The sequence below is a fragment of the Paenibacillus sp. HGF5 genome, assembly GCF_000204455.1.
GTDB lineage: Bacteria > Bacillota > Bacilli > Paenibacillales > Paenibacillaceae > Paenibacillus_AQ > Paenibacillus_AQ lautus_A.
On sequence record NZ_AEXS01000028.1, the window covers coordinates 1 to 57,671 of the forward strand.

Consider the following 57,671-nt stretch of genomic DNA (forward strand, 5'->3'; position numbering starts at 1 on the left):
GTTCCTCCGCATCCGCCGGGTGAATCTGAAGGGCCGGTTCCTTCTCCAGCTTCTGATGCTTCTCCACGTTCGCAAAGGTCGAGTTCAGGAAGTTATGGTTCGGCGGCGAAATGAACATGAGCGGGTATTGATGCCCGCGGCCGCGCCTTACCCCGTCGTATCCTTCCTTCAGCGGCACGTAGGTCGGAAGGGGCGGTAGACCTGCTTCCTCCAACTTCGCAGAGTATAACTCGATGCGTCCCGAAGGCGTCGGCAAACGGTCCAGATACGTTTCAAGCGGCGTCATGTCCAGCTTCACGTGGCGGTGTTCCCTCAGCTTGTCCAGCGTGACGCCGTTTAGATAAGGGTTATCCGGGAAGTCGAGCGCTCTTGCCATCATCTCTTCCTCGGTCTCATGAAAAGCCGGTTCCTGGAATCCCATAGCCCGTCCCAGCATGGAGAACAGCTCTACGTTGCCCTTGCTCTCCCCAAGTGCCGGAATGACCGGCTCCTGCAGCTGAACGTACTGATGCCAGTAGGAAGCGTACAGGTCCGTATTCTCGAACGAAGAGGTTGCCGGGAGCACGATATCGGCATACTTGGCCGTATCCGTCATAAACAGGTCATGCACAACCGTAAACAGATCTTCCCGTGCAAACCCTTCCCTGACCCGCTCGGTATCGGGAGCCACAACCAGCGGATTGCTGCAATAAACGAAGAGCGACTTAATCGGCTGTTCGGTCATGGCAAGCGCTTCGCCGATCCGGTTCATGTTAATCGTGCGCGCTTCGGGATTCGGCCGGAGATCGGGACGCTCAAGCGCGTCGCTATCCATGCTGTTGTAACCGCCGTTCGACTTGGCAGCCCCTCCGCCCCGCTTCAGCCATTGTCCGGTCAAAGCGGGAAGCGCGGCGATGCTGCGCACCGTCAAGCCGCCGTTGTCGTGATGCTGAAGACCGTTGCCGATATGGATGTAGGAAGTATCGGCCCGGCCGTAGAGCTCGGTCAATTTCTCGATATCCTCGATCGAGATGCCGGTAATGGAAGAAACGTGCTCCGGCGTGTATTCTTTGACGTGCTCGCGCAAGGCTTCATGACCAATCGTATACTTCCGGAGGAATTCCTCATTCACCATGCCGTCGCGGAACATGATGTGCATGAGCCCGACGGCCAGCGCAGCATCCGTGCCTGGATACAGCGGAATGAACCAGTCGGCCCATTGCCCCGTCTGGTTCTTGTGGACATCGATCACAACGACCTTGGCACCGGCTTTGCGCGCTTTCTCTGCAATCACCATCTGGTGCATATTGGTGCTGACGATGTTGCCGCCCCAGACGAGGATGACGTCGGCTCGTACGGTGTCCTCCGGAACGGTTCCCCCATTAAACCCCATCACGGATTTCCAGCCCTCATTGCCCGCGGAATTGCAAATCGACTGCTTCAGGCGGCTGGCACCCAGCCTGTTGAAGAATCTGCGGTCCATGCCGTCGACGCTCAATATCCCCATATTGCCGTAGAAGCTGTAAGGCAGGATGCTCTCGGAGCCGTATTCCTCAATCAAGTCCTTATAGCGTCCCGCAATCTCCTGAATGGCTTCGTCCCAGCTGATCCGCTCGAAGGCGCCCTCTCCCTTGGGACCTACCCTTCGCAGCGGATAGAGCACGCGTTCCGGATGGTACACCCGGTGTGCCATATTACGGACTTTATTGCAGATGGCTCCCTGCGTAATCGGATGCTCCGGATTACCGGTCACCTTGACGATTTTTCCGTTCTCTTTATGCAGCAGCAGGCCGCATGTATCGGGACAATCCAACGGACATACCGCCGGAAATACGCCGTTTTCCTGATGAATCATCGCTTGAGTCATTTCGTACTTCCCCCTTTTGCTCGGCTGCATCATATCCCTTTATCTTAAAAGAAAATCGGGGTTCCAGTAAAGTCATACATTTATTTCTAATCAGGTGATTCACTTTACTTTCCCCCGGGTATATTCCTATCAAGAGCAAAGAAGAGGAACCCAGACCCTTTCTCTTCCTTGCCGAATCATGGACCACTCCCAAAAAAATTCGCCATGCCAGTGTCTCCTCCCCCGAGACCGGCATGGCGAATTTGTTTATATGGCATCCTCCCAGTGACCGATGTTCCCCACACCTAATCCTCCATATTATAGAAACTCGTGATTTTCGCAGTAAACATGCAAAATAAAAAGCCTGTCAAAGCCAGGTCATTATGTAAGCGCTTATCTGTTATTTTTTATAAATAATTCTGTTCGAATGATCGTTGGAGGATGTTTTACAAACGATTGGAGCAGGCGTAATATACTATTCAGCTTCGAAAACATTCTTCATATTCACATGACATTCGCTTAATTTCCATGATGGAAAGCGGGGGAACCAACCGTATGGAGGGATACCTATAGGATCCTTCAACCATACTATGGGGTGAATCCTGATGCGTCGCGTACGTACGCCGCGATGGAATCAGGTAGGGCGACTCTCACCGCCCGAATCCGACAGCTAACCTCGTCAGCGTTGATCGGGAGGGTTGTGAACTTGTGATCAAACACAGGGTTCTAACCTGTGTTTTTTGTTTGCCAAAAATCAGCATAGGAATGGTGACCGTTCCTATGTCCAGCACATAAAAAACACCGATAGAAGTCCGTTCAGCGAGCTTCTACCATGAACTTAATCTTAAGCGGCGGTGAAAAACAACCATGTTATCCTCAATCAAGCGCTTCCTCATCGGAAGACCGCTTAAATCAACGGAATTAGGCGAACAAAAGCTGAATAAAACCAAGGCGCTGGCCATCCTGTCATCCGATGCGTTATCGTCCGTGGCCTATGGTCCGGAACAAATCCTCATTGTGTTGATGACCGTAGGGGCAGCTGCCTATTGGTATTCCATACCGATTGCCGTCGGCGTCCTGGTCTTGTTGCTGGCACTTATCCTGTCGTACAGACAAATTATTTTCTCCTATCCGCACGGCGGCGGCGCATATGTCGTGTCCAAACGGAATTTGGGCATGTATCCGGGGCTGGTGGCCGGCGGTTCCTTGCTCGTGGACTATATCCTGACGGTTGCGGTCAGCGTGTCGGCCGGGACGGATGCGATCACGTCGGCTTTTCCGGAATTGCACGCCTATAATCTGCCGATCTCCATCGTGTTCGTTCTATGCTTGACCGTATTGAATTTAAGAGGGGTCACGGAGTCGGCCTCCATATTGGCTTATCCGGTTTACCTGTTCGTGCTTGCGTTATTCATCCTGATCGGGGTAGGGATATTCAACATTGCCACAGGCCATGCGTCTCCGGAGCTTCATACACCGATCGGCACGCCCGTAGCCGGGCTGAGCTTGTTTCTGCTCCTGCGTGCATTTGCCTCGGGCAGCTCCGCCCTGACCGGCGTGGAGGCGATTTCCAACGCCATTCCGAATTTCAAAGACCCGGCCCCGAATAACGCGGCCAAAACCTTGGTGGCGATGGGATCGCTGCTGGCCCTGTTATTTTCGGGCATCGTCTTCCTGGCTTATTACTATGGGGTCAGTCCCAGCGAACAAGTCACGGTCGTTTCCCAAATTGCCGAGCATACCTTCGGGCGAAATGCGCTTTATTACTTCATACAAGGAACAACGGCCTTAATTCTGATCCTCGCCGCCAACACCGGGTATTCCGCTTTTCCCCTGCTTGCCGTCAATCTGGCGAAGGATAAGTTCATTCCTAGAATGTTCACCGTCCGCGGCGACCGTCTGGGATATTCAAACGGAATCATTATTCTTGGATTTTTCTCCATTCTGCTGCTGCTGGCTTTTGAAGGCAAAACCGAGCATCTGATTCCGCTGTATGCCGTCGGCGTGTTTATCCCGTTTACCCTCTCCCAGACGGGGATGATGGTGAAATGGATCCGCGAAAAGCCCGAAGGCTGGATCGTCAAGCTGATCATTAACACCACCGGCGCATGCATCAGCTTTATCGTGACCATGATCTTTTTCTTTACGAAATTCGCCCAGGTGTGGACCGTTCTGATATTCCTGCCGCTGATCATCTGGATTTTCACCCGGATCCGCAAGCATTACGAGGCGGTAGCGGACCAGCTCCGGATTACGACCTGCGAGCCGGTTAAGCCGATTGAGGGGAATGTCATCATCCTGCCTGTGGCAGGAATCACGCATGTGGTGGAGAACTCGCTGAATTACGCCAAATCGCTGGGAGCGGGCCAAATCATCGCGGTGTACGTGCCGTTCGAGCGGGAGGAGGAGGTCGCCTTCCAGGAAAAATGGAAAAAGTGGCAGCCGGACATCCGGCTGGTGACGCTGCACTCGCCTTATCGGAGCATCATTCAGCCGCTGACGAAATTCATCGATACCGTGCAGCGCAAGGCAAGCGAATCCGACTATCAGGTTACCGTCGTCATTCCGCAGTTCATCCCCAAGAAGGGCTGGCATAATTTCCTGCACAATCAATCCAGCCTGCTCATCCGGGCACATCTCCTGTATCGGCGAGACGTGATCATCACGACGGTTCCCTACCATTTAAAAAAATAGCGGGCTTGTTCCCTGCTTGATTCATTACTGGGAACAGCCTCGCCCATCACGAAAAAAAGCTGCGTTCATCCTCTACCTTCTACATAAAGGACGGTTGAACGCAGCTTTTTCTTTAAACCAGACGCTCGCCAGGCTTTCGGCATTATGAAGCGTTCTGCGCGGAATGAACCTGTTGAGGGGAGCTAGCCGATGGCGCAGGCGCCTGCTCGCCGCGCGGAGCGGCTGCGGCTTGGTTCTCCTTCTTCAAATACACGGTTCCGTATGTCGCTCCCACAAATAACGCGCCGCCAACGAAATTGCCCAGCCATACCGGAATGAAGTTCATCAGATACTCGCCCCAGCTGTAATAGCCTTCAAAAATCGCTGCCGGAATGAGAAACATGTTGGCCACCACGTGCTGAAACCCGATGGCGACAAACGCCATGGTCGGAAACCAGATCCCGAGAATTTTGCCGCTCATCTGATCCGATCCGTAGGACAGCCATACGGCGAGGGCTACGAGCCAGTTGCACCCAATGCCCGACAAGAAGGCTTGCAGGAAGCTGTCGTCCAGCTTATGCCCTGCCATGTCCACCAGCTTCTCCAGGTAAACGCCGCTGCCTGTCAGACCGGTCACATGGCCGAAGAAGTAAGCGACGAATAACGCTCCCAACATATTGCTGACCGTGACAAGCGCTAAATTCCGCATCATCTCCTTCGTGGAAATTCGTCTCTTGAATCTGGCCAAGGACACGGCCATCATGTTGCCCGTCAGCAGCTCCCCGCCTGCAAGCAGGACAAGAATCAATCCGACGGGGAATACCGCCGCGCCTACAAAACCGGCAATCCCTCCCCATTCCGGAGACGCTCCGGCAATCACGCGTATGTCAAGCAAAAAGCCGAGCGCAATAAATGCCCCAGCAAGGAATCCTAATATCATCACGTTTATGGCGGAGTTATGCGCTTTTTTCACCCCGTTCTCCACGGTAATCTCCGCAATGCGCTCAGGTTTATGGTAAGCCATGGTCACTCCCTCATTTCTTCCGCATCCGCCTTGTCTATCTATCCGAATGCAGCTCATGATATTCGTGTTATCGTTACCAACATTGTAACGCAGCTTCTTTGGCAAGAACGTGAATTATATCACGATCATGTCCGTCAGGGACGGACAGGTGCAGATGTGATGTTCAGTATGCCTTTATCTGCTGACCACGCTGCAGCGAGTAACATAGATCGGATTCGGTGTGCCCATTTACGCGAGATATGGATATAGGCATAGCACCTTGTCCACGGGTGGAGCTTTGGATTAACTTTAGCGGGGTGACTGCCTTTCGCTTCCTTCAAGAAATCGCATATGCCGAAAAAGCGGTGCCCGGGACTCGCCCCGGCACCGCTCTTTTGGATTGCTTTTACCAGGTACGAAATTCGTTCGTGTTTGATACCACTCTGCCAGACTCGGCATTACTTGCCCGTTAAGCCTTGGCCGCCGTCTCCATCCTAACAGTGGCTTCCGTTTCCTGCACCGGCACCTTGGCGATCGGCAGCTTCATGCTGATGAACGACGACAGCAGGAAAAGCGCGCCTGCCGTAAAATACACCACGACAATGGAGGTGACCGACATATACCATCCCGTAAGCCCGGAGCCGATGAGCAGCATGCCGGTAAATATCGGCGTCATCACGCCGTTCAGCCGGCCGATGAATTTCTCTTCCACCTGCTGCATCATCACCGCCATCAGGACCGTCTGCGCCATGGCCATCAGCACCCCGGTGACGAAGCGCATCGAGCCGGTCAGGATCGGCCACTGGGACAGCACCTCGACAAAGGTCGAGAGTCCAAGGAAGGCCAGCCCCGCAAACAGCAAGTAGGAACCTTTCACTTTGCCCGCAATCACCGCTGCGATCACACCGCCGATCAACATGCCCAAGCCCTCAAGCGCAGTGAACCACTGGACGCTGGACATCTCCAGTTGGAGACGCTCGGTGATGACGAAGATGTCAAGCGGCTGTACGAGCCCGCTGCCCAGCGCCAACAAAACGTAGACCACCAGCAGCACCTTCAACAGCCGGCTGGAACCGATGTAGGTGAAGCCTGCCTTCATGTCCTTTGCAAACGAACCGGCTGATTCCGAGTCCTTGGAAGGTTCGTCCACGGTGGAAGGCAGAAAGGCCAACACGATCGCCGAAGCGCCGAACAGAATCAGCAAGCTGATTAAAGAGGCCTGCAATCCAAATGCTTGATAAATCGTCGTGCCTACCATAGGCCCCAAAATGATAAACAGCGACATCGAGGTCTGGGATAACGCCGTGGCCGCGGGCACATGCTCATCCGGCAAACACCGCTTGATGATCTTCATGGACGATGGCTGCGAGAATTGCGAGACGACGGCCGAAACCAGCGTCACCGCAAACACGGCCTGCCAATATCCCGCATACACAACAAACAAAATAAGCAGAATGGATAAGAAGCTTAAAATGTCCCCCCAAATCATGGTTCGCTTAGGACGCCAACGGTCAGCCAGTACGCCGCCAATCATGGAAATCACGAAGATCGGCGCGTATTCAATCACGGTCAGCAGCGATACGGCGACCGGGTCATGGTTGCTCTGCTCCATAATGAAGAACAACAGCGCCATATTGCGGATCCAGATCCCGATATTTTGCATAAAATCAGACACCATCAACAGCACGAACGCGCGGTTGCCAAACAAATGCTTCATACTCCATCCCCCTGTTTAAAACCGACTATTCGGTTTATTTATTTTTGCGAAAACGCCCTTGCCTGTTAGCTAAGAAAAGCGTTTTCGATAAATCCTCCTACCGAACAGTACGCTATGAGCCTTGACCCGATAACACACCGTTCAAAAAGTACGTTACGCTCTTGCGGAACAGCTGTCTTGATTCCTCCTGGGACCGTTCGTAGTACGAAACCGACAACCCGTCCAGAAGCGATCCGAAAATAACGGCTATTTCGTCGATATCCTCTGCCGCTATTCGTCCCTCGTCCGCTCCCTCTGCCAGAATTTCGCGGTAGAGCGTACGCGGACCTTGGAGGATGGCCAGCATTTCGCCCACAATCGTCTTATTTTCCGGCTGATTGATATAGAATTCCTCCGCGATTTTGGTAAGCGGATTCTGAAAGTCGTCGACCATGTGATCTGCGATCCCGTAAAGCTTCTCCTCAAAGCTGACGTAATCGGCTTTTTTGTCGTCCCAGGCTTCCATCCATTCCCGATTCTGCTTCGCCAGCAGCTTGACAAACAAATCTTCCTTGCTCTCAAAGTGATAATAGATGCTTCCCTTGCTGGCCCCCGTATACTTGACCAGTTCATCCATCGACGTTGCCGCATAACCGCGCTGAATGAACAGCTCCTTGGCTTTATCCAGAATCAAATCCCGCTTTCGCTGCGCTTTTTCTGATGACATCGGTGTAAGCACTCCTTGCCTTGGATTCAACAGTCCGCATCAACCAGCGGAAAACCCGTGATCCTTAATAAAAAATGTATTCTTTCATGAAAGAACTCCATCCCTCGTTAAAAAACCGACTGTACGGTTTAATCATACTGAAAACCTCCTCTCATGTAAAGGACGCTCTTCCGAATGCAACGAAAAAAGGACTTTGCCGAAGCAAAATCCTTGCCCATCCTGCACATTCCAAAATAACAACATGCTATATTGTTGCATTATTCCACTGCCCAAATAGCTCTTCCTTCTTTCATCGGATCGCCGTAACTCAGCTGCAGCCCCTGAACGTCCTGCTTCACCTCGTAAGGAATCTCGCCCGTCAGCTCGCCGCCCGGAGGAATGGTGCCGTCCAGCATCTTCACGTCATCCGTAATAGGAACCGTATAGTTAAGATCGCTTGAATCCGTCATGGAAAAAGACAGTGCCGAAGAGATGACCAACGGCTCCTGACCGTTGTTCTTCACGGTAATGTCGACCACCTTAAACGTATGGCCGGGCTGGGGCTTCAGGTACTCGTCGCCTTCGGAGTCGCGTACGCCGTTCAGCGTGATGACCGCGCCGTGGTAATCGACCGTATCGCCTACAGCGGCAGGCTCGTCGATCGGTTTCGTCTCTCCATCGGCAGGCTGAACCTTCCCTTGGGATGGTTCTGCCGGCGGTTCCTCTTCCGACGCCTCCGTCTGATCCGTTCCCCCGCTATCCACGACAGCCGGCGGAGTCTCTGCCGGCGGGTCCGCCTGATCGTTGGAACAAGCAGCCGTCAGCAGCATGGAGAACAACACAGCCGAGGCCAGCATTATTTTTTTATTCATACATTATCCTACCTCCTGAAAGTCACATATCGATATGTCCGGATATTTTCCAATTCGCTGTCAAAATCCATATTCCTTCTAAAGCAAGAAAAAGACCCCCGAATCAGGGGGTCTTTTTCTTGCTTTGAATGAATTAAGCGTGCACCGGCGCTTTGGTCTCCACCGCCGGCAGAGCCTGCAGGCCGGCCGTGTTAAGGAAATTCCACGGCTTGTTGTAATGCGGCTGGAAGAAGAAATCGATAAAGGCCAGCTGGTCGATCGTCATGCGGTTCTGGATGCACACCGACAAGGTGTTGATGGACTGCGTCATATCCGCTTTCGAGATCACCTGTGCACCGAGCATCCGGCGGCTTTCCTGTTCATACACCACCTTAAGCGTAACCTCCTCGAAGGTAGGCATGAACTCCGGACGGTAATGGTCCGTAATGGTGACCGTCTCCACCTTCAAACCTTCATCCTTGGCCGCTCCCTCGGTTAATCCCGTCGAGGCAATGTTGTGTTCGTATATTTTCAATCCGGACGTACCCTGGGTTCCCATATAAGGCGTTGTGGGCTGCACCAAATTCCGTGCAACGAGCGTACCCATCCGGACAGCGTTGGTTGCCAGCGGAATGTACATCATTTTACCCGTCGGGTTATAGAGCACCGAGCAGCAATCGCCCGCTGCATAGACGTCCTGCTTGCTGCTTTGCATATATTGGTCCACAACGATGGCGCCGTTCTTCAGCATATCGACTTGTCCCTTCAGCAGCTCCGTATTCGGTCGGAAGCCGATGCAGAGAATGACCAGATCCGTGTCGATCTCCCCTTTGTCGGTGATGACCTTATTCACCTTGCCATCCTGGCCTTGGAAGGATGTCACGGTCTGCCCCATGGCCATCTCGATCCCTTTTTCACGGAACGATTCCTCGATCTTGCCGCTGAACTCGGGATCCAGGTATTTGTTCAGAATCCGATCGGCACTGTCGATCAAAGTGACCTGCTTGCCGTTCTGTTGGAAGGCCTCCACCAGCTCCACGCCGATGTAACCGGCGCCGACAACGGTAATATGTTTCGCTCCTTGCGCTTTATCAATGATCGCGTTGGAATGATCGTAGTTTTTGCAGAGCAAAATATTATTCAAATCGATGCCTTCAAGCTTCGGTACGATCGGCCAGGATCCGGTGGTAACAATCAGTTTGTCATAGGTATCTTCAAACGTTTCCTCCGTGGCCAGATTGCGGACCTTCAAGGTTTTCCGGTCCGTATCCACCGAGATGATCTCATGCTTCATCTTGGTTTCGACACCAAGCTCGTCGAGTTTCTGCGGCGAAGAATAGAACAACCCGTCCGGATCCTTCACAACGCCCCCGACGTAAAGCGCGATGCCGCACGACAGGAATGAGATGTTATCATTGCGTTCGTAAACGGTAATCTGTGCATCGGGATAAAGTTTGGCGGTATTCACGATGGCGGACGTTCCTGCATGGGTACAACCGATAACTGCAACTTTCATGGTTTTTCCTCCTCCAAGTATGAAGCTTTATATTGGTTTAAGATGAGCATTTTTGCCTGGATTCATGCTTGGTAACGCTTGTTGAGCATGAACGGGTGACTGTTATTACTGATTGTGAATAATTTCACTTCATGACCTTATTATAATGTGATTTATTTCACAGTTCAATAGGCGAGTTGCGTTATTCACATATTGTTCATAATTTCACATAGTGGGAATGATGAATGATCTTGACTCCAGGATTAATGTCCTGATGCCACGGAATAAAGTGAAATCGAGAATACGGGTACGGGATCCGGGGAAGCTAAAAGGGCCCCGCCTTCCAATATTCTCGAGATACCGGAATAGGTTTTTCTTATTAATAACGGATTATTCCCTTTTTGAAACAATCGGCTGCGGGTAATGTTGTGCAGGAGGTGCTTTATCATGATAACCGTATTTGTTGCCGGAGCGCATGGAAATACCGGGAGACGGATCGCGAAGCTTCTCGCTGAGAAGGGGTATCAAGTCCGCGGCCTGATCCCCGATGAGATTCATAAACGGAAGATGGAGCAGGAGGGTGCCGAAGGAATTGTCGGTGATTTGACGCAGTCTTATTCCGATGGTTTAAGGGACGTTGACGCTGTCATCTGCGCAGTTGGCGCCGGCATAACGGAAGATCCGCAGGAGACGGATCATGTCGGCACCGTGAGACTGATCGAGCAGTGCGTGCTTCTAGGAATCGATCGCTTCATTATGATTAGCTGCATGGAGACCAAGCACCCGGAGCACTTCTCCGAACTGAAGCCCTATTTGCTTGCCAAACATAAAGCAGAGACCATTCTTGAAGAAAGTACGCTGACTCACACGATCATAAGGGCCGGCGAGTTAACGGATGACGCTCCTGCCGGCCGGGTTCAGGCACATCCCGATCTCCGGGAAACCGGATCCATATCCCGTCAAGATGTCGCTCAAGCAGCCGTGCTGTGTCTCTCCACGCCAGAGTCGGAACTTAAGGCGTTTGATCTGATTCAAGGCGATTACCCCATACAAGATGCCCTTAAGGGTCTTGCTTCGGGCTGAATGGACGAAATGGAGAGCAATTTCCCATAAAAAAACAGGACTGTTTCTCCTCCGGGACAAATCCCCCGACGAAAACAGCCCTGTTATGTGCTCGTTACTTCCTGCCATTAACCCAGCAGGGATTCAATGGCGCCCTTCATGGATTCAGGCGATTCCTTCGGCTCAAACCGCTGAACCACCTTGCCTTCGCGGTCCACCAGGAACTTCGTAAAATTCCAGGCGATCTCTCCGCCTTCATTCGGTCCGGGCTGCTCCGATTTCAGATACTGAAATAACGGGTGCGCCTGCTCCCCATTCACGTCAATCTTCTGGAAAACCGGAAAGTTCACGCCATAGTTCAATTGACAGAACGATTCGGCCTCTTCGCTCGTACCCGGCTCCTGTCCGCCAAACTGATTGCACGGAAAGCCAAGAACCTGAAGCCCTTGCTGGCCGTATTGTTCGTACAGCTGCTGAAGCTCTCCATATTGCGGCGTAAGGCCGCATTGGCTTGCCGTATTCGCGATGATCAAGACCTTGCCCGAATACTGATCGAGCGAGACTTCCTGCCCCTTGGTATTGGTTGCATGATATTCATAAACTGACATCCTCGAATCTCCTCTCCAGCTTGTATTGAATGAATCGCTTGCTTCCAAGCTTCTGTAGCCTGGCCCATCTTCTTACATCATACCGAATATACGTCCCTAAACCAAATTTTCGGTTCCAATGCCTCTACCCCGCCATCCGTAAATCCATTATGATAAACGTATATATCCGCTTCAAGCAAGAATTACATAGACTCATGACAGCTGTTTAGTCAGCAAGTCAGCAGGGTAATGATTTAGGGTTTGGCAAAATATTGCATGATCCCGCATTTCAACAACAGTAAGCGAGGAAAAGAAATGAAATTATATCCCGAAATGTTTGTATCCCCCTGGCATCTCATCGTCGTTGTCCTGGCCCTGATTGCCTTCATCGGATTGATCAAAGGGGGGTATGACCGAAAGACCGTGCTTGGCAGCACAGGGCTATCGACGCTGGTTTTCTATTTTATTCTGACGATCCCCATTGGCCTGATCACCCAGGAATCGCTCTACAAAGAAGAAACGATGCTGACCGACCTGGATCAGAACTTTGAGGACAAGAAGGCAGATTCCCAGCTGCAGAGCTTGAAAGACTACGTCGTACTCCACGTTGGAGCCTATAAAAATGAGGAGGATGCCGACATCGTCGTCTATGCCGGCAACTATCATGAAAGCCAAACGTTCAACGGTCATATTACCTTGTTCGTGTACGACAAGAACGATGAGGAAGTCTTCACCGAGATGTACAGGGACATCACCCTCGCCCCCGGCGAGAAGAAGAAGCTGGACACCTCTTTTACCAGCCAGCCCATGGATACCTACAGGTACCGATACGAAACGCACCCCCAAATGTGAAGGGGTGCGTTTCTTTTGTTTTCATATTAGGTTGACAGCCGGTCTCCAGACTCGAACCCCGGATTATCGGTTTCCGGAAGAGACTGATACGGCCCCGGCGTCGGCGGAAGATTCTTCGCATCCCGCCCTTTGCGCATATACCGGATTCCCAAATAGAAGAGGGCAACCACAGGCAGCGACAGCATGGCTATCGCAAGCAGCATGCTGGACATTTGGTAGGAAGGATCGGTCTCGATCTCGGAGAAGTCCAGAAACATAAACGATATAAACGTAACCAGCGAGAACATGATGATCTGTAGCCAGCGCATCCATTTCACCAAGAAGAAGAACAGGATCGCCGACAGCGCAACAAGAAGAATGGGATACAGCGGTTTTTCCGGGTCCGCGTTACCCAGCTCTGCCTGGCGTGTCAGCCAAAAACCGACGGCGAACTGAACCGGGAAAACCAGCCAAGCAAGCAAACCGGTTCCACGAAAAGCCGATCTACGCTTTTGCAGCGCTTCTTCGTATTCGAGGAGCTTCATCTCGTATTCCAGCTGATCCAGTTCCTCCTCCGTCAGCTCCCTGTCTTCCTCATCGTTCTCCTGTACCAGGCGATCCAGATACGGACGGAATTGCCGCTCGATATTCCCGTCAAATTCGGCACGCTCTAAATCCTCGTCCTCGCGAAGCAATGACGCCACCGATTCATCCCCCAGATCTTGGATGATGACGGATGTCAGGTATAAAGGAATCCCTCGTCTGCCGATGACCTCCAGCCAGCGGTTCGCCTCCATCGGATCCGTGAAAGGAACGGCGACTGCCCGTTCAGCCTGCCCTTCTCCAGCAACAAGGTACATGATGGGCATTAACTCCGCCATAGGCAACGACTCGGTCATTTTGCTGTTCTTATAGGCATAACTGAATTGAAAAATATATCGCCCGTAATATATTTCCTTTACATCGCCGATTCGAACGCTCCCCTTCAAGGAGTCTTTCGTCTCGGGATTCCATCGCTCATATTCAATGTGGTCTTCGTATAACAAATACTCGTCCAGATGCGTATTATTCCAGATATGCCCTTTCAGACTCTTGGATAGCCGAATCACCATGAAGATACCGGCGGGTATAGCCGCCAGACTCATCCACGTCCAGACATTGGCCCAGAAGTACAGCAGAATCAAAGGTCCAATCGTAAACGCCAGGCCCAGCAAAATACCAAGCACATGCATTTCGAACGTAAGCACCCAATAAAAAGGCTGCATTTTGGGTTTTCTCTGCTCATGAATCACCAGAGACATTCAGGCAGCGCCTCCTCCTCTATTCTTTCGATGTTACCCAACCCAACAGATGGAATAAAGACATTGGAGATCATATTATGTATAAAGCCTAATATCAAGTCTTTCACCCTATAGATATGTTTAGATATGTTAATCCCTGCCTTCCAACCAAAAAACCTTCCCCGGCAAGTCGGCCGGGGAAGGACTTCCATCTCACGCTTCGCCTTATGGAGCCTTACGGTTTTGAGCCAGCTTAACCAGCAGATGAGCCAGCTGATGCCGCTCCGCTTGCGTTCCGACCTTCCATAACTCCTGAAGAAGTTTTTCCTCGGAATTGCGGGGCTCCTCGTTTGCGGCGAGGTATCCGGCTACCTTCTCTGCCGCCTGCGCCAGCTGCTCTTCATTCAAACCAATGCTCTCGGCAAGCTGAATTCGTTTGTTCAAAAAGGATTGAAAGGCATCGAAGTCAGCCAGGATCCGTTCCTTCTCCTTGTCGTCAATCCGGTCCATAGCGTCATCGACCTTACTCACATCCAGCTCACCGTTCTTGTTCACCACATGATTATGTTCAGACATGGTAACGCCTCCTTGTCGTTGACTGGGTAACGCTCTCTACTTAAACGTGAACTTCCGGATTGAAACAGATCGTCTCCTAGAATTCCCCTCGAACTCCTAGCGGCTGCGGCCGCCGCGCCGTCCACCGCTCTGGCCTCTGGCAGCGCGGCCTTCGGAGGACCGGGTTCCGCCTTGTCCGCCTCGGCCGGCGGGATTCCCCCGCCCCTCGGTTCTGGACGGTCCGCGGCTGCTGCCTCGTGTTCCAGCTTGCTGTCCACGGCCCTCGCCTGCACGACCGCCGTCACGCCCGCCGCTGCCTCGGCCTCCAGCCGCCGATGGTCCGCGACCCTCTCCGGTACGGCCTCCTGTCCGGCCCGAACCGCGGTCATCCCTGCGCGATGATCCTGCACTTCCTCTACCCTGCTCGTTACCGCGGCTGCGCCCGGAACCCGTGCCCCGATCGGAACGGCTTCTGCCTTGACCACGTTCATTATCGGATTCAAGTGATGAGACATTTCTTGCTTTTCTCGGTCGGCCCGTATCCCTGCCCGAGCTGCCAGAGCTTTCCCGAAGGCTTCCGGCGGCAGAGTCATAGCGTACTCGCTTCAACCGCTGGGAGATCCCTTCTTCGATGCGCTGCAGATCATTAAGGTCTTTCCCGGCCGCAAACGTGATGGCCATACCGCTCCCCCCCGCCCGTCCGGTCCGGCCGATACGATGGATGTAACTTTCAACATCATGGGGCATATCGTAGTTAAAGACATGGGTAACGCCTTCGACGTCCAGCCCCCTTGCGGCAACATCCGTTGCAACGAGCAGCTGCAGCTTGGCTTCCCGGAATCGCTTCATTACCGCTTCCCGTTTCGCCTGGGACAGATCCCCATGCAGCTCGTCCGATTGATAGCCATGGGCCAGCAGCGCCTCGTTCAACGTGGTGGCTCTGCGCTTCGTCCGGCAGAAGATGATCGCGAGGAAGGGATTATGCTCTTCGATCATTGCACGTAAGGCATCCTGTTTGGAACGGTCCGTACACTCGACCACCACCTGCTGGATCTGCTCCAGCGGGATCGGGGAAGCCCCCTTAATCACGATATCGACAGGTTGATTCATATAATTGCCGGCAAGCTGCTTCACGCCGGCAGGCATCGTCGCCGAGAAGAGCATCGTTTGGCGCCGATACGGAAGCGCATGGATCAGCGCCTCCACCTCATCCAGAAAGCCCATATGCAGCATCTGGTCGGCTTCGTCCAGCACCAGCTGCTTCACGCCGCCAAGCTCTAACGTGCCCCGTCGCAAATGATCCAGCAGCCGGCCCGGCGTGCCGATGATCAATTGGCGTCCGCCTTCAAGCTTGCGCAGCTGTTTCTCCACGTCCTGCCCGCCATAGACGGCCAGGATTTTGATGCCGTCCGGCTCTCCTGCCGTCAGCTTCTTGGCTTCTTCCGTAATTTGCAATGCCAGTTCCCGTGTCGGCGCAATGATGAGCGCCTGCGGGTACGCCCGCTTGGGATCGATATGCTGCAGTATCGGCAGCATGAAAGCCAGCGTCTTGCCTGTGCCGGTCTTCGCCCGGGCAATGACGTCCTTTCCCTGCAGCAGCAGCGGAATGCTCTCTTGCTGTACCGGGGTCGGTTCCGTAATTCCCTGCTCCTTCAGTTTCCGTACTCTTTGTTCGTCAATGCCCAGCTGTTGAAAGTTCGGCAAACGTTCCACCTCATTTAATTTATTTAGCATCGTATGGTCTCAATCCATTCGATTCAGCAATCAATACAAACATTTTTTCATACATAAATCACAACAAAAGGCCGATAACATTCGTTCTTAGAAGAACGGGGCGTTCCTTATGTGTCCGGCGAATGAAGTATGTGCTTTGAATCCATTCACTATTTTCGCCAGAAAACTGACAAACGACCCTGACTTTGGTAATGTCAATGATATAGAAATCCAGTTTACACCAGCGAGGAGGTGTCCCCGATATGCATATCCTACAGCTCATCCTGACAGCCTTGATCTTGATGATCCTATTCGGCCTTATCAATCTGATGATGAATTATATTTCAAGGCGCGACGGGGAGCCCATCGTTCCCTTCCGGAAGAAGCTGTGGCTTATTCCGCTGTTGTCGGCCTTTATCATTATGCCGTTGGAGCTCTTTTCCATGCTGTATGCCCAGTGGTTCCCCATGCCCGATCCTTCAGGGACAGGCGAAACGCTAGCCTATGACGGCCAAGGCGTGCTGCTCGGCTTTTCGCTTTTCGTCCTGGTTGGGTTCCTGATCTTCGAAGGTCTCATACATCCACTGGTCATCGCCCTGCTGCGGCTTCTGCTTCGCAAGGATACCTCCATTTATATGAAACAGGCAGTGACGGTCGTGACCGATACGCTGCTGCTGTACATAGCCTCTCTGATCGTGCCGGCCATTCCCGTGGAGGGCTGGCTGCAATCATTAGTCATCGCCGTATTTTTCCATCTCATAGAGTGGATCCTGATCGGTGTCCAGGCCTGGATGCAGCAGCGCAAACGGACAAGAGCCGAATCGGCAGGCTAGAACCTGCCGGATTTGAATATGGCGTACAGCAGCCATGCCACCATCAGCAGGGCTACGATGAATCCGACCTCAATCACCGGGAAGCTCCATATCATCATCGGCTCCCGGCTGAGCGACGAACCGATAATGAGCCCTACCATGATGATGCTGAAAGCCAGAAGGACGATGCTGAAGGACAGCCGGTTACTGATCTGATCCATCTTGCGCATCAGCGTTTTCAGTTCCGGAACGCTGATCTCCACCCGCAATTTTCCTTTGCTGATCAGAGCCGACAGCTGCCGGGCTTGTCCGGGCAGATCAAGCAAGCTCTCGGCAAGCCCCGCTACCCCATCCAGCACCTTCCTGCTGATCCGGCGGGTATTGTACCGCTTCTTCAGCAGCTTCCTTCCAAAAGGCTCCGCCATATCGATAATGCTCAGGTTCGGGTCCAGCATCTCGATGACCCCTTCCAGGGTCAGCAATGATTTGCCAAGCAGCGTCATATCCGGAGGCAGCATAATCCGGTGCCGCTGGGCAACGGCAAACAGATCGGTCAATGCCTTGCCGATGCGAACTTGAGCAAAAGGCACGTCATAATACTCTTCCCGCAGACGGTCCATATCCGACCGCAGCGCATCCATATCGCAATCGTCCGGAATCAAACCCATTCTGGAAATCGCCCGGATCATCCCTTCCGAATTCCGCCGCATCAATGCAATAATGAGTCCTGACAGATGATCCTTCATATCTTCGCTGAGGTGACCCACCAGACCGAAATCCAGAAAGACCAGCTTGCCGTCCTCCCTGACGAGCAGGTTCCCCGGATGAGGGTCGGCATGAAAGAAGCCCTCAATAAAAATCTGCTGCAGCATGCCGTCGGTTAGATGCTCGGCGATCGCCTTGAGATCATGCCCCTTGGCCACAATCTCCTGCCTGCGGCTTAAGGTAAGACCCTCGGCATACTCCATCATCAACACCTTCGATGACGTATAGTCCCAATAAATCCGCGGGATATGGACAAATTCCTGCTCCGTCATCCGGGATGCGATCTTCTCCGCATTCCGGGCTTCATGGCTGTAATCCAGCTCCGCCATCATCGCTCTGGCAAACTCGTCGACGATCCGATCCACGCGGTACTGCTTCACCCATTCCCAATGGCGCTCGGCAATCGAAATTAAATCCCGCAGGATTTCCAAGTCGCGGCCGATCATGCGGGCCACGCCCGGACGCTGAACCTTGATCGCTACAAGCTCTCCGGACTTCAGCCTCCCGGCGTGAACCTGCCCGATTGAGGCGGCAGCCAGCGGCTTGTCCTCAAACTTACTCAACACGTCATCGATCGGCATGCCCCATTCTTGTTCAATCAGCTCCCGTGCGCTCGCGGAAGGGAACGGAGGCACCCGTTCCTGCAGCTTGACCAATTCCTGGATAATATGGTCTGGCAGCAGGTCCGATCGGGTACTCGCCAATTGGCCCAGCTTCACAAAGGCAGGCCCCAGATCCTCCAGCACTCGCCGAATGCGTTCCCCAAGCGTAATCGTCTCCGGCTGCTCCTTGGAGCTCCAGCGGACAGGCAGCGACAGAACATGAAACAGTCCCATCTCCTCCACCATATAGCCAAAGCCATGACGCATGAGCGCCATGGCGATTTCCCGGTAACGTCCGGCATGTCGAATTCGGACCGCCATCTATTCCTGCCGCGATCCTTCCAGTTCTACAACCTTCTTCTCCAGAGCGGCAATGCGCTGTTCCAGGCTGGCGACATCGCTCTCTTTGGGAACATCCAGATCGGACAACACGCGCTGCACCTGCTCATAAATATATGACTTGATCTGGGATTGCTCCTCTTCGCCGCGCTCGACGAGGCGGTTCACCAGCGCCTTGGATTCCGCAGGAGCCAGCTCCCCGCGTTTGACCAGATCATCCACGATTTTCTCTACTTTTTCCTTGCTGACCACGGTAAGGCCCAATCCTAACGAGATGGCTTTCTTAAAAAGATCACTCACGATATATCCCTCCCGGTCGTTGTCTGGTTCCATTATAACCTTTAACGCTGGCAAAAACATCTATCCTTGGACTTGCTTTCATAAGTATCGAGAAGCTCCCTTATCAATTTCCCCTGATTTTACATGAAATATGAGGGCCAACCGGATGGGACGGCGGGAATGCACTAAAGCCACGACAAAAAAAGCGAACAGCCGGGTTAATCCCGTGCTGTTCGCTGATACTGCTATCCTGCGCAGATGAAGAACGGTTTAATCGTCATCGTGATCATCATCGTGATCATCATGGTCCCAATCATCATGGTCATCGTGGTCGTCATCATCATGGTCGTCGTATTTCTCGTATTCTGCCTTGATCACTTTGCCGCTGACCGCGTTAACCTCCACCTCGGACGAGCCTTTGGCCGTCTTCACTTCGACGTCATACACCCAACGGCCGTCATCGTGGTCCAGATCAACCTCTACGGCTGTACCGCTCTTGACGTGTTTGACAGCGATCGCGGATGCCTTGCCGGCACCGATCAGATTCCCCGGAATGCTGTCACGGTCATCATCGTCATCATCCCGATCTACTATGACGCCAAGGGATTTGCCTGTGTAGGCATCAATCCATACATCGACATCCCGGTTGCTCTGCTGAATCTCAACATCGTACACCAGCTTGCCCTTTTTGCGGTCAATGTCAATGCCCTCCACTTTACCGTTGGCAGCAGCGAGTGCCAATTGTTCGGCTTTTTCCATTCCAATGAGCTGCTTCTGTTGTTTGGCAGCTGCCTGGGTTCCTGACGGCGTGGTCTGTCCTGATCCTGCAGCCTGCACGGCGCTATAACCGTATACTCCACTTGCCGCGATTGCTACGGACAGCGCGCCTGCCCACAATGTTCTCTTGTTCATCCTCTTACGCCTCCTCAAACTCTCTGTGTGATCTCTACAAACCCAATATACCGTCTCAACATGAGAGCTTTCGGAGAGAAAGATTAGAAAACGATGAGAAAATGCGAATAGGCCTCTAATCTATTCATCGTCATCCTCGTCATCCCAAGTCACCGTCATGATCTTGCCGGTAATCGCGTGGACCTGAATGGTCGCTTCGCGCCCGTCTTCCCGCTCGATCTCGACCAGATAATAACGGCTGCTCTTGCTCTCGCGATATTCCACGTCTTCCACCATTCCCGGTACCTTCTCTAAAGAAAGCTTGATCGCGTACTCTTTGGTGATCATCGTTGCAGGCGGCTCCGCAGTTTCGCTTTCGCCATCCGCTGATCCCTTCTCGCCATTCTCATTGGGCTTCGTGGGAGGCGTGCTCGGATTGTCAGTCGGCTCCTTGGTTTCGCCCGGCTCCGGCTCTGGCTTCACTGGCGCTTTGTCCAGCGGTTTGATGGACACGATATCCCCTTGACGGGCATCTACCGTCATTTCATACCTCCCGGAATCGGATTGCAGCTCCATCCGGTACATCTCACCTTCCAGCGTTGCCTTAGTAATCTCACCATCCGGATATTGTTTCAATACTCCACTAACGGCTTCCTCCTGCGACATCGCCTCCGTCGAACGGTTAAACGGACTCCATACCGCATTCACGATGATCATAACGGCGACCACGATGATGACACCCAGCAGCACACTCACTTTCTTACGCATTGAATCACCTCGCAAACACATTCTGTCTTTACCGTCAGTATAGCGCAGCATGGTTAGAATTCGATGAGAAAACAGCGGGCTGCTGCAGTTTATTTCGATTCTTTAAGCCGAATGGTGGCCGTTGTGCCCACGCCGGGCAGGCTGTCCAGCTCCAGATCAGCAGAGATGGCCTCTGCGATATCCTTCGCCAAGGACAAACCAAGGCCAGCGCCCCCGCCCCGGCGGGTACGAGCCTCATCCACCCGGTAGAAACGGTCGAAGACGTGCTCCAGCTCATCTTTGGCAATGCCGATTCCGCGGTCGATGACCCGAATATAAACCTCCGATGGCTTCCTGCCTACCTGGATGACGATATGTTCGTCACTGTATTTGCGCGCATTATCCAGCAGAATGAACAAAAGCTGCTTGAGCCTGCGGCTGTCCGTCCAGCCGAGAACCCCGCCATCGGCTTCGACCTCCACCGTGCGGTTATAGGCATCGCGAAATGCGCGTGCGGAAGACTCCGATAATGCCACGAGATCCACCTGCTCCAGCTCGACCTGCCATTGATCCTGATTGCGCGCTAGCAGCAGCAGCTGCTCCGTCATCTCCTTCATCCGGATCGCTTCCGAATGGATCGCTTCGACGGACTCCATGAACAGCTCCGGCCGGTCCAGACCCCGCCGCTTTAACAGACTTGCGTAACTCTCGATGATGGTGAGCGGTGTCTTTAACTCATGGGAAGCATTGGACACGAATTGCTCCTGCCTCGCATGATTGCTCTCCAGCAGCGTGATCATGTCGTTGAACGCAGCCCCCATCTCTACCAGCTCATCCTTGGATTTTTCCTTCAGCTCGATTCGCCGGAATCGTCCGCTCTGCCGAATCTCCCGCATTGTACGGATTAAGGCCGTAATCGGCTGCACAATTAAACGCCCCAATATCCGCGTCGAAATGATCACCGGAACCAAAGCGATTGCGGTTACGGCGACCAGCACGATTCGCAGCACCTGCAGCGTCTCCATCGTGGCGGCAAGACTGCGGGAAATTTGGATGTTGTATACCGCCCCATCGCTCCAAATGACAGGCAGGGACACCAGCACATAACGCATTCCTTCATATCGGATCTGCTCGACCTGCTTATTGGCGTTATAAGGCAGCTTCAGCTCATCCATATCCTCGCCGGAGGAGGTCACGTAAGGAGACTTGGCCTTGCTGTCAGCCGGGACGAATTGAATCTTTCCGTCAGCCGGGACATAACTTCGCAGCAGATCGTCAATGGGAATGGTCGCGGCAGAATGCGCTATGCTTCTGACGATGCTTCCCGCCTCGGCTTCCGCCTGCTCCAGCTGGCTGTCCACCGTCATCTTGCTGAACACGTAATACACGGATAAGTTCATGACAATCAGGATGGCGGCCATCAGCACCGACGAATAGAGATGGATTTTGCTGCTCAGCTTCATGGGTTTTCTTTCAGCACGTAGCCGACGCCGCGAACGGTGTGGATGAGCTCTTGCGTGCCGCCATGATCGATTTTCTTGCGGACGTAACGTATGTATACATCAACGACGTTGGTATCGCCGTAATAATCGTACCCCCACACGGCAGCAAGAATCTGCTCGCGGTTCAGCACCTGCCGCTTGTTTTTCAGCAAATAGACGAGCAAGTCAAATTCACGCGGCGTCAGATCGATCCTTCTGCCGTCGCGAATCACTTCCCGTGTGCCTTCATTCAATTTCAAATCCGCGGCCGTTAGCCACTCCCCTGCCGCTTCCTCTTCCGGAAGAGGCTTTCCTTGAAGCCGTAGCGCAGCACGAATCCGGGCCAGCAGCTCTTCGATCTGAAACGGCTTCGTAATATAATCATTGGCTCCAAGATCCAGCCCCGATACCTTATCTTCGACGGAGCTCTTCGCCGTAAGCAGCAGCACGGCCGTATGGGAATCATGGGCACGAATCCGCCGCAGCAGCTCAATCCCGCTCATACCCGGAAGCATGACATCCAGCAGAATGAGATCCACCTCCTGGCTGCGGTATGCCTCAAGCGCATCCAGCCCGTTATCCGCCTTGGTGACCTGGTATCCTTCACTCTCCAGCTCGATTTCAAGCAAACGGGATATTTTCGCTTCATCCTCAACAATTAGTATCTTCCCGCTCACGCGCGTCCCTCCTGCCCGATCATTTCGAAATGCCTTAACCCGGAACGCGCGCCGCCCACTTGGCCGCTTGCGTAATCATTAAACGCAGCTGAGGCTGGAGAAAGGACGGCTCATGATGGCCCGGCATCAAGAAGACCACGCGTCCAATGCCATACGTATGGCACCAGGCGGCGGGCCACTGCTTGCCTTCATACTCATAATGCAGCAGCACGGTTTTTTCCGTAAACGGACTGAATACGAATCGGTAAGGCTCCTCGTCCAGCACAAACGGCTCAACGCCCTCCGTAATATCGTGATCGGTCTCCCCCGGAACGAAATACAGCTTCTCCATCGGCGGGTGCCCGTCAAAACGGGCGCCAATCAGTTGCGCCAGCTCATAACGGTTTGCCAAGGTAACGCCATTATGAATCACGAGCAAGCCGCCGCCTCCACTTACGTAGGACAGCAGGCCTGCGGTCTGCCGTGGCGAAACCCGCTCGTCCCACAGGTCGCTATAGGCGATGCACAGCTCGTAAGGGTAGAGATTGCTTTCATGAAGCATTTTATGGTTTTCCGTGCACTGCACGGTGAACATGTCGTTCAGCAGATGCGTGATCTGTTTATCAATGCCTTGCAGCGGATGAAACTTCGGGTGCGTGTAGCTGCCGAGCAGCAATGCTTTTCTCTTATCCATCGGTCATCCTCCTATTTACTACTCAATATTTCACATGAACCTGAGGAACATGCATCGACGTGCTGGAATGGATCGAAAATCCTTAGCTTCGTTACGTTATATCATGACATTATTCTTGATTTTGAGCAAAATAACGGCCAAGCGTCACCATCATGCTGCCCATTCGCTCTTCCTCGGGAACCACCATGCGTTCAATGCCTTCCTCCCGGAGCCCCTGGGCCGTCACCTTGCCGACAGCCGCCGCCACGACCGGTCCGCGGAACGCCTCCAGGACAGCTTCCAGCTTGCCATGGGCACGAGCATAATCCGCAAGAAAACGAAACTGTGGCGCACTTGTAAAAGCAACCGCATGAACCTTGCCGCCAACGATTTCATCAACGAGCAGGGAAATATCCTCCTCCAGCGGCGGAATATGCTGATACGGCAGGATCTGCTGCACCTCCGCTCCCCGTTGCTTAAGCCAATCGACCAGCTTAGGCGCAGACTCGCCATGCAGCTGCAAAATGACGCGTTGACCCGACAAGTCATGCGGCGCAAGCGACCGGATCAGTCCGGACGTGCTGCCGTCATCGTCTCTGACCACCGGTGCCAAACCGCGCTTTTTCAGAGCATTCGCGGTCTTGTACCCTCTTGCCGCAATCGAGGTGCGCTCCAGCGTTTCATTCAATGTATCCAACAGGCCCATCTGCTCGGCCGTATCGTAAATGGCCTCCAGGCCGATTCCCGTCGTAAAGATCGCCCACGGCGCAGGCGCCTCGAGCCAAGCTTCGATGGAACGCCGGAGCACTTCATCATCCAAAAATACCGTCCCCTGCGCAGGGCGAAGCACCGCCGTGCCTCCCATCTTCTCCACCAGCTTGGCCATGTCCGCTGCTTTGCGCGGGCCTGCCAAGGCTACAACCCGATCTTTCATATGCTGTGCCATGATATATGCCTCACTCTCTTAAATTCTAGCTTATGCAACCTTCATGCCGTATAGCTTCTAGCAGCTGACTCCAGTATAAAGGCCATGTTCCCATAGATAAAGCCACTAAGGTCTTATTCTTCCAAAAAGCCCCCCTTTCCTGCCGCATGCAAAAAAGCAGCAAAGGAATAGTCGTTCCTCTGCTGCTCCACTTATATATTTCAGTGGATGATACTACCGCCTTGGATTCTCTTAAATCCTACAGCGTTTGACCATCTCCTGCAGTTCTTCCGCCAACCGGCTTAAATCTGCCGCAGACGCCGTTACCTCTTCCATGGAGGCCAGCTGTTCCTGGGAGGCTGCCGATATGGTCTGCTTCTGGCTGATCTCAATATAGAAAAAAATAGGCACCCATTTATGCGGGTGCCTATTTGGGCCGGCGACCATGGATCGCCGTCTATATAAAGGCCTTCCATTCTGCACAGCGGAAACAGGATGGCGGGCTCTTATATGCTTGCATCGTGTTACTTCGGCTGACCGGCCGGGATGAATCCGCTCAGGTCTACGCCAAGCCCTGCGGCAAGTCTTGCGCCATATTCGGCGTCTGCACGGTAAAAATTGCATACGGCACGGAGCTGGATGTCGGATTTGACCTGGCTCAGGTCATCAACCAGATTGCGAAGCAGATGATCCTTCTGCTGCTCCGTAAACGAACGGTACAACTCGCCGGCTTGGGTGAAGTCATCCGTTTTCTCGATGCGCTGGCGAACGACATGACCGCTTAGCGGAGCTTCGCTCTCATTAACGGACGGATCTTCCACAGGGCCCGTTGTATAGCTGTTCGGTTCATAGTTCACCGGCGATGGATCTTGATTCACGTTCATCAAGCCGTCGCGTTGATGATTGCGCACAGGGGCATACGGGCAGTTGATCGGGATCTGCAAATAATTGGCGCCCAGTCGATGACGCTGCGTATCCGGGTAAGAGAATAACCGGCCCTGCAGCAATTTATCCTCGGACGGCTCAATGCCAGGCACCAATGCGCTTGGGGAGAAAGCCGCCTGCTCCACCTCGGCGAAGAAATTCTGCGGGTTACGGTTCAGGGTCATCGTACCCACGGTTATGAACGGGAAGCGGTCCTCCGGCCAAGTCTTGGTCGGATCCAGGGGATCAAAGGACAAATCATCCATTTCTTCCGGAGACATCAGCTGCACCTGCAGGCGCCATTTCGGGAAATTCCCGTTAGCGATATGTTCGCGAAGATCACGGGTGGCATGATTGAAGTCCTTGCCCTGCACCGCTCCCACTTCGTCTGCATTCAGCGTGTTGACGCCTTGCACGGATTCCCATTTGTATTTAATGTAGGTCACTTGGCCTTCGCTGTTCACCCACTTGAACGCATGGACGCTGAAGCCGTCCAGCTCGCGATAGTTCGCCGGCGTGCCATGATCCGAGAACAGCCAGGTCATCATATGGGTGGATTCCGGGGACAGCGTCATGAAATCCCAATACCGGCCGGGCTCTTGAATGTTGCTCTCCGGCGAAGGCTTCAACGAATGCACCATATCCGGGAATTTGATCGCGTCCCGAATGAAGAAGACCGGGAGATGATTGCCGACAATGTCATAGTTTCCTTCCTCCGTATAGAACTTCACGGCGAATCCGCGCGGATCGCGTGCCGTTTCGGGCGACCCCGTTCCATGGATAACCGTGGAGAACCGGACGAACACGGGGGTCTCCTGACCGATTTCCTGCAGGAATGCCGCTTTGGTATACGGCTTCATGTCATGCTCGACCACAAATACGCCGTGGGCACCTGCTCCGCGTGCATGAACGACGCGCTCCGGAATCCGTTCACGGTCGAAGTGGGCGATTTTTTCGATCAGATGATAATCCTCAAGCAGTGTCGGTCCGCGGCGGCCCGCCGTTTTGGAATTTTGGTTATCTCCTACGGGAGCACCTTGGTTGGTTGTCAATCTATCCATCTATGAACCCTCCATCATTTCTATAATTGATTTTAGACTGAATCTAAATTTATGAGATGATTGTATCATTGGAGGTTCCCGCGGATCATGATTGTCGGGTGAGCGTTATGTGACCCTTCCATGAGCCTTATATGAAGTTCGGATGAATCATTGCAGCCAATGCGAATGAACAAAAAAGGGAGGGGATTAATCCGCCAGGCGGTATCCCACTCCTCTAACCGTTGCGATATAGCGCGGGGCACCCGCGTTGTCGTTCAGCTTTTTGCGCAAGCTTTTGATGTGGACGTCCACCACGTTGCTGCCGCCCATAAAATCGGTATCCCAAATTTTGCACATCAGGTCCTCACGCGTGCATACGGCCCCTTCGCTGTCCAGCAGCAGCATCAGCAGATGATACTCCGTCTTGGTCAAGTGAATCGGGGTGCTGCCCCGGTGGATGGTCATTTTATCCCGGTCGATTGATAAATCTTTATAGATCAGGCCCCGCATGACCTCTTCTCCACCCGACAAACCCGCTGCCGGGGAGAACAAGCGAATCGTCCGCTGCACCTGATACATCATCGTATCTTTGGAACGGGCCGGCCATACCATCAGCTCTTCATCCAACAGGCTTGATCCTGCATTGCTCATGAGCTCCTCGCCTACAAGATACAAGATAGGAATCGTAGTATGTTCCGGCAGCAGAAGCTCCTTCTCCTTGTTGAACGCCGCCATATTCCGGCAGCCCGTCATGTCGGCGATAATCAGTCCCGTGTTCAGGGCGGACTGCAGTCGCGGTTCCCATTTACGGAACATCATGACCTCGAAGCAGTTCTCCGTCAAGGTTATGAACATTTCGTTCACGCGGCCCGGAGAACGGCTGATCAATGCGGCCCGCAGCGTGGTGGGACAAGCATCTCCAATCGCCATCGGCGTCGTGGGACGCACATACAGATTGCCGGATTGGAAATCCGGAAACGCATAGACCTTTCCGAGCTCCGTCATTTCTTCCGTTTGATTTGACATTCTGGACACACCCCCCCGAATACGACGTGAGCATGATGGATAACGTAGTTGGTTTCACCGGCTACCGTAGCAGCCCAATCCTCTGGCACCTCCGTCATGACCTCGTCCACTTTGCCGCAGACTTCACAAATAATATGCTGGTGCTCGTCGGTACGGGCATCGTATCGACTCGCGCTCTCGCCCAGCTTCAATTCTCGGATCAGCTGTTTATCCGTCAAGTAACGCAGGGAATTATATACCGTCCCGTACGCGAGATTATATCCTTTCTCCACCAGCCGGTTCATGATATCCGCAGCAGTCGGATGATCATGCGATTCCCGAAGGACATCGTACACCGCTTGGCGTTGCGTTGTCAGATTTAAAGATTTCAAGGTATTCACCCTTTTAATTTATTTTTAGATCAAGTATAAATCTTATTCGCCTCGAGGTCAACATCCCGCGCCAAAAACGCTGCTGGTAATCTTTAAGATTTCTTTAGATTCAATTAAAAATTACTTTAGTTTGTCTGGCTAGACTTAGAACATACATAAATGAGACGTATAACCAGCCAAAGGAGACGATAGAGCGCCATGGAATCCATAACCAAGCATCCCCGCAAAGCACCTCCAGCCCCTGAAACATCCCGGCAGCAAACCGGCACGCTTCGGCATCAACGTGCGAACCGCCGCAAGGGACGCGCGAAATTAAGTCTGTTGCTGCTGCTGTTCGGCGTCATTCTGATAGGCGTGTTCATCGCGAGGGTATTTATCCCCCCTCCCATCAAAGCGAGCTCGGCCATCCTGATTCATGCGGACACGGGTCGCGTGCTCTATGCGATGCATGCCGATCTCCCCCTTCCTCCCGCAAGCATGTCCAAGATGATGACCGAGCTGCTGGTGCTGGAGGCTGTTCGTTCCGGGCAGCATGCCTGGGACGAGAACGTACCGGTCAGCCGATATGCCGCAGAGGTACCCGGTTCGGCCATCGGCATGCATGAAGGCGAACGTTACACGCTGAAGCAGCTGTTCGAAGCACTCATCATCCATTCCGCCAATGATGCGGCCGTTGCTATTGCGGAGCATCTCGGCGGGTCGGAGGCCCGATTCGTGGAGAGCATGAATATCCGGGCGAAGGAAATCGGCCTCTCAGACCGGACCGTATTCGCCAATGCTTCCGGTTTGCCTGCGGCCGACCTGGTTCCTTTTGCTGAAGCGGCCTCCGAAGGGGACACCGTCATGACGGCCCGGGACTCGGCCATGCTCGCCAGATGGCTGGTGAACAAACACCCGGATCTGCTTGAGGTAACCAGCCAGCGGGATTTGCCCGTCCCGCAGAAGGAGCTTTCCCTGCACACCACGAATCTCATGCTGCCCGGCGAGCCGCATGCTTACCAAGGCAATGACGGCTTCAAGACCGGGTATACGTCCTCGGCCGGTTATTGCTTCACAGGAACCGCGTCACGGGGCGGAAACCGGCTGATTTCCGTCGTGATGGGAACCGGGGACGCCGATCAGCGGTTTACGGAAACCCGGAAGCTGATGGATTACGGATTCGATCGCCAAGGCATCCTTTCGAATCTCGTATCCGGCCTCTTTAAATAGCTATTGTGCAAGTACTCCCTATTTTTGAAGGCAAAGCTGCACTTTATGCGGTTGTTTTAGGGTACACTGTTCCTAAAGGAATCATAGTTTTCATGGGAGATGTACGGGAGGATATCAATGAGAAGCGTATTAATCGTAGATGACGATAAAGAAATATCCGGGTTGATCTCCATTTATTTGGAGAATGAGGGATACCGCGTAATCCAAGCCCACGACGGGGAAGAAGCGCTGCAGGCCATGACCTCGAACAACGGAATGATAGATCTCGTCATCCTGGACGTCATGATGCCCAAGTTGAACGGGATCGACACCTGCCGCAGAATCCGGGAAACCTCGGCCATTCCCATTCTGATGCTGAGCGCGAAGAGCGAGGATATGGATAAAATACTGGGGCTGATGACAGGCGCGGATGATTATATGATTAAACCGTTCAATCCGCTGGAACTGACGACACGCGTCAAAACGCTGCTGCGGCGCTCCACCCAGTACAACGTGGACCTTCACCAGGGGGACAGCGACCGGATCCGGATCGACGGGCTCGACATTAACCGGACAACGCATGAAGTAACGGCCAATGGCCATGCGATCTCCCTGACAGCCAGGGAATTCGAGATTTTGTACTTGCTTGCCCGTCAGCCGGGGAGAATCTTTAGCGCCGAGGATATCTTCCAGCAGGTCTGGAAGGAAAAATATTACGTCTCCAACAATACGGTCATGGTTCATATCAGCAACCTGCGGGACAAGCTCGAGAAGGAACTCGGTTATAAACTCATCCAAACGGTATGGGGCGTCGGGTACAAAATCCATGCGTAAGCTGCAGTGGAAGATCATCACGCTGTTCTTCGCCAGCGGTGCCTTGACCTTGTCCATATTGTTCATCGCACAGCAGATCATGCGATTGATTGGCCGGGAGTATTGGAAGGAGCCCTGGGTAGACACCCTTTTCAGAGTGGAACGCACGCTGTCGAGTTTCTTCGGCTTTCCGGTCGTCCCGACGATCATCGGTATCTTGCTGTTTATCTGCATGGTGCTTCTCTTAAGTCAAGGCACCATTCGCCAAATCAATCAATTGATGCAGGGGACGCAGCGTTTGGCGAAGGGCGAGTTGGACCAGGCGATCATCGTAAGCTCGAACGACGAGCTGGGCCAGATGGCCGTGCAAATCAATCAAATGGCCCAGCAGCTCAAGCTGTCGCTGGCAGAGGAGCGGATGGCGGTCCAGTCCAAAAACGAGCTCATCAGCAACGTATCGCATGATCTGCGCACCCCGCTCACCTCCATCATCGGGTACTTGCGGCTGGTCAACGAAGACCATTACAAGGATGAGGTCGAACTCCGCTATTACACCGATATCGCCTACGATAAATCGCTGCGTCTGGGCGGGCTCGTGAACGATTTGTTTGAGTACACCCGTATGGGTTATTCCCCGATTAACCGTGTGGACATCAATTTGGTTGAGCTGCTTGCCCAATTGGCCGTGGACTTTTCATTGACCGGGCAGCATGAAGGAGTGCAGGTCGTGTTTACGCCTGCCGTGGAGAAAATCATGATCTCCTCGGACGGGGATAAGCTGATGCGCACCTTCGAGAATCTGTTGTCCAATGCGGTAAGGCACGGACGGGAGGCCGGGCGTGTGGATTTAAAAGTATCGCAGGATCCCAAGTTTGCCATCGTGCAGGTGATCAATTACGGTCCTCCGATTCCCCAGCATGCCATCCCCCACTTGTTCGAGCGGTTTTACCGGGCAGATGAATCGCGTACCGATCAAACCGGCGGCTCGGGGCTTGGCTTGGCCATCGTAAAAACCATCGTCGATGCCCATCATGGCACGATCCAGGTGACCAGTACGACAGAGCTGACGATGTTCGAGGTTCGCCTACCATTGCAGGCCCCAGAAAATTAACAAAAATTACGTTTGTCATTCGACATACAATTCCATTTTCCGATAAAATAGGGGGTGAATGTCTTCATCGCTCTGTCGTTCTTACCGCAGGGCACCTGAAAGGAATGATCCCCCTATGACTAATATACTATTTACCAACTTTTGTATATTCGTAACGTTCTTATACTTATCCGGACTGCTGTCCCAAAAATATGTCGCAGGTGTCGTGGCGCCCTCCTTCACCGTCAAGGTCAACGCCGGACTGCTCTTTGGCATCTATGGGATCATTTTGATGTACTACTCGTTCCCCATCGACCCGCGGTTTTTTGCCGATTTGCGGCATCTGGCCATTATGGTGATCGCCACCTACCTGGGATGGCTTCCGTCCTTGATTGCCGGCATGCTGATTGCACTCGGACGGCTAATCCTATTCGGCATGTCCGCTTCCTCGGCCATTGCAGGAGCCGGCATGCTGCTGATCAGCGTCGTCTGCGGAATTCTCTCCCGCACCCATTGGAATCGTCTGAGCAAAATGCTGCTAATGAGCGTATCCAGCATGCTGGTCATCTTGTTCATTATGGGGATGAATATCCCGAACCACCAAAAGGTGTTTACCGTCTTCACGCAGCAGCTCGTCATATCGGTGCTGGCCACGGTGGTCATCTACATGCTGACCGAGTATATCAACACCTCGAATAAACTGTTCCTGCAGATGAAAAAGAACGCGGAAACGGATTACCTGACCAGCCTGCACAATTTGCGCCAGTTCGAGCAGCTGTTGTCGGAACGCTTCCTCGAAGCCCAGCATTTCAGCGAGCGGCTGGGTGTCCTGGTCGTGGACATCGATCATTTCAAACAAATAAACGACACCTACGGCCATGCGGCCGGAGATGTCGTTTTGCAGCAGCTCAGCAAAGTGCTGAGGGATCATTCCCGTTCTTTTGATGAGGTATCCCGCAACGGCGGGGAGGAATTCTCGGTGCTGGTCCCGGAAGCGACCATCGACGAGACGGCCGCGATCGCGGAACGAATCCGAGCCGCGGTAGAGGACCACGTCTTCACCCTCGAAGACGGAGCCAAGCTTCGAATCACCGTGTCCATCGGCGCTGCCGTGCATCCCGATACGATCCGGTCCAAAAATGCCAAGGAGCTGCTCCAGCAAGCGGACCGCGAGCTGTACCGCGCGAAGGAAAGCGGGCGCAACCGCGTATGCTCCGCACCCGAAATCAATGACCTGATTCTCTCCTAATTCGGATCCGCCTTCAGGATGTCCTCAATGGCAGCCAGCGTATCCGAGGACAATTTCATACCGGAAGCCTTCACGTTCTCTTCCACCTGTTCCGGACGGCTGGCGCCCACCAGCGCGCTGGCTACGTTGTTCTGGCGCAGAATCCAGGCCAAGGCCAATTGGCCGACGGTCATGTCCAGCTCGCTTGCGACAAGGCCCAGCGCCTGTACTTTCTGTATGCTGTCTTCGTTTATTTTGAGCCGGTCGGCTCCAAGCTTCGACGCGCGGCTGTTCTCCGGCACGTCCTGCTTCGAGGCGTACTTGCCGGTCAGGAGCCCTTGAGCGAGCGGGGAGTATACGACCTGTCCAATCCCCTTCTTCTCGCCAAGCGGGATAATCTCCTCCTCGATCTTGCGCTCGAACATGTTGTACAGCGGCTGATTCACCACGATGCGGTCCAGCAAATACCGGTCCGCAACGGCCAAGGCCGCTTCCATCTGGGCTGCGGTCCACATGCTGACGCCGACATAGAGCACCTTGCCTTGCCGGACAAGATCATCCAGCGCGCGAAGCGTCTCCTCAAGCGGCGTTTCCTCATGATATCGATGGCAGTAGTAGATGTCGACGTAATCGGTGCCCAGCCGCTTCAGACTGGCATCGCACTGCTCTTTGATATGCTTGCGTGACAGCCCCTGATCATTCGGTCCGTCTCCCATCTTGCCAAACACCTTTGTGGCCAGCACATAGGATTCCCTCGGAAATGCCCTTAACGTCTCGCCCACAACGACTTCGGCCGCTCCTTGAGCGTAGACGTTCGCCGTATCGAAAAAGTTGACGCCGAGTCCATAGGCGGTCTGAATCGACTTGACCGCATTTTCCCGTTCCACGTATCCCCCGTAGGTCAGCCAGCTCCCGAGACTGATATCGCTAACCTTCAGTCCGCTTCCGCCCAATCTTCTGAATTCCATATGTGAAACCTCCTTCATACAAGATAGATGCTTATCCTTATTGTAACATCTTCCTGTACGATAAACAGATATCCCCCGCCTAGCGTTTGTAGCCGGTAGACTTTATTTTTACCTTGACCGATACATTAAATTTGGCATGCGGATAAATGGCAGCCCACTCCTCCATCTCCGTCCGGTTGTTCCAATGCGTGCCGCCATACCGGAGGCCGAAACCCAGCGGATCCAGTCCTGTTTTTTGAATTTTTTCCAGAACGCTTTTGACCGCTTGGGATAATTCCTTGCCGAATTGCGCTTCGATGTTGTCCAGATCCCTCGGATCCAGCTGCGCGGGATCCTCTTTCTCCTCCAATATCGCCGTGATCCTTATCTTATAATCAATCGTTTCTTCCCCCCGTTTATCCGTTACGATCTTGTATCTGGCCCGGGTTCTGTCCGTGTTCACTTCAAGCAGCTTGCCGCCAATCTTCGTTCCGAAATTCGTGCTTAAATTCCGGAGGTCCAGCAGATTATACAGCCTGGTTTCATCCCGGGTCAGGATGTACTTCACTTTGTTCTTGTCCATCAAGGCTACCTTATCGATATTCAGAACGTCGTCCTCAGTCGTTTCCACGACGGGCATAACCGGGTCCTCCCCCTCCTCCATCATTCGGCGGCTCAGATCGAAGGAATAGGTCTTCGTGATGAAAGGGGATTCGGTGCCATCCTCGCTGAGTGCCAGAAATATGGCGTTCCCGGCGATCCGCTCCGTAGGGGGTTCCGCTTTCAATACGGCTTCTGCGGTAGGTACGGCAACAGCCGGATACATGAGCAGCTGCATGTCCCGTCTCCGAACGGTCCAGTCCTGGATTTTGCTGATATCTGTCCGCGCGAAAGCCTCGCCGTACATCACACCCTTGCAATGTCCGAAGTCAAGCTCCTTATCCACCTTGGATTTGACCTCCCGGATCGCCTCCGCAATACTTGTTGATTCCTGCGTAATGAGCAGGGACTTTTTGTCCCCGGTCTTCGGATCACCCGAAGGAATGGCGATTTTGAAGCTAAAACGGTGCATCCCGGGATTTTTCTCCGAGACATCGATGCCTATGGATACTACGAATAGCCTGAGATCGATATCCCGAAATTCGCAGCCCGACAGAAACAAAAAAGAGCAGCACATGATACAGAGCAGCCCTCGTTTCAGGCCATTCATGCTCTCTTCCTCCTTTTCTTCCATACCGCATAGATTAACATGGCAATAAGCAGGAACTCGCCCCCAAACCGGACATCCAGGAATACGATCGCCATATCGTTCAATATGTATTGATTCACAATTAACGACGTTCCGAAGGTGATAAGGGAAAAGAGCAACAGGACCCACCATTCGATTTTTCGCTTTTTATCTATCGATTTGCCCTGATCCCCCGTTAAACCGAAGCCCCCCAGGATCAATTCCTTCCCGACATGCCAGTGTATGATGGAATTCACGAGGGAAAGGCACATATAGGCCACGTAGAAGACGTAAATCATCCGTTCAACGATGAAATAACGAATCCGGAGTGCGTCTATCGTCGAAAAGGCCGGATACACGTGTCCTCCGGCTCCTGCGGCTCCCAATATCCCGATGGGCGCGAACATCGAAACGAGAAGGGTCAGGATGCTGACTACCACGATCGCCCAAATATGGCGGACTCGGAATCGGTGAAAGATCCGGTTGAATACCACCATGTTCACGTACCCCGTAAAAATATAGGTTGCTGCCGCAACCGTCCCGTAATTGGGTAAATTCCAGGCATAGGTAATGATCTGCCTCACGGCATCCCAGCTGAAATACGGATTGCTGAAGACGCGCCATGACATATAAGCAATCAGGGGAACGGTGATGTACAAAATCATTTCCAACCCGTAAAGAATCGACTCGGAATCGAGCCTGGCGCTAAGCGCCACAACCACCAGAAAGCCCATCAGAACGATATAGGGAGACACGTCCGGACTGATGTAACGGTTGGTAATATCCACGAAGCTGGTCAAGGTAATGACGCTGGAGAAATACCACGCAAGTCCGTATAACACAAGCAGGATGCCGGATATCCCTTTCGGCATCACCGATTGGAAAATCTCCGGCAGCCCTTGTCCCGGAAATTTCTGAATCAGTTTGATGAAGCCGAACATAATCAGGGTCCCGATCGGGATGGATACGAGGATCGACATCATCGCACCGTCAAAGCGATCCGTAATCAAGATGCGGGGGACATAATTAATCAGGTTGATGGTTGCGTTGAGCAGGAAGAGGTAATAAAAATATTTGTTTCTAACCACTTCGCTGGTCCCCTTTCTTGTTCCGATCCACGGCAAACATCTTCAAGTAAGGTTTGCCGAAGGACCGTAGGCTCGTGAGGTACATGATCATGGCCACCACACCCAGCACGATGCCAACCAAGCCGAAGAAGGTCGCAAGCACGATGAACAGATACTTCGTAACGCGGATGCCGGAGCTCATCATCGTGATCGGGATGACGAAGTTGGTAATGGCAACCGCGGACACCAGAATGATCATGATGTTGCTGACCAGTCCGGCCTCCGTAGCGGCGGTTCCCAGAATGAGACCCCCGACCGTGGTTGCTGTCTGGCCAATCGCTTTGGGCAGCCGAACGCTGGCCTCCGTCAGAAATTCCATCGCGAGCAGCATAAAGATCACTTCGAAGAAGGACGGGTACGGTACCGTGGCCCGGCTTCCTGCAATGAGAAGCGTAACTTGCATCCTCAATATTTCCGGGTTATACGAAGTGAATGCCACGTACAGACTTGGCATCAGCACGGTTACAAACAAAGCGATATACCGAACTGCCTTGAGAAACCAGCCGATCGGAGGAAGCTGGATTTTATCGTCCATCGCGGTAAAGAAATCATTGAATATGGCCGGCAGCAGAAGGGCATACCCCGTTGAATCCATCAACACGGCGATCTTTCCCTGCGATATATTCAGGACAGTCCGGTCTGGGCGTTCGGTCAGCATCAGCGTCGGGTACAGCCGAAATTTGGGGTGCATCGTGTGTCTCTCGATTTCGGATGCCGACTGCACAATATCCGCTTTGAGCTCGGACAGTCGCTTTTTAAGCTCCTGCAGCACCGTTTCTTCGACTTTGAGCGCATCGTACATAATGATGATCCGGGTCTGCGATATTTTGCCGACGGTCATGAATTCCGTCTTCAAGTCGGTGGTTTGGTATCGATGGCGAACCAGGTTCAGGTTCACCTCGATATTCTCCGTAAACGAATCATCGGGTCCCTGGATGACGTTCTCCGTACTGGCGGGTTGGATAAAACTGGCATTAACCAAGACGGCGTCAAAAAGAAGCACGGTGTCCCGTATGAATATGGCAACGCAGCCCCTCAGTATATTGCGGAGCAATTCCTGTTCATCTTTCGGCTCCATGCTCGATGGAAAGGAGCGGATGAATTGCTCGTATAAGTCCAAGGAATTCAGCTCATAAAAGCGATTAATCAAATTATCGTTGATCATGACGGGATCGCACATGCACTTTAAATAGACCAGCAGCGCGTGCTCAGCCTCGTTCTTCAGCTCGCGCTGCTCGATATCACCGATGCGGTTAAGCTGCTCCTTCAGGCAGTTCTTGGCTTGGTCCGCGTTCAAATACTGTTCGCTGGTCATGATACCACCCCTCCATTTTCTTATATTTCCGAGAACTCCCTCTTGTCTCCCTAGGTTCTGCACAAATGTCCCAAAATATTTACATTCCTCCAGAAAACTTCGAAGAGCATCATTCCGAGCAGCATAGTTTCTAATCATTCCCATGTGGTAATAATGAAGAACAAGAGACTGAGTTTATGGGGGATACCCATAGTAACCAAGGAGGAATCGTGAATGAACCCATCCAATTCATCGCATCAGGAATTGCCGCAATTTCCGGAGTCGCTGTGGGTAGCGACAACCGAACTGCCTACCTTTTCCCGCTTGGCCGAAGATATTGAGACGGATGTGGCCGTAGTCGGGGCCGGTATAACCGGCATCACGACCGCTTATCTGCTAGCCAAGGCAGGCAAAGATGTCGTGCTGATCGAGGCAGGGCAAATCCTGAACGGGACCACCGGCCATACAACAGCCAAGGTCACGGCCCAGCACGGGCTGATTTATCATGAATTCCTGAATCATTTCGGGGATGAGAAGACAAGGCTCTATTACGAAGGGAATCGGGAAGCGATTGAATTCATTAGGGACATTGTTGGCGGAGACGAGGAGAAGTTTGGGCTAAAGCTGGAGGATGCCTATATTTACGCTCAAACGGAAGACAAATACCTCTCCAAGCTGGAGGACGAAATCAAAGCCTACGATAAGCTCGGCATCCCGGGAGAATGGCAGGAAAGCCTTCCTCTGCCTATGTCCGTCCGTGGAGCGATCAAGATGCCGGGGCAATATCAGTTCCATCCCCTGCAATACCTTAAGCATCTGACGGAACAATTTCTGAAGCTTGGTGGACGAATCTATGAGAATACGACCATGGATGAAAAAGTCGAAACCGACGGACCGATCACACTGCTCACCAAACGGGGCGGCCACCGGATTACTTGCAACCACGCCGTATCCGCGTCTCATTTTCCGTTCTATGACGGGAAAGGGCTGTTCTTCACGCGGCTGCATGTGGAACGTTCCTATGCGGTTGCCGTCAAACCCGAAACCGCTTATCCCGGCGGGATGTTCCTGAGCGTGGATCAGCCGACCCGTTCCCTGCGGTCAGCTACCTATAACGGCGAGGAGTTGGTTATCGTCGGCGGCGAGAACCATCCGACGGGACGCAGCATCTGCACCCATCAGCATTACGAAAACCTGGAGCTTTTTGCAGGAAATCTGCTGGGCGCCTCCGCCATTCCTTATCGCTGGTCGACCCAGGACCTGATCACCCTGGACAACATGCCTTATATCGGACCGATCACGTCCAATCAGGACCGGATCTTTGTCGCGACAGGCTTCCGGAAATGGGGGATGACAACGGGAACATTGGCCGCGAAGATCATTTGCGATCAAATACTGGAGAAGGATAACCGTTATGCCGACGTCTTTAGCCCGTCCCGCTTCAAGGCAGACCCGAGCATCAAAACATTTGTCGCGCAAAATGCCATGGTTGCGAAGGATTTCGTTGCCGGCAAGTTCGAAATGTCCCACGCCGACATAACCGAGCTGAAGCCAGGCGAAGGCGCCGTCGTCCGCCATAACGGGCAGCGTGCCGGGGCCTACAAGGATGATCAAGGAAACCTCTATCTTGTGGATACCACCTGTACCCATCTCGGCTGCGAGGTGGAATGGAACGAGGGCGAACGCTCATGGGATTGCCCTTGCCACGGATCACGCTTCCGCCATAACGGCGAGGTGCTGGAAGGACCGGCTATTGAGCCGTTGAAGCAATTGGACCCGGAGAGCTGATCCCGGCCCACCGATCCTTAAGAGGACCCCAAACCAAAAAGAAGTGAAGCCACCGGGCTTCACTTCTTTTTATACATCACCTGCGATATTAGCAGCACCTGCGAGATTCGGACGGCTAATCTCTAAAGATTTATTCCTTCATTCAAAAAGGCACCCTGACGGGTGCCTGTGTCTTGATATGGCGAAGATGATCTTTGCACGCCAGCCTAAGCGATTTCCGGCGCCAGCTCCTCGCGGTATGCCGCAAGCGACTGATCCACGATGACCTGTATGAAATCGGGATCGATATCCTGGATCCAAGGCATGGCGTTATTCCAAGCATTTTCCTCGATTTGAAGCGCGAGCTGCCTCTGATCCCATTCATCCACCGTTCGATCCATCCGGTCGCACAGCTCCGTCAGGGTCATGTCCATTGAATGGCCCAGCTCATGTGCGAATACCACCGTAAAATAGGCATGGAACGGCTCAAGCGTGCCAAACAGCTGCAAGCACTGCTGGCGTATGACTTCGGTATACATCGTCACGCTGTGCGAATGCATCACATATTTTCCGCCGATTAACCGGCCCCCTGGAAAATACGCCTCCATCTCCACGGTGACACTGCTGCCCGACCGACGTAGAAGCTCTTGCGTAATTCGGTTCAGTTCGGACTTATTCAATAATGATCATGGCTCCCTTTAAAGATATAAACATAAACATCATTATAAAAGAACCATATGAAATTGCAATATCAAATATGCCTGCCGGCTTACTCCGAGCCTGTCAAAAACCTTAAGCGGCGCGGCTTGAGGGATACGGCCGCAGGCGTCTCCATATATATCTCCCCGTCCGTGTCGGCCTTCATGGGCCCATCCGTTATCAGCTTGATCGAAGCGGCCCTCACCTACGAGATGCTCTCGTTGGACGGCTTCGATGATACATCATTCCCGCCTCCCTCTGATCCGTACCTGATTGGCTTGCTTCTATTATTACCCTTTGTTATGAATCGAATAATCAACAAAAAGAAGACCCGCTTCGCAATCGAAGAGGTCTTCTTGTCATAGCTTTCCTTGCCTCGTTATCCGGCTTCATGCTGTTCGCTGAATTGGCTGTTATACAGGTCCGCGTAGAAGCCGCCTTGGGACAGCAGCTCTTCATGGGTTCCCTGCTCGATGATGCTGCCCTTGTTCATGACCAGAATCAGGTCCGCATCCCGGATCGTGGACAACCGATGCGCGATGACAAAGCTGGTCCGGTCCTTCATCAGCTCATTCATTGCTTTCTGAATATAAAGCTCCGTCCGCGTATCCACGCTGCTGGTGGCTTCATCAAGGATGAGAATCGACGGGTTGGCGAGAATGGCCCGCGCAATCGTCAGAAGCTGTTTCTGCCCTTGCGATATATTAGAGGCTTCCTCGTTCAGAACGGTATCATAGCCCTCCGGCAGCGTCCGGATGAAATGATCCGCGTGGGCCGCTTCCGCCGCCCGGATGATCTCTTGTTCTGTGGCGCCTTCCCTTCCGTATCCGATATTATCCCGGATCGTCCCGTTAAAGAGCCAGGTATCCTGCAGCACCATCCCGAACAGGCTGCGCAGTTCACTGCGCCGAAGAGCCGTAATATCCGTGCCGTCTATCGTAATCTTGCCCTGATTCAGCTCATAGAACCGCATCAGCAGATTGATGAGCGTGGTCTTCCCTGCACCGGTCGGACCGACGATGGCGACCGTTTGCCCGTGCTTCACGTCTACATTCATATCTTCGATGAGAAGCTGGTCCGCTTTATAGCCGAAGCTCACATGCTCGAAAGACACATCGCCAAGCGGCTTCTTGAGCGCCGCCGGAGCTGTATGCTCTGACACTTCCTCTTCCTCATCCATCACTTCAAATACGCGCTCTGCCGATGCGATGGTGGATTGAATGACGTTCGCGATATTCGCAAGCTGGGTAATCGGCTGCGTGAATTGGCGCGAATATTGGATGAATGCCTGAATGTCCCCGATCTCAATCGCTCTGCGGGTAACCAACACCCCGCCGACGACACTGACAATCACATAACCGATATTTCCGACAAAACCCATCAGTGGCATAATGGTACCCGATATAAATTGGGCTCTCCAACCGGCATCGTAGAGTTTGTCGTTGACCTCATCAAATTGCTCCATGGACTGTCGTTCCCGGCCAAAAGCCTTCACCACTTTATGACCCGTGTACATTTCTTCCACATGTCCGTTCAGCTCACCCAAATGCTTCTGCTGAGCCACAAAATGCTTCTGCGAGCGCTTGGCGACCATAATGGTCACCACCACGCTGAGCGGCAGGGTCAGGATGACCACCAACGTCAGCAGCGGGCTGATCGTGAGCATCATGACGATGACGCCGACCAGCGTCACCACGGAAGTAATCATCTGGGTCAAGCTCTGCTGAAGCGTGCCGCTGATATTGTCCATATCGTTGGTCACCCGGCTCAGCGTTTCCCCATGCGTGCGGGCGTCGAAATATTTCAGCGGCAATCGGCCGAGTTTGTTGTACACGTCCTTGCGCAAATCATAGACGGTGCGCTGGGCCACGCCGGCCATGACATACTGCTGGATGTACGCAAACAGCGAGCTTAAGAGATATAGTCCTGCTAGCCAGAGCATAATCGTCCGAATGGCGTCAAAATCGATTCCGGCACCCGGCACGCCTTGCATCTTAGCCATGAAGCCTTTGAACAGGATCGTGGTGGCATCCCCCAATATTTTCGGGCTCACGATGCTGAATATCGTACTGAGGATAGCTGCGATCAAAACGATCAGCAGCTTGCCGGTATGCGGCTTGAGATATCGCGTTAACCGGCGAAACGTGCCTTTGAAGTCCTTGGCTTTCTCCCCTGCCATCCCGGGCCCGTGCGGGCCGCCGCCAAAGGGACCGCCCGGTCCCCGGGGATGTCCTCCCCGTTTCTTCTCACTCATGCGATCTCCTCCTCTGACAGCTGCGAGGTGACGATTTCGCGGTAAACATCGCTGGAAGCCATGAGCTCCTCATGCGTGCCGATACCGGCAATGCGTCCCTCGTCCAGCACGATAATCCGATCGGCGTCCATGACGGTGCTGACCCGCTGAGCGACGATCAGAACGGTGGCGTCCGTCGTTTCCTCGCGAAGCGCTGCGCGAAGATTGGCGTCCGTCTTGAAATCCAGCGCCGAGAAGCTGTCGTCAAACACATAAATCTCGGGTCTGCGAACCAATGCCCTTGCAATCGAGAGCCGCTGCTTCTGGCCGCCGGATACGTTGCTGCCGCCCTGCGAAATCTCGGCATCGTAACCGCCTTCCATGGAGGAGATAAAGTCGGCGGCCTGGGCAACCTTCGCTGCATGCCGGATCTCCTCGTCCGTTGCATCCTCTTTGCCGTAGCGGATATTCTCCGCGATGGTGCCAGTGAAGAGCAGCGCCTTCTGCGGCACGAATCCGATCCGGTTCCGCAGATCCTCCTGCATCATGTCGCGGATATCGGTACCGTTGACGAGAATCCGTCCCGACGTCACATCATAGAAACGCGGGATCAGGCTGATCAGGGTGGATTTGCCCGAGCCGGTTCCGCCGATGATCGCCGTAACTTCACCCGGCCCGGCATGGAAGGAGATATCGGATATGGCGGGCTCCTCCGCGCCAGGGTAATAGAAGGTCACATCCTGAAATTCGATCGATCCCTGCAACACGCCGGCATCGCGCGGCTGTTTCGGATCATGGATCTCGGGTATCATGTTTAATACTTCATTGATCCGGACCGCCGATGCCTGCGCACGCGGAATCATGACAAACATGACGGATAGCATGATCAGCGAGAACATGATCATCATCGCGTATTGGAGAAACGCCATGAGGTCGCCGACCTTCATATGTTCGGCGTCTATGCGGTGGGCTCCGAACCAGACGATCGCCAGCGTGGCAAAGTTCATGACCAGCATCATGACGGGCATCATCGCCCCCATGATTTTATTGACTTTGATCGAAGTGGCCGTCAGGTCCTCGTTCGCATCGTTAAAGCGGACCGTTTCATGGTCCATCCGGTTAAAGGAGCGAATGACCCGGATTCCGGTCAGATTCTCCCGCAGCACGCGGCTCAGCGTATCGATCTTCACCTGGATCGCTTTGAAGAGCGGTATGCCTTTTTTGGCGATCAGGAAAATAGCGAGTGCCAGAATCGGCAGGACAACCAACAGCACCGTCGTCAGTCCGGGATCTCTCGACACGGCCATTACGATGCCCCCGATACACATCATCGGCGCAATCGCCATCATGCGAAGGATCATGATCGTAACCTGCTGCACCTGCGTAATGTCGTTTGTCGTACGGGTAATCAGCGAGGCCGTTCCGATCTTGTCGAACTCCTGCAGCGTGAAATTCTCGACATGGGAGAATACGCGCCCGCGAAGAATCTTCCCGAATCCGGTAGCCGATTTGGATGCGAGATAACTCGCGGCTATTGAGCAAATCATGCCCCCCGCCGCAACCAGCAGCATAAAGCCGCCCACGCGCCAAATATAAGGGACGTCTCCCTTCACGATGCCGATATCCACGATGTCCGCCATCAAGGTAGGCAAGTACAGATCAGACAGACACTGGAAAAATGTGAACAGCAGGACCAAAATGACCGCTGTCCGGTACGGTTTCATATAGTGAAACAGCTTTAACAAATCCCCCACCCCTACTCGTTGTCAAAAGTCGTTTCGTTCGATTTGCGTTTTTGTTCATGAAAATGATATACCTTCGTCAGCAGCTCCGTCAGTTTGACGCTGTCCTCCTCCCCGAGGAAATCCACCAGCTCGTTAAAGCTGTTCTTGACGTTCTGATAGGTTTGCTGGACAACGCGGTTCCCTTCCTCCGTCAGCTGCACGCGGACCGCTCGCCGATCCTGGGCATCCATCACCCGCTCCACCAGCCCCTTGCTCTCCAGTGCATTAATGAATTGCGTGATCGTCGGCGACGTAACATTCATCATGCTGCTGATCTCGGACACTTTCATGCCGGGACCAGCAGGCTCGATATGATGTTTAAGTCCCATCAGAACGCGAATCTCACCTGGTGTATACCCTGAAATCAAGTGCTGATCCCACTCCTGCTTGTGGAACATGCGTATGCTGTACAAGAGCCTGCCGGCGACGCTGTCCTCCCGCCTGCCGCCCTTCATGCACGGTCCTTCCCGCGAATGTTGGTCCTCGTTGCCTTTCATTTCTTTATGTAAATCTGGATGTTGATCCTCTGCCATGGTCCACCTCTTTTCGGCAACAGCTCGAATAAATAGATAGATTGCCTATTTATTTGGTTACCTAACTATATACCCGGAAGATGACCGAAGTCAAATCGACTCCGGCCTTCCCTTAGCCTCCATTATTCATCATCGTACAGCTGCTGCTGATATGCCCCTTTGCGGCCTCGGTCGTTCTTGCGGGACGACTTGCCCGAGCTCTTGTTTTGACGGCGGGTGCTTACCCTCTCTTTGCGGGCGATATGGGCCAGCTCCCGCTCCGTCTTCTTGTAGTTCGCATATCGCTTTGCATCCAGCGTTCCGTCCTGCAGCGCTTCCCGGACCGCACAGCCGGCCTCCGTTTCATGACGGCAATCATGGAACCGGCACTGCTGCGCCAGCGCGGAAATATCCGCGAAGGTCGCCTCGAACCCTTCCTCCGAATCCCACAGCTGCAGCTCCCGCATGCCCGGCGTATCCACCATGACCGCGCCTCCCGGCAGCACGAACAGCTCCCGGTGCGTCGTGGTGTGCCGTCCTCTTGCGTCCTCCTCGCGTATCCCTTGAACCCGCTGCATCTCCTGGCCGGATAGCCAGTTCAGCAGCGTCGATTTGCCGGCACCGGAGGTACCCGTAATGGCAACCGTTTTCCCTTGCACCAGATACTCCCCAAGCTGCTCCTTTCCTTGATCCATCAAAGAGCTTACCGCATGGACCGGCACGCCTGGAGCAACAGCCTCTACCTCCGCGACGTACGCTTCCGGCGATTCGCATAGGTCCGCCTTGGTGAGCAGCACGACCGGTGCGGCTCCGCTCTCCCAGACCGCAATCAGATAGCGTTCAATCCGGCGAACATTAAAATCCTTGTTGAGCGCGTTAATGATAAACACGGTATCCATGTTGGCCGCAATGATCTGCTCATCCGGCACGCTTCCTGCTTCCCTGCGCGTGACGGCGGATTGACGGGGCAGCAGATGATGAATGACGGCACGGGATTCGCCCTGCAGCGGCTCCACCATGACCCAATCGCCGACTGCGGGAAAGTCGCTTTTGCTGCCCGCTTCGTATTCATACTTGCCTGTGACAATGGCCGTCTGCTCACCCTCTTGGGTGATAATGCGATACTGCTTCGAGAATTGGGCCGTAATGCGGGCCGGCACCAGCGCCTTGTCCTGCTTCGGGATCTGAGCGGCCATCAAACGCCAATGTTCATTCCATCCATAGGCTTGCAACGTTGTCATGTCTTGTTTAGTCAAATTCGTGATATCCCCTTATCGTTGTTGGATTGGTTGTTAACAAATGATCAAACATAAAAAAACCGCAGATTTGTATCCGCGGCTGATCTGAAACTATGCAGGAAGAAGGCATCGATCCTCGGCAGCCAAACCGCCAAAGATCATACCGAAGCCTTGCATAGACACAAAAAACCCGCAGGATACCAAGCACGGTCTCCTGCGGGTTCTTAGGTACGGAGGTGAAGACATGATAAACCAAATGCCTTACACCCCGGGTACCATTAGAATTTCCCGTCCAAAGAGACCAACGTCAATGCGACCCATCCACTATGCATCATAACCATTTGACATCAGCCTCCTTCAGCTTAATTAGTATATCCGTATTATAGGATTCGTATTTCCAGGTGTCAACATCCCATGAAAAAATTAGATGCGCCTGTAATGCCTCCACTCCTCCGGCAGCAGCATCCCGTACTGTCGATTCAGGAAGCGGTCATCAACGAGCGTCAGCGTCCCGCTGTCCTGCTCCGATCGGATCAAGCGTCCTCCGGCCTGCAGCACTTTGTTCATGCCGGGGTACACGTAGGCATAATCGTATCCCCTCTTGCCGGTACGTTCAAAATAATCCTTGATGATATCATTCTCGAAGGAAAGCTGCGGCAATCCTACACCGATGACCACCACGCTCGAAAGCCGTTCTCCCTTCAAATCGATGCCTTCGGAGAAAATACCGCCCATCACGGCAAATCCGATCAGCGGATCTTCCGCATCCGCCTGGAATGCATTCAGGAACGCCTCCCGCTCCTCCTCGCTCATTCCATGCCCTTGGAGCAAGGTACGGGCTTCCGGGTTCATTCTGGCAAACGCCTCATGAATATCCTGCATGTAGGGATAGGACGGCAGAAAGATCAAGGTATTCACCGGTTTTTCCTGAACCAGTGCGCTCAGCATCCGGACGATGGCTTCGCTATTGCGCTCCCGATCCTTGAATCTCGTCGATAACGGCAAGATCCGAACATCCAATTGCTCAGAGGAGAAGGGCGAGGGAATCGAGAGGCTGTAATCCTCTTCCTCGGCTCCGAGCATGTCGCGGTAATATCCAAGCGGCATGAGTGTTGCCGAGAAGAATACGCTGGAACGGTAGTTTTTTCCCGCTTGCTGAAGCAAATAAGAGGGGTCCAGGCAGAACAGCTTGAGAAACACCTCGCTTCCGCTCATCTCCGCATACGTGACAAAGCGGTCGTCATACAGCTTGGAGATGCGCAGATACCCCTGCACGGCAAAATAGCATTCCAAAAGCGCATCGGCCTCATCCCCGCTCTTGCCGGTCATCAGTTCGGCCTCTGCCTGGAGCGAGAAATCCTCCAGCAGCTCGACCATCATCTCCGGCTGCTGAGACCCGACGATTCGCTCTTCCTCCTCGCTGACCTTGCGCAGCACCTTAAAGCGGTTATTCACCCGCTTCGCCGTGTTGTAAAGCCCGGGATTGCTCTCTTTGTACGCCCTTTGCAGCTCCAAGAACGCGGACTTATTCAGCTCGGCCGAGAACATCCCCCTTGCCCGGTCGACCAGGTTGTGCGCCTCGTCAATGAGCAGCACGCTGCGCTTCTTCACGTCCTCCGGCATCCGCTTGAAGGAGACGCGCGGGTCGAATACGTAGTTGTAATCGCAGATGACGGCATCGGCGGCGTACGCGGCATCCAGCGAGAATTCAAACGGGCACACCGTATGCTTGCGGGCATACGCTTCGACGACCGGCCTCGTGATCAACGTTTCATTCGAGAGCAAATCCAGTATGGCGTCATTAATCCGGTCATAGTAGCCCTCCGAGAACGCGCAGCCCATCTGGCTGCAGCCTTCCGCTTCGCTGAAACAGATCTTGTCCTTCGCCGTCAGCGTGACCGTGTGCATGCAGAGCCCTTGACGCTCCATGCGCGCCATGGCTTCCTCCGCGGTGGTACGGGTAATCGTCTTGGCCGTCAGGTAAAAAATCCGGGACAACAGGCCCTCGCCGATCGCTTTGACCGAAGGAAACAGCGTGGATATGGTTTTGCCGATGCCCGTAGGGGCTTTGGCAAACAATCTTCGTCCTTCCCCGATGCTTTTATACACGGCTCCGGCCAGCTTTCGCTGTCCCTCGCGGTAGGCGGGAAACGGAAACTTCAGTTCACGGATGCTCCGGTCCCTCCGCTCGCCATGCTCCCGCAGCAGGTTGGCATAAGGCGCGTAGGCCGCCACAACCTCGAGCACAAAGGATTCCAGCTGAGCGAAGCTCCATTCCTGCACGAACTGCTTCCGCTCTCCGCTCGGGACCTGGAAGTAGGTCAGTCTCACGGCCATCGTCGGAATCTCATGCAACCTCGCGTACATATAGGCATACATTTTGGCCTGTGCCCAATGAACCGGGTACGTGTGCTCCGTAATCTCGCCCAAATCGCCGGAGGTCGACTTGATCTCGTCAATCATGATCCGCCCTTCCTCTTGAATCAGACCGTCGCAGCGGCCTTCCACCACAAACAGCAGATCCTCGTAAGGAATCTCCGCTTCAAGCTGAACTTCCTTCTGATCATTCTCGCCATAGTCGCGCTGTACCTGTTGATGCGCACGGGTCCCCTCGGTCAGGGATGTCGCCGTGCGAAAACCCGAGGTAATGCTGCCGCTGCGAAAGACGTATTCCACCAGCGGCCTGACGGATATTTGGATAGTATGAGGCATGATGGTCTCCTTCGTTCAAGTTCTATGAAGGGTATTATACCAAACATTCGTTCCGGAATGCGAAGCATCCGCGGGCATTCGATAACAAAAAAAAACGTGCAGAAGGCATCCTGACAGGATGGCGTTCTGCACGCGGTATTCAACTCATGCTTACGGGGCTTTCTTCTGCATCTGATCCAAACTCTTGAACTCGTACCCCCGGTTCCTTGCTTCGTCAATGATCCGTCCCAGCGCCTCCGTGTTGTCCTTGGAGATGGAGTGCAGCAGGATGACGGCGCCGGGGTGAAGCTGCGCGGTCACTTTATCGTAAGCATACTGAGCGCCGCGCTGGGACTTTACGTCCCAATCCATATACGCGAGCGACCAGAAGACATTGGTGTACCCCAGCTGCTTGCTGGTCGCCAGGGACCGCTCATCGAAGATGCCGCGCGGCGTGCGCAAATATTTCATGTCCGGCTGGCCGGTGATGCGCATAACCTCCTTCTTCACCCGTTCCAGCTCCTCGGTCAGCTTCTCTGCCGAGATCGTGGTCACGTCCGGATGATTCCAGGAATGGTTGCCGATAATATGGCCTTCCGCCGTCATCCGTTTCAGCAGATCTTCCTGTGTCTTCACATAATGTCCGGTCACGAAAAAGGTGGCGGGCACCTTTTTCTCTTTAAGCGTATCCAGAATACGGGAGGTATACCCATTCTCGTATCCGTTATCAAAGGTAAGATAAAGCTCCTTCTGCTCGGCATCTCCCATGAAGATAGCATCGTATTTTTGCAGAAGCTCCTTGAAGCCCTCCTCGTTGATCGAGGGCAGCTGGCCGTTGACGCTTTTCTTAAATCCAAAGTGAAACGGACCGCTTCCGCCCGCCAAAGCCGCTCCGGTGATGGACAGCATTACCGCCAAGCTCACAAGAAGCATAAGGGCCGGCCGAAGGATACCACGTTTCTTCATATCCGTTCTCTCTCCTTCATTGTTGTGATATGGATCGACTCCCTTGATGAAAGACGTACCAAGGGTGGTATCACCTAATATCCCACAAATCGGAGCAAACTATGTGTCAATCCAGGACAGTCCTAGTTTCGGATGGGGCGGCATGTTTACGTGATCTTGATCAACCGGCCCTTCTGATGGCTCTGCAGCGCATATTCGATCATCCGAATGACATTGCGGGCTTCTTCAGGCTGGACAGGCAGCGAACCTCCTTTAAGGATCGCTTCGGCCAATCCCTGGTAAAAAGCTTGATAGCGTCCCGGCAGCGTCTCAATCTCCCCTTGCACCGCCAGCCCGCTCAGCTCGGTAGCCAGCTCCCCGTATTGGTCCGGCTGGTCTTCGCCCCAGCCCGCGTCCCCGGGATGCATGCCCTGCTTCAGCTGGCCTTCCTGCGGATCCGTTCCATATTTCAGGAAGCTTCCCTTATCGCCATGCAGCTCGAATTTCGGCCCCGCCTGCCGTACCAGCGAACCGGAATGCAGAATGACGCGAAACGTCTTATAACCCAGCACCAGATGAAAATAATCATGGGCTTTGGCCCCTTTGCGCTCCGTTCTCAAGTCCGCCCAGAGCGTCTCCGGCAGGCCGAACAGGAACAGCGCCTGATCGATCAAATGCGAACCTAAGTCATACAAGATCCCGGATCCGGCAATCCCTTGCTCCCTCCACCGCTCCGACTGAACTTCCGGACGGTAGCGGCTGAACTGCGACTGATAGATGGAAAGCTTGCCTAAGGCTCCCGTCTCCAGCAGATTGCGGACGGTCAGAAAATCATTGTCCCAGCGGCGGTTGTGGTACACCGTCAGCAGCACGCCCTTCTGCTTGGCCAGATCAATCAGCTCGTCCGCTTCGGCGGATGTTACGGTAAACGGCTTCTCGACGACCACATGCTTTCCGGCCTCGATGGCTAACCGGGTATATTCATAATGCGTTGCATTCGGACTCGTAATGATGACAACATCGATATCCGGAATGGACAAGAGCTCATCCACGCTGTCGACAACGGCCGTATCGGGCATATCCTGGTGGACCTTGTCCGGATCCGATGATACAACCGTGTGCACCCTGTAATCCGGCACGCTTCTAAGAATAGGTGCATGAAACACCGACCCGGACAGGCCGTAGCCGATGATCCCCGCTTGTATTGCCATAACGCAAGCCTCCTCTTCCCATGGTTCTATGATGATTCGATATGTATCGCTTGGTTTCCTTGCAACATCTTAACATTCCGCAAATATTTTACAACCTTATAAGGGAAAGCCGCCTGCACGTCGTTCTTGTGCAGGCGGCTTCGCTATTCCGTGCTGTCCGCATTTGCGGGTCGACGCCTCTAAGGCCGGCAAAGCATTAATAAGGGTCTGCCTCGTGGCCCATACGGTCTGCATCCTCTACGGCCTGCTCCCGGACGGTCTCGTTCGAGCCCTTCCTTGCCTGCTCGAGTCCTTCCCGTACGCGGCGCCCATAGTCCTCGTCCGCATTCGTGAAATATTCCACCATCTTGTCTTGAATCCGGATATCGCATTGGATCAGCGCACCCACGAGGTTGTTGATCAGGTCGTTTCGCTCCCAATCCTCAAACGCTCGGTACGTATCCCCGGCCTGCTTGAAATCCAGCGTGCGATCCAGCTTCTGCCGCACGAGGTTGGCATCGTAATGCGGCTGATGCGGCTTCGCCGTCTGCGATGCTTCCACCAGCCCATCCGTCATGGACGGCTCGTAATCCACATGCGGGCTTTGACCAGGCGCCTTATCCACGAAAAAGGACATCTGCCCGCCCCGCTGATTGGTAGCGACCCGTTTCTTCGGCGCATTGATCGGCAGCTGCAGGTAGTTCGTTCCTACGCGGTGCCGCTGGGTATCCGAGTAGGAGAAGGTACGCCCCTGCAGCAGCTTGTCGTCCGAGAAATCAAGCCCGTCAACCAGCACGCCCGTGCCGAAGGCCGCCTGCTCCACTTCGTTGTAGTAGTTCTCCGGATTTTTGTTCAGCACCATTTTGCCTACCTTCAGGAACGGGAATTGATCCTCCGGCCACAGCTTTGTCGGATCCAGCGGATCGAATTCCAGCTCGGGATGCTCGTCGTCGCTCATAATCTGCACGCACAGCTCCCACTCCGGGTAATCCCCGCGTTCAATGGCTTCGTACAGATCCTGCGTCGCATGGCTGTCATTCATGCCCTGAATCTTGTTCGCTTCTTCTTGCGTAAGATTCTTGATCCCCTGCTTCAGCGGCTCCCAATGATATTTGACCAGCACGCCGGTGCCTTCTGCATTGACCCATTTATATGTATTCACACCGGAGCCCTGCATTTGGCGGTAGTTGGCGGGGATGCCCCAAGGGGAATACACAAACGTGATCATATGCGTCGCTTCCGGGGAACGGGAGACAAAATCGAACATGCCTACGGGACCCGGAACGTTGGATACCGGATCCGGCTTGAACGCATGGACCATATCCGGAAATTTAAGCGGATCGCGGATAAAGAATATTTTCAGGTTGTTGCCGACCAGATCCCAGTTGCCTTCCTCGGTGTAGAATTTCACGGCGAACCCGCGCGGATCCCGAAGCGTTTCAGGCGAGCCGGAACCGTGGATTACGGTTGAGAACCGGACAAATACCGGCGTGCGCTTGCCTTCGACCTGGAACAGCTTGGCCCGGGTATACTTCGAAACCGGCTCGTCGCCTACTTTTCCATAGGCTTCGAAATATCCGTGCGCTCCCGCACCTCTGGCATGCACGACGCGTTCCGGAATGCGTTCGCGGTCAAAATGCGTGATTTTCTCCAAAAAATGATAGTTCTCCAGGGTCATCGGACCCCGATTCCCAACCGTTCGCACATTCTGATTATCCGAAATCGGATGGCCCTGCCGGTTAGTCAGCGTATCCTCCCGCTCCGTCTCGCCCCGATTCTCGGCGTATCCCGCCCGTTCTTGGTTTACTCCGTTATTAGCATCATGATCTTGGCCACTCATGAATGTCATTCCTCCTTGGATATAAGGCTTGTAAATGGGTTCTCTTTACTATGGATATTATGTCCAAGGAGTGAAAATGTATGAAATGCCCTTCAATTTATAACAAACTTACTCATGCTCGCCCAGAAGGGAGCGCGTAAAGCTGATCCATTCCCTGACGGCAAAGGACAGGTAGCGGTCCTTCCTCCAGATCATCCCGAGCTGCCACGGGATCGATGGATTGTCCAGCGGCAGTATCGTCACGCGTGAAGAATCGATCTCTTTGCATATCGTTTCGGGAAGCAGCGCGATCCCCAGATTGGCGGCAACCATGCCGCTGATGAGATCCCACTGCGAGCTTTCGTAGACCACCCGCGGCTCGAAGCCGGCGCTGACGCACTCGCGGATAATCCGGTCATGGAGCGTAAAGTCCTCGCGGAACAACACAAACGCCTCGTCAGCAAGCTCACTCAGGTGTACATGCTCCCTTCCCGCCAACCGATGGGACGGATGCAGAAGCAAATTCAGCTTCTCTTTCACGAAGGAATAATAATGGAATACGTCTTCATTGACAGGCAGCACGGCGACGCCGATGTCGGTCTGGCCGCTCTCCACGTCCGCCTCCACCTTCTTGGCGCCGTCCTCGATCAGCTGAATGGTAATCTTCGGATATTCCCGGTGGAACTGCCCGATTACTTCCGGAAAAAAGCTTGAGCCCACCATGGGCGGAAGCCCGATGCGCAGATGGCCGCGCTTCAGGTTCATGAGATCTTCCAGTTCGGCCGATACCCGCTGGAAGGATTCCACCATCTGCTGGGCCTGCTGGTACATGATTTGGCCGGCGTCGGTCAGCTCAATCCGTTTGCCCTGACGATAGAACAAGGTAACGCCCCACTCGTCCTCCATGTTGCGAATCGTTTTGCTGATCGTCGGCTGCGTAATGTACAGCTTCTCTGCGGCCTTGGTGAAGCTCTGGTTCCTCGCGACCTCAAGAAAATACTCCAGGTGCCGTATGTCCATTCCCGATGCTCCTTTCACTTTTTGGCTATGTATAGATAAATGGAATACTTATCATTCGATATATGCATTTTACCTATGAAAATTATCGTTGTAAAATTTCATTACCAATGAAAATAAGGAGGCCGGTCATGGTCAACATGTTGAAAGGAACGCTTCAAGTGGCCGGATTCATGCTTCTTTCCTTAGGGATGGATCAACTGGCCGCCTGGCTGAATATCGGAATTCCGGGCAGCATTCTCGGAATCGTTGTTGTGTTTATCCTTCTCGAAACCAAGATCCTCCGTCTGGAGTGGATCGAGCTTGGCGCCAATTGGCTTCTCGCCGAACTGCTGCTGTTCTTTATCCCCGCCGCGGTCGGGATCATGAAATATTTCCCGATGCTGGAGGCCGAAGGGCTCCAGATCCTGGCCGTAGTTTTGTTCAGCACCGTCATCGTGATGGTAAGCTCTGGGCTGACGGCCGGCTTCATCTCATCCAGAAAGGGGCGTAAAACGCCATGAATATCCTGCTGACCGTCATCCTCGGCCTGCTGTTAACGATCGGGATTTACGGTGGGGCCAAAAGGCTGTATCGCCGCCTGCCGAAGGTTTATTTATCGCCACTCCTGATCACGCCGGTGCTGATTGTTGTGATATTGACACAAACGGGCGTATCCTATGAATCATACAATGAAGGTGCGCAGTGGATCAGCAAGCTGCTCGGACCAGCCACGATCGCTTTTGCCGTGCCGCTGTACAAGAACTTCCAAACCTTGAAGAAACACGCGGCCGAGATTATGCTCAGCGTGCTGACGGGATCGGTGCTGGCGATGTTATCCTCCGCGTTTCTCGCAAAGTGGATGCACCTGAACAGCTCTCTGGCTACCAGCCTGGTGCCGCGCTCCATTACGACGCCTATCGCCATGAACGTATCCGAGGTGATCGGGGGCGTGCCGAACATGACCGCCGTCTTCGTCATTATGACCGGGATTCTCGGGTCCATGATCGGACCTGCCGTCATGCGGATCTTCCGGATACGGGGCGATATCGCGAGAGGGGTTCTGTTTGGGACCAGCGCCCACGGAACCGGCACGTCCAAAGCATTCGAATTCAGTTCCCTCTCGGGAACCATATCCAGCATTTCGATGATCGTCGCCGCGCTCTTCACCCTCGGAACCGCACCGCTGATCATGTCCTTTCTTTATTAATATTTGCTAAAACTCTGACAAAACCGGCGATGACCGGTTTTTTCGTTGTCTTTTTGTGTTGTTATAGGAAACTTCGGGACTTACTTTAACTCTTTGACAACCTCCTCCGAAGAGGTCATAATAAATTCTGTTCATTAGTTTTGTTAAATAAATGGTATACGGAACGTAAATCTACAGTAAGAATAACGTCTATGTATTCTTAAAAAACGAATAGCCGCCGAAGTTTTGCGAACAGGTCTGTGGCGGCCCTGAAAGGAAGGCGATACAGGTGTTCTCCACCTCGCGGTTTCGGTTAACGATTACGAAGCCATTTATATTTTTCTCTGTTATTATGCTGCTCAAAAGCTACCTGGCCTGGACGGTCATTTTTGATGATGTCATGCCATGGAAACCGCTGATTACGGAAATTCCTTTTATCTGGCTTGTGTTCAGCTTGATCGAATGGTTTGCTTCCAAGCGAAAGCTGACGGCCTATATGAGCGTTAACCTGCTGCTGACCGCCATCTTCTTTGCAGCCATTATGTATTATAAATATTACGGTGTCATCGTTACCTATCACGCGTTAGAGCAGGTGAACCAGGTAACGGCGGTAAGCAACAGCGTATTCTCCTTGATGGACCCTTACTATCTGCTGATCTTCACGGATATCATCGTGATGTTTGTTCTGTTGTGGCGCAGCAACCGCGTTAAAAATTGGAAGATTCGGCATGCGAAAAAGGAAAAACGCAAAATCATCCCGATTGTTTTTGTTGTCTCTTTAATGCTGTGCCTGTTCCAGATCATGCCGAACCGCGCAAGCATGAACGAAATCGTGAAGGCGCAGGAAATGGGGATTCTGAACTACGAGGCCTATACGATTTTCCAACAGGAGAATAAAGAGCTCGTGGATGCCAAAACCATTACCCAGGATAAAGTCAACGCATTGAAAGGCCTGGAAGCCTCGGATAAGGAGGCTCTCCTTACAGGTGTCGCCAAAGGGAAGAATCTGATCATCATCCAGATGGAGTCCTTCCAGAAGTTCTTGGTCGACCTCAAGATTGACGGCAAGGAAATTACGCCTAACATCAACAAGCTGGCCCGCGAGAGCAATTACTTTCCGAACTTCTATCAGAACGTCGGTCAAGGCAATACCTCGGATGCCGAGTTTGTTGTGAATACTTCCTTCTACATCCCGCCGCGGGGTGCGGCTACGCAGCATTATGCGGACAGGGTTCTGCCAAGCCTGCCGAGACTGCTGCAAGGGGAAGGATATGATACGGCAACCTTCCACACCAACGTCGTGGAGTTCTGGAACCGCGGAGAGCTGTACAAGGCGCTCGGTTTCAACCGTTATTACGATAAAGCGTTCTTCGGCGAAGACGATAAGCTGTTCTTCGGCGCCTCGGATGACGCCCTGTACTCCAAAACGGCTGCCGAGCTGAAGAAAATGAACGATGCCGGTAAACCTTTCTATACCCAGGTCATTTCCATGTCGGCTCACCATCCGTTCACGATTCCTGAGGATAAATATCGGATGACCCTGCCGGAGCGGTATGAAGGCACCTTCGTCGGCGACTACATCCGTTCCCAGAATTATGCCGATGACGCACTCGGCAAATTCATCGAGCAGCTGAAGAAAGACGGCGTATGGGATAACAGCTTGATCGTTCTCTACGGCGATCATCTTGGACTGCCGATTTACTCCCTGGACCACAAGGATAAAGAGCTGATGCACGAAATTTACGGCCGCGAATATACCTCCGGAGATATGATCAACATTCCGCTTATCATCCATGGCGAGGGAATTCAGCCTGAAGTGAAGGAGCAGGTCGGCGGACAAATCGACCTCTTGCCGACGGTGTCCAACCTGCTTGGCGTATCGATCGACAATCAGCTTCATTTCGGCCAGGATCTGCTGAACCACACCGATAATAATTTGCTGCCGGAGCGGTATTATCTGCCTTCGGGTACGTTCATCAACAATACGACCCTGTACATTCCAGGCATCGGCTTTGAGGACGGAACCAAGCATCCGCTTCCGAATTCGGACGTGAAGAAGACTCAGGCTACCAAGGAAGAATTCGAACGCGCGCTCCAGCTGCTTCATCTGTCCGATAGTTATATCAGACAGCTGCCATACCATAAATAGGTCGTTGCCGCATGGGACAACTCTCCGGAAATCTTGGAGAGTTGTCTTTTTTTGTATGCTTGACGATCATCAAAAACCCTTGATATATAAGGATTTATATAGCCGAGGGCGACTGTTATTTGACATAGTGGCTTACTTTTTCTTATGATTAATAGCAATATACCTTGTTTTGAAGACCGCGTTCGTGGTGAAATTACGTACAACTACTCAAATCACTTCATATTCATACGCTGACAATTAAGCCATATATTTTTTAGAGCAAATCGATTACGAATTGTAGGAGTGACGATCCGACTTGGACCCCATACGAAGGATAAACAGATGGATATGTTTAGCACTAGGCTTTCTGCTGATTGCTTCCGTTGCGCATGTTCCCCTGGTGGATATCACCGATTCCGCCGCGGCCACGCAGGGCATGGAAGCGTCTGAAGGCACTCTGCCCGCGCCGACGCCGGTACCCAAAAGTCCGGAACCCGTTCGGTTGATGCTGGAGTCGAAACGCCATGTGTCTCTGCTTTCCTTGCATAACGTTACATGCAACACGGATACCGATATGTTTCTCCTCCTCAAGCACATGCTGCTAGAACCTTTGAAGTTTCGATCGAATTATGTTGACAGCCATGCATAGTAAACGTTGGTTATTAAAAAACTAATTCAGATCAGATAACAAAAAGGATGTGTTTTGTTTGGACGACAATATAGGCTTGAATTTATTCCTAGTCGCTGTACTTATCGCAGCTACCGCTTTTTTCGTTATGACGGAATTTGCTATCATAAGACTTCGTCCCAGCCGGGTAGACCAATTGGTGATGGAAGGGCGCAAAGGCGCTCTAGCCGTTAAAAAGGTAACTTCGAATCTCGACGGATATCTGTCCGCGTGTCAGCTTGGGATTACCATCACGGCGCTGGGTCTCGGTTGGCTCGGGGAACCGACCATCGAGAAGATCCTGCACCCGGTGTTTGACAGCCTTAGCATTCCTGCGGCTATCGCATCGCTGATTTCATTCCTGCTTGCATTTATTATCATGACTTACATTCACGTCGTTATCGGTGAACTTGCACCGAAAACGATTGCTATCAATAAAGCTGAAGCCGTGTCGTTCCTCTGCGCGACGCCGATCATATGGTTCAACCGGATTATGTACCCGTTCATCTGGCTCTTGAACGGATCGGCCAACAAGATCGTTCGCCTGTTCGGCATGCATCCGGCAAGTGAACATGAAGAGGCTCACTCGGAAGAAGAGCTCCGCATGATTCTCAGCGACAGCTATGAGAGCGGAAAGATTAACCAAGCTGAATACGGTTATGTAAGCCGAATTTTTGCTTTTGACGATATGCTTGCCAAAGAGATTATGGTACCTCGTACCGACATGATCTGTCTGTATGTTGACAAGCCGCTTGCCGCCAACCTGCAGATTATCAAGCGCGAGCAGTACACCCGGTTCCCGGTTGTCCGCGGAGACAAGGATCAGATCGTCGGCATGGTGAACACCAAACAGTTCTTCCTGGAGTTCGATGACAATTCCAATATCGACTTGACTAAGCTGATTCATCCGGCCATGACGGTATCCGAAGCGATCCCGATCAAGAAGCTGCTTCGAAAAATGCAGCAGGAAGGCACGCATATGGCCATCCTGATCGACGAATACGGCGGTACGTCCGGCATGATCACCATCGAGGATATTTTGGAGGAGATCGTCGGCGAAATCCGCGACGAATTCGACGAGGATGAAGAA

Annotated in this window: 51 protein-coding genes and 1 riboswitch (1 of these 52 running past the window's edge); of the genes, 14 read left to right on the forward strand and 37 right to left on the reverse strand. The window is 53.2% G+C overall.

What is annotated here, in order from left to right; translation table 11 throughout:
• A partial coding sequence (locus tag HMPREF9412_RS05240) for a molybdopterin-dependent oxidoreductase (RefSeq protein WP_009590354.1) occupies nucleotides 1-1,846 on the reverse strand: 1,846 nt, incomplete at its 3' end.
• Between the two features lie 485 nt (nucleotides 1,847-2,331).
• Nucleotides 2,332-2,526, forward strand: a riboswitch (cyclic di-AMP (ydaO/yuaA leader).
• 166 nt (nucleotides 2,527-2,692) lie between these two features.
• Here HMPREF9412_RS05240 and HMPREF9412_RS05245 point away from each other — a divergent pair.
• On the forward strand, nucleotides 2,693-4,519 hold the full coding sequence (locus HMPREF9412_RS05245; RefSeq protein WP_009590329.1) for an APC family permease: 1,827 nt from the start codon (nucleotides 2,693-2,695) through the stop codon (nucleotides 4,517-4,519).
• Between the two features lie 142 nt (nucleotides 4,520-4,661).
• Here HMPREF9412_RS05245 and HMPREF9412_RS05250 read toward each other — a convergent pair whose 3' ends face one another.
• The 5 genes from HMPREF9412_RS05250 to HMPREF9412_RS05270 form a co-directional block, all read right to left on the reverse strand.
• Complete coding sequence (locus HMPREF9412_RS05250; protein ID WP_009590379.1) at nucleotides 4,662-5,522, reverse strand: formate/nitrite transporter family protein; 861 nt, start codon at nucleotides 5,520-5,522, stop codon at nucleotides 4,662-4,664.
• Between the two features lie 448 nt (nucleotides 5,523-5,970).
• A complete protein-coding gene (locus HMPREF9412_RS05255; protein WP_009590387.1) occupies nucleotides 5,971-7,218 on the reverse strand; it encodes an MFS transporter in 1,248 nt (415 codons plus the stop codon).
• A gap of 112 nt (nucleotides 7,219-7,330) precedes the next feature.
• Nucleotides 7,331-7,924, reverse strand: coding sequence for a TetR/AcrR family transcriptional regulator (locus HMPREF9412_RS05260; protein ID WP_009590341.1), 594 nt, complete (start codon nucleotides 7,922-7,924; stop codon nucleotides 7,331-7,333).
• A 257-nt stretch (nucleotides 7,925-8,181) separates the two neighbouring features.
• Nucleotides 8,182-8,775, reverse strand: a complete 594-nt coding sequence (locus HMPREF9412_RS05265) for a DUF4352 domain-containing protein (protein ID WP_009590369.1) — start codon at nucleotides 8,773-8,775, stop codon at nucleotides 8,182-8,184.
• Between the two features lie 133 nt (nucleotides 8,776-8,908).
• Nucleotides 8,909-10,270: an FAD-dependent oxidoreductase gene (locus tag HMPREF9412_RS05270; RefSeq protein ID WP_009590381.1), complete on the reverse strand. Its 1,362-nt coding sequence runs from the start codon at nucleotides 10,268-10,270 to the stop codon at nucleotides 8,909-8,911.
• A 426-nt stretch (nucleotides 10,271-10,696) separates the two neighbouring features.
• Between HMPREF9412_RS05270 and HMPREF9412_RS05275 the strand changes: the two genes are divergently transcribed.
• The gene (locus HMPREF9412_RS05275) at nucleotides 10,697-11,332 is read left to right on the forward strand and encodes an SDR family oxidoreductase (RefSeq protein ID WP_009590326.1); all 636 of its coding nucleotides are present in this window, start codon (nucleotides 10,697-10,699) and stop codon (nucleotides 11,330-11,332) included.
• A 107-nt stretch (nucleotides 11,333-11,439) separates the two neighbouring features.
• Here the strand turns inward: HMPREF9412_RS05275 and HMPREF9412_RS05280 are convergent, their stop codons facing one another.
• Nucleotides 11,440-11,919, reverse strand: coding sequence for a glutathione peroxidase (locus tag HMPREF9412_RS05280; protein ID WP_009590350.1), 480 nt, complete (start codon nucleotides 11,917-11,919; stop codon nucleotides 11,440-11,442).
• 294 nt (nucleotides 11,920-12,213) lie between these two features.
• Between HMPREF9412_RS05280 and HMPREF9412_RS05285 the strand changes: the two genes are divergently transcribed.
• Nucleotides 12,214-12,750 carry a hypothetical protein gene (locus HMPREF9412_RS05285; RefSeq protein ID WP_036671352.1) on the forward strand — a complete coding sequence of 179 codons (537 nt, stop codon included), beginning with the start codon at nucleotides 12,214-12,216 and terminating at the stop codon, nucleotides 12,748-12,750.
• A 26-nt stretch (nucleotides 12,751-12,776) separates the two neighbouring features.
• On the opposite strand, the gene HMPREF9412_RS05290 is transcribed toward HMPREF9412_RS05285, so the two are convergent.
• The 3 genes from HMPREF9412_RS05290 to HMPREF9412_RS05305 form a co-directional block, all read right to left on the reverse strand.
• Nucleotides 12,777-14,030 carry a membrane protein gene (locus HMPREF9412_RS05290; protein ID WP_009590392.1) on the reverse strand — a complete coding sequence of 418 codons (1,254 nt, stop codon included), beginning with the start codon at nucleotides 14,028-14,030 and terminating at the stop codon, nucleotides 12,777-12,779.
• A gap of 204 nt (nucleotides 14,031-14,234) precedes the next feature.
• A complete protein-coding gene (locus tag HMPREF9412_RS05300) occupies nucleotides 14,235-14,585 on the reverse strand; it encodes a DUF3243 domain-containing protein (protein WP_009590391.1) in 351 nt (116 codons plus the stop codon).
• 96 nt (nucleotides 14,586-14,681) lie between these two features.
• Nucleotides 14,682-16,298, reverse strand: coding sequence for a DEAD/DEAH box helicase (locus HMPREF9412_RS05305; protein WP_009590385.1), 1,617 nt, complete (start codon nucleotides 16,296-16,298; stop codon nucleotides 14,682-14,684).
• Nucleotides 16,299-16,540: 242 nt separating this feature from the next.
• Here HMPREF9412_RS05305 and HMPREF9412_RS05310 point away from each other — a divergent pair, with 242 nt between their 5' ends.
• Entirely contained in the window at nucleotides 16,541-17,110 is a 570-nt protein-coding gene (locus HMPREF9412_RS05310) for a hypothetical protein (protein ID WP_009590358.1), read from the forward strand.
• On the opposite strand, the gene HMPREF9412_RS05315 is transcribed toward HMPREF9412_RS05310, so the two are convergent.
• The 12 genes from HMPREF9412_RS05315 to HMPREF9412_RS05370 form a co-directional block, all read right to left on the reverse strand.
• A complete protein-coding gene (locus HMPREF9412_RS05315; protein WP_009590372.1) occupies nucleotides 17,107-18,777 on the reverse strand; it encodes an ABC1 kinase family protein in 1,671 nt (556 codons plus the stop codon). The genes HMPREF9412_RS05310 and HMPREF9412_RS05315 overlap by 4 nt on opposite strands.
• Nucleotides 18,778-19,095: a phasin family protein gene (locus HMPREF9412_RS32400; protein ID WP_009590344.1), complete on the reverse strand. Its 318-nt coding sequence runs from the start codon at nucleotides 19,093-19,095 to the stop codon at nucleotides 18,778-18,780. It abuts the gene before it with no gap.
• 249 nt (nucleotides 19,096-19,344) lie between these two features.
• Nucleotides 19,345-19,986 (reverse strand): PepSY domain-containing protein, encoded by a 642-nt coding sequence (locus tag HMPREF9412_RS05325; protein WP_009590337.1) that lies wholly within the window; start codon nucleotides 19,984-19,986, stop codon nucleotides 19,345-19,347.
• Nucleotides 19,987-20,106: 120 nt separating this feature from the next.
• The gene (locus HMPREF9412_RS05330; protein WP_009590365.1) at nucleotides 20,107-20,733 is read right to left on the reverse strand and encodes a PepSY domain-containing protein; all 627 of its coding nucleotides are present in this window, start codon (nucleotides 20,731-20,733) and stop codon (nucleotides 20,107-20,109) included.
• A gap of 89 nt (nucleotides 20,734-20,822) precedes the next feature.
• A complete protein-coding gene (locus HMPREF9412_RS05335; RefSeq protein WP_009590374.1) occupies nucleotides 20,823-22,175 on the reverse strand; it encodes a sensor histidine kinase in 1,353 nt (450 codons plus the stop codon).
• Entirely contained in the window at nucleotides 22,172-22,870 is a 699-nt protein-coding gene (locus HMPREF9412_RS05340) for a response regulator transcription factor (RefSeq protein WP_009590325.1), read from the reverse strand. Before HMPREF9412_RS05340 ends, HMPREF9412_RS05335 begins: the two co-directional genes overlap by 4 nt.
• A 34-nt stretch (nucleotides 22,871-22,904) precedes the next feature.
• Nucleotides 22,905-23,543, reverse strand: coding sequence for a ThuA domain-containing protein (locus HMPREF9412_RS05345; RefSeq protein ID WP_009590348.1), 639 nt, complete (start codon nucleotides 23,541-23,543; stop codon nucleotides 22,905-22,907).
• Nucleotides 23,544-23,652: 109 nt separating this feature from the next.
• Nucleotides 23,653-24,468, reverse strand: a complete 816-nt coding sequence (locus HMPREF9412_RS05350) for a uroporphyrinogen-III synthase (RefSeq protein ID WP_009590334.1) — start codon at nucleotides 24,466-24,468, stop codon at nucleotides 23,653-23,655.
• Nucleotides 24,469-24,699: 231 nt separating this feature from the next.
• A complete protein-coding gene (locus tag HMPREF9412_RS32790) occupies nucleotides 24,700-24,858 on the reverse strand; it encodes a hypothetical protein (protein WP_009590332.1) in 159 nt (52 codons plus the stop codon).
• Between the two features lie 113 nt (nucleotides 24,859-24,971).
• A complete protein-coding gene (locus tag HMPREF9412_RS05360) occupies nucleotides 24,972-26,432 on the reverse strand; it encodes a catalase (RefSeq protein WP_009590324.1) in 1,461 nt (486 codons plus the stop codon).
• Between the two features lie 186 nt (nucleotides 26,433-26,618).
• The gene (locus HMPREF9412_RS05365; RefSeq protein ID WP_009590363.1) at nucleotides 26,619-27,437 is read right to left on the reverse strand and encodes a winged helix-turn-helix domain-containing protein; all 819 of its coding nucleotides are present in this window, start codon (nucleotides 27,435-27,437) and stop codon (nucleotides 26,619-26,621) included.
• Nucleotides 27,413-27,808, reverse strand: a complete 396-nt coding sequence (locus HMPREF9412_RS05370) for a Fur family transcriptional regulator (RefSeq protein ID WP_009590342.1) — start codon at nucleotides 27,806-27,808, stop codon at nucleotides 27,413-27,415. Before HMPREF9412_RS05370 ends, HMPREF9412_RS05365 begins: the two co-directional genes overlap by 25 nt.
• 198 nt (nucleotides 27,809-28,006) lie before the next feature.
• Between HMPREF9412_RS05370 and HMPREF9412_RS05375 the strand changes: the two genes are divergently transcribed.
• The 4 genes from HMPREF9412_RS05375 (at nucleotide 28,007) to HMPREF9412_RS05390 (ending at nucleotide 32,148) form a co-directional block, all read left to right on the forward strand.
• The gene (locus HMPREF9412_RS05375; RefSeq protein WP_009590345.1) at nucleotides 28,007-29,017 is read left to right on the forward strand and encodes a D-alanyl-D-alanine carboxypeptidase family protein; all 1,011 of its coding nucleotides are present in this window, start codon (nucleotides 28,007-28,009) and stop codon (nucleotides 29,015-29,017) included.
• 117 nt (nucleotides 29,018-29,134) lie between these two features.
• On the forward strand, nucleotides 29,135-29,830 hold the full coding sequence (locus tag HMPREF9412_RS05380; RefSeq protein ID WP_009590399.1) for a response regulator transcription factor: 696 nt from the start codon (nucleotides 29,135-29,137) through the stop codon (nucleotides 29,828-29,830).
• A complete protein-coding gene (locus HMPREF9412_RS05385; protein ID WP_009590393.1) occupies nucleotides 29,823-30,920 on the forward strand; it encodes a sensor histidine kinase in 1,098 nt (365 codons plus the stop codon). Before HMPREF9412_RS05380 ends, HMPREF9412_RS05385 begins: the two co-directional genes overlap by 8 nt.
• A 115-nt stretch (nucleotides 30,921-31,035) precedes the next feature.
• A complete protein-coding gene (locus HMPREF9412_RS05390; protein ID WP_009590390.1) occupies nucleotides 31,036-32,148 on the forward strand; it encodes a GGDEF domain-containing protein in 1,113 nt (370 codons plus the stop codon).
• Here HMPREF9412_RS05390 and HMPREF9412_RS05395 read toward each other — a convergent pair.
• The 4 genes from HMPREF9412_RS05395 to HMPREF9412_RS05410 form a co-directional block, all read right to left on the reverse strand.
• Nucleotides 32,145-33,095: an aldo/keto reductase family protein gene (locus HMPREF9412_RS05395; RefSeq protein WP_009590386.1), complete on the reverse strand. Its 951-nt coding sequence runs from the start codon at nucleotides 33,093-33,095 to the stop codon at nucleotides 32,145-32,147. The genes HMPREF9412_RS05390 and HMPREF9412_RS05395 overlap by 4 nt on opposite strands.
• A 79-nt stretch (nucleotides 33,096-33,174) precedes the next feature.
• Nucleotides 33,175-34,284: a Ger(x)C family spore germination protein gene (locus HMPREF9412_RS05400; protein ID WP_009590384.1), complete on the reverse strand. Its 1,110-nt coding sequence runs from the start codon at nucleotides 34,282-34,284 to the stop codon at nucleotides 33,175-33,177.
• Entirely contained in the window at nucleotides 34,281-35,390 is a 1,110-nt protein-coding gene (locus HMPREF9412_RS05405) for a GerAB/ArcD/ProY family transporter (protein ID WP_009590395.1), read from the reverse strand. The genes HMPREF9412_RS05400 and HMPREF9412_RS05405 overlap by 4 nt, the downstream gene beginning before the upstream one ends.
• Nucleotides 35,383-36,744 (reverse strand): spore germination protein, encoded by a 1,362-nt coding sequence (locus HMPREF9412_RS05410; RefSeq protein ID WP_009590335.1) that lies wholly within the window; start codon nucleotides 36,742-36,744, stop codon nucleotides 35,383-35,385. Before HMPREF9412_RS05410 ends, HMPREF9412_RS05405 begins: the two co-directional genes overlap by 8 nt.
• 213 nt (nucleotides 36,745-36,957) lie before the next feature.
• Between HMPREF9412_RS05410 and HMPREF9412_RS05415 the strand changes: the two genes are divergently transcribed.
• On the forward strand, nucleotides 36,958-38,511 hold the full coding sequence (locus HMPREF9412_RS05415; RefSeq protein WP_009590357.1) for an FAD-dependent oxidoreductase: 1,554 nt from the start codon (nucleotides 36,958-36,960) through the stop codon (nucleotides 38,509-38,511).
• 206 nt (nucleotides 38,512-38,717) lie between these two features.
• Here the strand turns inward: HMPREF9412_RS05415 and HMPREF9412_RS05420 are convergent, their stop codons facing one another.
• Complete coding sequence (locus tag HMPREF9412_RS05420) at nucleotides 38,718-39,170, reverse strand: hypothetical protein (RefSeq protein ID WP_036671362.1); 453 nt, start codon at nucleotides 39,168-39,170, stop codon at nucleotides 38,718-38,720.
• A gap of 57 nt (nucleotides 39,171-39,227) precedes the next feature.
• On the opposite strand from HMPREF9412_RS05420, the gene HMPREF9412_RS32795 reads away from it, so the two are divergent.
• Nucleotides 39,228-39,554 (forward strand): hypothetical protein, encoded by a 327-nt coding sequence (locus HMPREF9412_RS32795; protein WP_009590339.1) that lies wholly within the window; start codon nucleotides 39,228-39,230, stop codon nucleotides 39,552-39,554.
• A gap of 14 nt (nucleotides 39,555-39,568) precedes the next feature.
• Here the strand turns inward: HMPREF9412_RS32795 and HMPREF9412_RS05430 are convergent, their stop codons facing one another.
• The 9 genes from HMPREF9412_RS05430 to cidR form a co-directional block, all read right to left on the reverse strand.
• On the reverse strand, nucleotides 39,569-41,443 hold the full coding sequence (locus HMPREF9412_RS05430) for an ABC transporter ATP-binding protein (RefSeq protein ID WP_009590400.1): 1,875 nt from the start codon (nucleotides 41,441-41,443) through the stop codon (nucleotides 39,569-39,571).
• Nucleotides 41,440-43,167 (reverse strand): ABC transporter ATP-binding protein, encoded by a 1,728-nt coding sequence (locus HMPREF9412_RS05435; RefSeq protein ID WP_036671365.1) that lies wholly within the window; start codon nucleotides 43,165-43,167, stop codon nucleotides 41,440-41,442. The genes HMPREF9412_RS05430 and HMPREF9412_RS05435 overlap by 4 nt, the downstream gene beginning before the upstream one ends.
• An 11-nt stretch (nucleotides 43,168-43,178) precedes the next feature.
• A complete protein-coding gene (locus HMPREF9412_RS05440) occupies nucleotides 43,179-43,739 on the reverse strand; it encodes a MarR family winged helix-turn-helix transcriptional regulator (protein WP_009590368.1) in 561 nt (186 codons plus the stop codon).
• A 122-nt stretch (nucleotides 43,740-43,861) separates the two neighbouring features.
• Nucleotides 43,862-44,974 (reverse strand): ribosome small subunit-dependent GTPase A, encoded by a 1,113-nt coding sequence (rsgA, locus tag HMPREF9412_RS05445; protein WP_009590352.1) that lies wholly within the window; start codon nucleotides 44,972-44,974, stop codon nucleotides 43,862-43,864.
• A gap of 405 nt (nucleotides 44,975-45,379) precedes the next feature.
• Nucleotides 45,380-47,668 (reverse strand): ATP-dependent DNA helicase, encoded by a 2,289-nt coding sequence (locus HMPREF9412_RS05450; RefSeq protein ID WP_009590366.1) that lies wholly within the window; start codon nucleotides 47,666-47,668, stop codon nucleotides 45,380-45,382.
• Nucleotides 47,669-47,818: 150 nt separating this feature from the next.
• Entirely contained in the window at nucleotides 47,819-48,613 is a 795-nt protein-coding gene (gene pdaA, locus HMPREF9412_RS05455; RefSeq protein ID WP_009590388.1) for a delta-lactam-biosynthetic de-N-acetylase, read from the reverse strand.
• A gap of 146 nt (nucleotides 48,614-48,759) precedes the next feature.
• Nucleotides 48,760-49,803 carry an oxidoreductase gene (locus tag HMPREF9412_RS05460; protein ID WP_009590328.1) on the reverse strand — a complete coding sequence of 348 codons (1,044 nt, stop codon included), beginning with the start codon at nucleotides 49,801-49,803 and terminating at the stop codon, nucleotides 48,760-48,762.
• A 196-nt stretch (nucleotides 49,804-49,999) separates the two neighbouring features.
• Nucleotides 50,000-51,622 (reverse strand): catalase, encoded by a 1,623-nt coding sequence (locus tag HMPREF9412_RS05465; protein WP_009590377.1) that lies wholly within the window; start codon nucleotides 51,620-51,622, stop codon nucleotides 50,000-50,002.
• A 108-nt stretch (nucleotides 51,623-51,730) separates the two neighbouring features.
• A complete protein-coding gene (gene cidR / locus HMPREF9412_RS05470) occupies nucleotides 51,731-52,621 on the reverse strand; it encodes a cidABC operon transcriptional activator CidR (protein ID WP_009590398.1) in 891 nt (296 codons plus the stop codon).
• Nucleotides 52,622-52,749: 128 nt separating this feature from the next.
• Here cidR and HMPREF9412_RS05475 point away from each other — a divergent pair, with 128 nt between their 5' ends.
• From HMPREF9412_RS05475 to HMPREF9412_RS05485, 3 genes are all read left to right on the forward strand, one after another.
• Nucleotides 52,750-53,121, forward strand: coding sequence for a CidA/LrgA family protein (locus HMPREF9412_RS05475; protein ID WP_009590362.1), 372 nt, complete (start codon nucleotides 52,750-52,752; stop codon nucleotides 53,119-53,121).
• On the forward strand, nucleotides 53,118-53,807 hold the full coding sequence (locus HMPREF9412_RS05480; protein ID WP_009590333.1) for a CidB/LrgB family autolysis modulator: 690 nt from the start codon (nucleotides 53,118-53,120) through the stop codon (nucleotides 53,805-53,807). Before HMPREF9412_RS05475 ends, HMPREF9412_RS05480 begins: the two co-directional genes overlap by 4 nt.
• Before the next feature lie 268 nt (nucleotides 53,808-54,075).
• On the forward strand, nucleotides 54,076-55,935 hold the full coding sequence (locus HMPREF9412_RS05485) for an LTA synthase family protein (RefSeq protein ID WP_009590371.1): 1,860 nt from the start codon (nucleotides 54,076-54,078) through the stop codon (nucleotides 55,933-55,935).
• Between the two features lie 337 nt (nucleotides 55,936-56,272).
• Here the strand turns inward: HMPREF9412_RS05485 and HMPREF9412_RS32800 are convergent, their stop codons facing one another.
• Nucleotides 56,273-56,440 carry a hypothetical protein gene (locus HMPREF9412_RS32800; RefSeq protein WP_175320737.1) on the reverse strand — a complete coding sequence of 56 codons (168 nt, stop codon included), beginning with the start codon at nucleotides 56,438-56,440 and terminating at the stop codon, nucleotides 56,273-56,275.
• A 181-nt stretch (nucleotides 56,441-56,621) separates the two neighbouring features.
• Between HMPREF9412_RS32800 and HMPREF9412_RS05495 the strand changes: the two genes are divergently transcribed.
• Nucleotides 56,622-57,671, forward strand: the 5' portion of a protein-coding gene (locus HMPREF9412_RS05495) for a hemolysin family protein (protein WP_009590338.1). The gene runs 303 nt beyond the window's last position; only the first 1,050 of its 1,353 coding nucleotides appear in the window; it begins with the start codon at nucleotides 56,622-56,624; the stop codon falls past the right edge of the window.

Coding starts and splice junctions, on each gene's coding strand:
- HMPREF9412_RS05325 (WP_009590337.1), bottom strand. CDS start 19,986: ATGAACAAGAGAACATTGTGGGCAGGCGCGCTGTCCGTAGCAATCGCG.
- HMPREF9412_RS05450 (WP_009590366.1), bottom strand. CDS start 47,668: ATGCCTCATACTATCCAAATATCCGTCAGGCCGCTGGTGGAATACGTC.
- pdaA (WP_009590388.1), bottom strand. CDS start 48,613: ATGAAGAAACGTGGTATCCTTCGGCCGGCCCTTATGCTTCTTGTGAGC.
- HMPREF9412_RS05400 (WP_009590384.1), bottom strand. CDS start 34,284: ATGAATGGCCTGAAACGAGGGCTGCTCTGTATCATGTGCTGCTCTTTT.
- HMPREF9412_RS05315 (WP_009590372.1), bottom strand. CDS start 18,777: ATGGCGGTCCGAATTCGACATGCCGGACGTTACCGGGAAATCGCCATG.
- HMPREF9412_RS32800 (WP_175320737.1), bottom strand. CDS start 56,440: ATGGCGTTTCGACTCCAGCATCAACCGAACGGGTTCCGGACTTTTGGG.
- HMPREF9412_RS05395 (WP_009590386.1), bottom strand. CDS start 33,095: ATGGAATTCAGAAGATTGGGCGGAAGCGGACTGAAGGTTAGCGATATC.
- HMPREF9412_RS32795 (WP_009590339.1), top strand. CDS start 39,228: ATGAAATTGCAATATCAAATATGCCTGCCGGCTTACTCCGAGCCTGTC.
- HMPREF9412_RS05335 (WP_009590374.1), bottom strand. CDS start 22,175: ATGAAGCTGAGCAGCAAAATCCATCTCTATTCGTCGGTGCTGATGGCC.
- HMPREF9412_RS05430 (WP_009590400.1), bottom strand. CDS start 41,443: ATGAGTGAGAAGAAACGGGGAGGACATCCCCGGGGACCGGGCGGTCCC.
- HMPREF9412_RS05415 (WP_009590357.1), top strand. CDS start 36,958: ATGAACCCATCCAATTCATCGCATCAGGAATTGCCGCAATTTCCGGAG.
- HMPREF9412_RS05300 (WP_009590391.1), bottom strand. CDS start 14,585: ATGTCTGAACATAATCATGTGGTGAACAAGAACGGTGAGCTGGATGTG.
- HMPREF9412_RS05310 (WP_009590358.1), top strand. CDS start 16,541: ATGCATATCCTACAGCTCATCCTGACAGCCTTGATCTTGATGATCCTA.
- HMPREF9412_RS05350 (WP_009590334.1), bottom strand. CDS start 24,468: ATGGCACAGCATATGAAAGATCGGGTTGTAGCCTTGGCAGGCCCGCGC.
- HMPREF9412_RS05465 (WP_009590377.1), bottom strand. CDS start 51,622: ATGAGTGGCCAAGATCATGATGCTAATAACGGAGTAAACCAAGAACGG.
- HMPREF9412_RS05380 (WP_009590399.1), top strand. CDS start 29,135: ATGAGAAGCGTATTAATCGTAGATGACGATAAAGAAATATCCGGGTTG.
- HMPREF9412_RS05460 (WP_009590328.1), bottom strand. CDS start 49,803: ATGGCAATACAAGCGGGGATCATCGGCTACGGCCTGTCCGGGTCGGTG.
- HMPREF9412_RS05245 (WP_009590329.1), top strand. CDS start 2,693: ATGTTATCCTCAATCAAGCGCTTCCTCATCGGAAGACCGCTTAAATCA.
- HMPREF9412_RS05375 (WP_009590345.1), top strand. CDS start 28,007: ATGGAATCCATAACCAAGCATCCCCGCAAAGCACCTCCAGCCCCTGAA.
- HMPREF9412_RS05275 (WP_009590326.1), top strand. CDS start 10,697: ATGATAACCGTATTTGTTGCCGGAGCGCATGGAAATACCGGGAGACGG.
- HMPREF9412_RS05270 (WP_009590381.1), bottom strand. CDS start 10,270: ATGAAAGTTGCAGTTATCGGTTGTACCCATGCAGGAACGTCCGCCATC.
- HMPREF9412_RS05440 (WP_009590368.1), bottom strand. CDS start 43,739: ATGGCAGAGGATCAACATCCAGATTTACATAAAGAAATGAAAGGCAAC.
- HMPREF9412_RS05305 (WP_009590385.1), bottom strand. CDS start 16,298: ATGCTAAATAAATTAAATGAGGTGGAACGTTTGCCGAACTTTCAACAG.
- HMPREF9412_RS05290 (WP_009590392.1), bottom strand. CDS start 14,030: ATGTCTCTGGTGATTCATGAGCAGAGAAAACCCAAAATGCAGCCTTTT.
- HMPREF9412_RS05250 (WP_009590379.1), bottom strand. CDS start 5,522: ATGGCTTACCATAAACCTGAGCGCATTGCGGAGATTACCGTGGAGAAC.
- HMPREF9412_RS05330 (WP_009590365.1), bottom strand. CDS start 20,733: ATGCGTAAGAAAGTGAGTGTGCTGCTGGGTGTCATCATCGTGGTCGCC.
- HMPREF9412_RS05480 (WP_009590333.1), top strand. CDS start 53,118: ATGAATATCCTGCTGACCGTCATCCTCGGCCTGCTGTTAACGATCGGG.
- HMPREF9412_RS05265 (WP_009590369.1), bottom strand. CDS start 8,775: ATGAATAAAAAAATAATGCTGGCCTCGGCTGTGTTGTTCTCCATGCTG.
- HMPREF9412_RS05385 (WP_009590393.1), top strand. CDS start 29,823: ATGCGTAAGCTGCAGTGGAAGATCATCACGCTGTTCTTCGCCAGCGGT.
- HMPREF9412_RS05360 (WP_009590324.1), bottom strand. CDS start 26,432: ATGGATAGATTGACAACCAACCAAGGTGCTCCCGTAGGAGATAACCAA.
- HMPREF9412_RS05475 (WP_009590362.1), top strand. CDS start 52,750: ATGGTCAACATGTTGAAAGGAACGCTTCAAGTGGCCGGATTCATGCTT.
- HMPREF9412_RS05280 (WP_009590350.1), bottom strand. CDS start 11,919: ATGTCAGTTTATGAATATCATGCAACCAATACCAAGGGGCAGGAAGTC.
- HMPREF9412_RS05260 (WP_009590341.1), bottom strand. CDS start 7,924: ATGTCATCAGAAAAAGCGCAGCGAAAGCGGGATTTGATTCTGGATAAA.
- HMPREF9412_RS05255 (WP_009590387.1), bottom strand. CDS start 7,218: ATGAAGCATTTGTTTGGCAACCGCGCGTTCGTGCTGTTGATGGTGTCT.
- HMPREF9412_RS05365 (WP_009590363.1), bottom strand. CDS start 27,437: ATGTCAAATCAAACGGAAGAAATGACGGAGCTCGGAAAGGTCTATGCG.
- cidR (WP_009590398.1), bottom strand. CDS start 52,621: ATGGACATACGGCACCTGGAGTATTTTCTTGAGGTCGCGAGGAACCAG.
- HMPREF9412_RS05285 (WP_036671352.1), top strand. CDS start 12,214: ATGAAATTATATCCCGAAATGTTTGTATCCCCCTGGCATCTCATCGTC.
- HMPREF9412_RS05345 (WP_009590348.1), bottom strand. CDS start 23,543: ATGGATAAGAGAAAAGCATTGCTGCTCGGCAGCTACACGCACCCGAAG.
- HMPREF9412_RS05410 (WP_009590335.1), bottom strand. CDS start 36,744: ATGACCAGCGAACAGTATTTGAACGCGGACCAAGCCAAGAACTGCCTG.
- HMPREF9412_RS05390 (WP_009590390.1), top strand. CDS start 31,036: ATGACTAATATACTATTTACCAACTTTTGTATATTCGTAACGTTCTTA.